Here is a 57,671-nt window from a genome sequence, read left to right as displayed (position 1 = left end):
AGAGCGACATGCCGTACGACATGAGCAGCACCGGGACGCACGCGCCGGCGATGAGGTGCAGCGGGTCGAACACGATCGGGGGCAGGTCGATGTCGAGCACCGCGACGAGGACGCCCAGAGCCGAACCGATGAGCATGGGGTTCTTCGCCGTCTGCCGGAGGATGCGCCACGGCGAGCGCGAGCCCGAGGTCGCGGCATCCAGGATCGACAGGGCGATGGGCATGAGCACGAGCAACTGGAAGAGGATGACCGGGGCCGAGTAGGCCGCGTTGCCGAGCATGTAGAGCGAGATCGGGATGCCGATGTTATTGCTGTTCACCTGTCCCGCCGACAGGGCGCCGATGACCGTCTCGCCGACGCGACGCCGGAGGAAAAGCGCCGAGACGAGGGCGTACACGCCGATGATGGCGGCCGCGGTGATCATGGATACGGGCAGTAGCGCCGAGAACAGGGTGGCCACATCGGCCGTCGCGAGCACGGTGAACAGCAGGAACGGCGAGAGGACGAAGAACGTCAAGCGGCTCAGGACGTGGCGCGCGTGGGGACCCAGCAGATCGATCCGGGCGATCACGTAGCCGACGACCACGGCGAGCCCGACGACCGCGAAGCCGGTGAACACGCCGGTCACGCGCGGACCGGGGGAGAGGGCGCGGGAGCGGGGACAGGCATCCCCTCGAGCGTAGTGGGATCGTCGCGCGATCGAATCGTTACACGGCGCGGGCCGTGCGCGCCGGCGGGCCGCCGATAGCATCGGCTGACGGCCGCGGACCGGGGAGAGTCCGCGGGTCGTCCGCCAACGAAAGGGAGACACGTGCGCACGTTGCAGGAGAAGAAGACGCCTTGGGTGCTGGGCGCCACGATCATCGTGGCCGCGGCCGCGTTCGGACTGACCGGATGCTCGAGCCCGGCACCGGCGACCGGCGGCGACGCGCCGAAGGCGGCCCCGTCGTCGAGCGCGCAGGTCGACGACGATGACGATGATGACGACGACTTCGCTGCGGACCTCGAAAAGGACGCGGCCGTCATCGACGATGCGAACGCGTCGAGCTTCGACACCGCTCAGGCCGTCGTCGATGCGTACGTCGCCGCGGGCGGCACCTGCGCGAACCCCACGGACTCCGGTCTGTCGCTCGCCACGTCGTCCATCGACTGCGCCGGGGTGTCCGGGCGGACGCAGACCATCGCGGTCTTCGCCACGCCCGACGAGGCGCAGAAGTGGTTCGACGCTCAGACGGTCGTGAAGAGCGGCGAGGTCACGAGCTACCTGCTCGGCAAGAACTGGGCCATGGTCTCGGACGGCTCGGCGCAGAGCGTCGCGCAGAAGATGGGCGTGCGCACGCAGACCCTCGTTATGCGCTGAGCAGCCGCGCGCAGACCCGTGAGGGGCTGTGCGCCGTCGCCGTCGCCGGTTCGTCAGCGCGGATCGGTGACGGCGACCTGTTGCGCGGCCGGCGCGCTCGGTGCGGGCGAGGGAGCGATCTCGGTCACCTGTTGGCGGGGTGCGAAGAGAGACAGGGCGAGGACGTGTCCGCCGACGATGAGGGCCACGGCCAGGGCTGCGGCACCCAGCCAGGAGGCCCGGATCGTGGGGCGTCTGCGGGGTGCGGATCGTCTCCGCGCGGCGGGAGCTGAGGGCGCGTCGGCCGGGGTGGCCGCAGCGGGGGCGGTCTCGGCGTCGGGCAGGGGCGTCCACGGGGCCGTCTCGAGGCCGAAGAGGTCGAGGATGTCGAGCTCGGTGGCATCCGCAATCCCGGTCTGCGCGGCGCGGGCCAAGACCGTCGCGCGGTCGGCGACCACCGTGGCCGTCGGGCGATCGGATGGGTCAAGAGCGGTCATCGCGGTGAGCAGGGACGTCCATTCGCTCCCGAGGGCAGGCGGGATCGTCGGCGCGCGGGACAGGCGTGCCAGCACTGTCTCTTGCAGGGTTCCTCCGCCGTACGGGGGGAGGCGCGTGAGCGCCTCGATCGTGAGCAGCCCGAGGGCGTAGATGTCGGAGGCGGGGCGAGGAGCCTCGCCGCGGACCTGCTCGGGGGCGAGGTACGCGGCCGTGCCGATCACGGTTCCCGGGGTCGTCAGACGGGCGGCGTCGATGAGGTGGGCGACGCCGAAGTCGGCGAGCACCGCCTCGAAGCCGTACGGGGAGTGCCGCGTGGGGCGCAGGAGAACGTTCGACGGCTTCACGTCGCGGTGGACGACCCCGGTGGCGTGCACCGCGGCGAGGCCCCGGGCGAGATCGGCGAGGAGGGCGGCGACGAACGCGGGTTCGAGCGCGTCCTGTTCGATCCGGCGCTGGAGAGACGGCCCGTCGACGAACTCCATGACGAGGTAGATGTGATCGCCGTTGTCCAGACGCGCGTCGTACAGCGTGACGAGCGATGGGTGGTCGAAGGCGGCCAGCACGCGTGCTTCGGACAGGCGACGCGAGGGCTCGAGTTCGCCCGTGTGATCGGTGTGGAACAGTTTGATCGCCACGTCGCGGCCCAGCACCGTGTCGCGCGCGCGGAAGACGCGTCCCATGCCACCGGCGCCGATGCGTTCGGACAGGATGTAGCGCCCGCCGAGAATGTCGCCGGAGTGCAGCATCGCGGCGTCGATCGACTGGCTCATCAGGTCCTTCGGTTCGTCGATGTGGGACGTGCGCGTGGCACCTTTCCCTCTCCGGAACGTACGCGCGCCGGAGTGTGGGAAACCGGGGGTGGTGCGATCTCGGCGCGAGGGACATAATGCGGTGCTGCGCGCGTGCAGGACTCTTTTCCGCGTCATCGCAGATAAGCCGATAATGCACATTATGTCAGTTTGGGCAGGAATCGCCCTCCTTCACCTCGAGTCCTGCTCGAACGGGATGCCGTCAGAACGACGGCCGGTACCCGTCCCGCAGACGCATTCCCCGTGCGAAACCGGAAAGGCTCGGGAGAAAGACCGAGAGACGCGCACGGTTCACCTCCTCGTCGCCATTCACGCCGATTTCGTAAAATACGGCGGGCCTTTGCACAGACGGAAGAAACGGATGACGATGAGCGACGCTTCGCCTCCCGACGGTTGGTATCCCGATCCCGCCAGCCCGGGCACGCAGCTGCGCTACTGGCGCGACGGGCGATGGACGGAGCACCTCCACCCCCTGGTTTCCGCTGACAACGCTGCGGCCGCTCAGCCCGGCGTCGCGGCGGCGACCGGACAGGAAGCCGCGGGCTCGGCATCCGGAGCCCAGAATCCGCCGAGGAAGCGCCGCACCGGCCTCATCGTCGGTCTCGTGGGCGGATTCTCCGCCCTCGTCGTCGCCGTAGCGGCGTTCTTCGTGTGGGGCCTGCCCGCTTTGACGGGCCCTCAGCTCACCACGCAGGACGACTGGGCCTATGCGTGGGCGCCGCTTCAGGACAACGTCGATATCAACCAGACGTTCACATTCCCCGCCGATTACGACCTCGATGCGAAGGCGGCCGAGAACGGCGACGAACGCGACACCACTTTCGCCTTCGAGCTGTTCACGGATTCCAGCCTCACCCATCACGCCGACTACCGCGCGTACCAGGGCGACCGCGACGTGGAGATCAGCCCGGGGCTCGGTGCCGCGAATCTCCGATTCCACTGGGAGACGGACACGATCGACAATCCCGACGATCGCGAGTTCGAGGTGAACGGCGGCCGATCGGCGTGGGGCGTGCACGACACGTATTACCTCGTGCAGAAGCTCGACAACGCCGGCGCCCCGCTCGAGAAGCCGATCGTGCACCCCTTCCGCGTGAAGCGGCCCCTGGCGATGCCGCAGGTGAACTACGGCGTCAACCCCAACGGCACGCTCCAGATGTCGTGGGACGCCGTGCCGGGAGCGACGGAGTACCTCGTCGCGGTGTCGTCGTGGGACGGCGAGCGCCGGCAAGTGTGGCTGGTCGGCTCGACGAAGGTTCCGACGTGGTCTCCCCCGATCAGGGATCCCTTCTCCGGCGAGCGCGAGACGGTGGAGCAGGAGCAGAACCAGGGCCTTCGGACGTACGCGATGTGGAGCGCCGCCGAGATCGAGGGGCAGGCAGACAACGGCGGCGCCGTGAACGCGCTCGACAACGACACGAGCGAGTACGAGTACGGTGTGATCGCCACGGACGGGACGGGCTTCTCGGCCATGCAGCCGACCGATGCCAACACCGTCGCGGCATCGCTCCCCCAGGAGATCCCGCTCTCCCTCAAGAAGCAGCAGTTCCCCAACGGGCAGATCGTCGACTCTCTCGACAAGATCTCGACCCGCTTCTTCTTCACGTCCGTCGACGGGGCGACGCGCCAGACGGCGGCCTACATCGACCCCGATGACGTGGCCCTGCAGAAAGAGGGCGTGCGGATGCACCTGAGCGGGCTGGGCACCGGTCTCGGATGGCCGATGTACCTCACGGTCAGGGACGTCGACGCGGCGAAAGCGCAGATCAACGCCTTCAACGAGCGGGTGAAGGCCGAGCTGCCCACGACAGGACTCCCCCAGGTCACGACGATCTCCGCGCCCATCCAGGGCGATCCCAGCCAGTACACGCCGTCGACCACGGCACCCGATGTCGACTACCCCGTTTCCGCCACCGACGAGTTCACGAGATACCTCGCCGCGAATCTCGTCGCGCGCGAAGACGCGATCGACGTCTCGGCCTATGTGGATCGCGCCGGGATGCCGGAGCTCAGCGACGCGATCGGCGAAGCGGTCTACCAGAACCCCTATGTGCTCGGCTATCGCGGGTACACCGTGAAGGGCGACATCGTCTACGTCAGCTACGCGAACGATGCGGAGACGACGAAGCGGATGCAGGGCGAGATCGCCTCCGTCGTGGGAGATGCCGTCGCGAAGGTCACGACGTCCGACATGAGCGCGGCAGACAAGGCCGGCGCTCTGAACCAGTGGCTCGTCGACACCGCGAGCTACGACAAGGCTGCCCTCGAGGCGGGCAAGGCGACCCTCGGGTTCCCGTCCGGATTCGCGCACGCGTGGGACCCGAGCGGCGTGCTGCTGTCGGAGAACGGCAACACCGGTGTGTGCGCGAGCTACGCCGCCGCGTACAAGGCCCTGATGGATGCCGCGGGCGTCCCCTCCGTCGTCGTGACCGGCGATGTGCTCGACGGCGGCGGGCATGCCTGGAACAAGGTCCAGGTGGACGGGAAGTGGCTCGCCGTCGATCCGACCTGGAACGACGGCGCGGACCCCACGAAGTACCTGCTGATCTCGGACGCGCAGTTCACCGGCTCGGCCGCCCGTACGCAGTCGAACGACTGGATGGTCGACAACCTGATCGCGAACTACGCCACGCCGTGAGACCGCGCCGGGCGACGGCACGCACCGTCGCCCGGCGGACGGTCAGCGCACCCAGTGCGAGGTCACGTCGAGAACGCGCGAGCCGCTGAGGTCGGCGAGGGAGAGACCCGCGAACCGCAGCGCGGACTCCGAGGTCTGCCACCGGAACCGCGGAGCGTCGGTGACGGCTGCCTCGATGACGGTCTCCGCGGCATCCTCCGCCGACTGCGCGCTCGCGAACGAGGTCGCCGCCCGGTCGAGGTACGCCTGCTGGAGGGCCGCGTAGGGTCCCGGCTCCGCCCGATCGACCGAGGAGGTGAACGACGACGCGACCGCGCCGGGCTCGACGATCGACACGTCGATGCCGAAGGGGGCGACCACGGGGGCGAGGGACTGCATGAGCCCCTCGACGGCGAACTTCGCGGCGCAGTACGCGTCGGAGAACGGCTGGCCCACGGCGCCCCCGACGCTCGTGACGGTCACGATCCGTCCGCTCCCCCGTTCGCGCATGGCGGGCAGGACCAGACGGGTGAGGCGGGCGACGGACAGATAGTTCGTGTCGAGTTGTGCCTGCAGGTCTTCGTCGGTGAGCTGTTCGAGAGTGCCCACGGCCCCGCGGCCCGCGTTGTTCACGAGGATGTCGAGGGGGCCGGCACCGGCGACGAGATCACGCGCACCGTCGGCGTCGGTGACGTCGAGCCCGCGGATGTCCAGCTCCACCCCCGCCGCGGAGGCGGCGGCGCGAAGCTCGTCGGCGCGGCTCGGTTCTCGGACGGTCGCGATGACGGCGACGCCTGTTCGCGCGAGGCCGATCGCGGTGTGGAGGCCGATGCCGCTGGAAGTACCGGTGACGAGTGCAGTTGTCATGTGGTCATTGTGGCGGCTGCGGTTGTCCGGATGCTATGTGCCGGGCTTCTGCGCCCGTGGCCTGACGAACGACCGCTGTCACTCGACCCTCGCCACGCGGATGAGGAACGCCCCGGGGGCGCGGCCGCTGTCGAGCTCGACGAGGAGACCCCTCTCGGGGAGCTCCACCGGCACGGGTGTCGCGGCCATGCAGGAGACGGAGAGGGGGTCGACGACCGGGGTGCCCGCCGACGTCGAGATGCGCCCGGTCATCATCTCGGGACCCGCGCACTCGAGAGTGACGGTGTAGCTGCCCGGATCGATGGTCTGGTTGTCGCTCCGGTGCGGGGCCACCTGGCCGCTGTCGCCGAAGGTCCCCCACGACTGCCAGAGGTACTCCCCCACCTTCGCGTCGGCGACCTCGTCGTCGAAGTACCCCGCCCACGGGTCCGGGGTCGGCGGGGCCGTCGTCGTGGGCACCGTCGGCGAGGGGGTGAGAGGAACCGCCGAGGGGGGTTCCGCCTCCGCGCCCGTGCACCCCGTCAGGGCGCCGAGCGCGATCGCGGTGCCGGAAAGGGCCAGGATGCGCGCGTTCGAGGGGGACATCGGGCGATCCTAGGCAGAGGGCTGCCGGAGCGCCAGGGGGTCGCGCGCCCGTGGCTCACGGGTAGGGCCATGCCCCCGCACGCCCAGCCCGTGGCATCCGCTCAGCCGCCCGGGCGCAGCTCGACCCAGTCGCCGCCGAATTTGGGTGCACGCCCATCGCCCGAGGAGGTGCCGGCGAGTCGCCGTCGCACCCACGGGGCGACGTGCTCGCGGTAGTACGCGGAACCTTTCAACCGCTCGACCTCGGGGATGTCGCGCAGATGCCACCACTCGCGCGGCGCGGACAGGCCGACCGCCTCGATGACGCGCGCGGCGACCCGGTGGTGTCCGCGGGGGTTCATGTGCAAGCGGTCGACGGACCAGAACTCTCCCCCGGCGAGCTCGCGGTCGAACCAGTTGTACGCCGTGATGACGTCCGGACGTGGCGCCAGACGCTCCTCCACAGCCGTCGACAGGCGATTGCCGCGCATCTGCAGCACGCGTCCGAGCGGCAGCCCGGCCGAGGGGTTCGCGCCCGACAGCACGATCAGTTGCACCCCCTCCTCGTCGCAGCGCCGCAGGACATGCTCGAAGAATCCGACGATCCGCTCGAGGTCGGCTCGCGGGCGCAGCATGTCGTTCCCTCCGCCGTTGAACGACAGATGGGTCGGGCGCAGGGCCAACGCCTGTTCGAGCTGCTGCTCGACGATGGGCTGGATGAGCTTGCCGCGGATCGCGAGATTGGCGTACTGGATCGGCTCGCCCGCGGCATCCGCCCATCCCTGGGCCGCGAGATCGGCCCACCCCCGCACGGTGCCATCGGGGAGTTCGTCGCCGACTCCTTCGGTGAACGAGTCGCCGATCGCGACGTAGCGGACGGATGCCATGCGTCGAGCCTACGCGCGCCGTGACTCCCCTCGAGCGTCCAGGACACGCCGCAACGGATGCCACATCTCCGGCGTGTTCGGGACGCTCGACGCCATGGGCCTGAGAGCGGCTCAGGACAGAGCGCGCCCCCGCTGCTCCCGGAGGAACAACGCGGCGACCACGGCCACCGCGAAGAACGCCGCGAACACCACGAACAGCAGGGGCGCGCCGCCGGCCGCGAGCAACGGCGGGACCGAGAGCGGGGCGACGATCGACGCGATGCGCCCGACGCCCGCCGCCCAGCCGGCGCCGGTGCCGCGCAACGTGGTCGGGTAGGTCTCGGGCGTCGCGGCGTACAGGGCGCCCCAGGCACCGAGGTTGAAGAACGACAGCAGCATCCCGGTCCCGATCACGGCGAACTCCCCCGATGCCGTGCCGAACAGCACCGCGGCGATCGCCGAACCTGCGAGGAAGGTCGCGAGTGTCGCGCGCCTCCCCCAGGCCTCGATGAGCCACGCGGCGACGGCGTAACCCGGAAGCTGGGCGAGGGTGATGATGAGCGTGAAACCGAAAGAGCGCACGAGGTCGTACCCCTGGGCCACGAGGATCGTCGGGATCCAGATGAAGGCGCCGTAGTACGAGAAGTTCACGCAGAACCACAGCACCCACAGGCTCGCGGTGCGCATCCGCAGGGCCGGTGCCCACAGGGAACCGACGCGGGCGCGCGGGGCGGGAGCGGATGCCGCGGCTCCCTCGTCCGAGGGCTCGAGCGACACGCGCCCGGCGGCGGCCTCGAGATCGCGCACGATCGCGACGGCCTCGGTGTTGCGCCCTCGGGACGCCAACCACCGCGGCGACTCCGGAAGGCCCCAGCGGACGATCAGCGCGTAGACCGCGGGGAGCGCGCCGAGCGCGAACGCCCACCGCCACCCGTCGGCCGACGACGGGACGACGAGGTAGCCGATGATCGCGGCGGCCGTCCAGCCGACGGCCCAGAAAGCCTCCAGGAACACGATGACGCGCCCACGGATGCGAGCCGGCGCGAACTCGCTCACGTAGGTGGAGGCCACGGGGAGCTCGGCGCCGAGGCCGAGCCCCACGAGGAAGCGCAGCACGAGCAGCGCCGCGAGACCGCCGACCAGTGCGCTCGCCCCGGTCGCGACGCCGTAGACGAGGAGCGTCAGCGCGAAGACCTGGCGGCGGCCGAATCGGTCGGCCAGCAGACCGCCGAGGCTGGCGCCGATCGCCATTCCCGCGAATCCGGCCGAGGCGATCCACGATGCCTGCGCGGGCTCCAGCTTCCACTGTGCCGACAGCGCGGCGATGATGAACGAGATGAGCCCGACATCCATGGCATCCAGGGCCCAGCCGAGTCCCGAACCGCCCAGGATCTTCCCGTGACGACGGGTAAATGGCAGGGCGTCGAGGCGCTCGGACACCCGGACCGTGTCGGTGCTCGCGCTCACGCCAGCATCTCTCGCACGAGCGGCAGCACGCGCGTGCCGTAGAGCTCGATGCTCGACATCAGGCGGTCGTGCGAGATGGAGCCGCTCGCGAACTTCATCTGGAAGCGCGAGGCACCGAGCGCCTGCACGGTCGCGGCGATCTTCGTCGCCACCGTCTCGGGTGAGCCGATGTACATCGCCCCCTCGGGGCCGACGTCGTGCTGGAAACGCAGGCGGTTGTACGCGGGCCAACCGCGTTCGCGACCGATGGTGGTGTTCAGCTCGGCGACGCCCTCGTAGGCCTCGTCCCAGGCCTGCTGGTCCGTGGCGGCCACGTGACCGGGCGAGTGCACCGAGATGGGCATCGCGGGCTTGCCGAACTCCTCGAGCGACTGCCGGTAGAGCTGGGCGAAGGGACGGAAGCGGGCCGAGGATCCGCCGATGATCGCGAGGACGAGACCGTAGCCGTAGCGGGCCGCGCGGACGACCGACTCGGGTGACCCGCCGACACCGACCCACGCTTTCAGACCGTTCTCGGTCTTGGGGTACACGTCCGCGTCGCGGAGTCCGGCACGCGTCCGCCCCGACCAGGTGACGGGCTTCTCGTCGAGCAGGAGCGAGAACAGCTCCAGCTTCTCCTCGAACAGCTGCTCGTAGTCGTTCAGGTCGTAGCCGAACAGGGGGAAGGACTCGATGAACGACCCGCGCCCGAGGATCACCTCGGCGCGACCGTTCGAGACGGCGTCGAGTGTCGCGAAGCGCTCGTACACGCGGACGGGGTCGTCGGACGACAGCACCGTCACCGCGGTACCGAGGTGGATGTCCTTCGTGCGCGCGGCGGCCGCGGCGAGGACGATCTCGGGGCTGGTCACCGCGAAGTCTTTGCGGTGATGCTCCCCCACGCCGAAGAACGACAGTCCGACCTGGTCGGCGAGCACCGCCTGTTCCACGACGTTGCGGATGGTCTGCGCATCGCTCTGCAGCGACCCGTCGGGGCCGCGCGAGATGTCTCCGAAGGTATCGAGGCCGAGCTCGACGGGGGTGGCGTCCATGAGATCTCCTTGCATTCGGATGAATGAACTTTACGCGAGGGGGAAACATTCCCCGACACGGACGAGGGGCGCCGCCGTAGCGACGCCCCTCGTCGGATTCAGACGGATGCCAGGGCTGCCCGCAGAGTGTCCAGACCGACGCCGCCGATGTCGAGGGCACGGGTGTGGAACTGCTTCATCGAGAAGTCGGCGCCGCGGCGCTGCTGCTCCTCCTCGCGGACCTGCTCCCAGATGCGCTGGCCGACCTTGTACGCCGGAGCCTGCCCCGGCCATCCGAGATAGCGGTTGACCTCGAAGCGCACGAACTCCTCGCTCATGTTGACGTTCTTCAGCATGAACGCCAAGGCGTAGTCGTGGTCCCAGGTGCCGGTGCCGTCGAGGCGCGGCTTGCCGAGGTGCACGCCGATGTCGAGCACGACGCGTGCCGCCCGCATGCGCTGCCCGTCGAGCATGCCGAGTCGGTCGGCGGGGTCGTCGAGGTAACCGAGCTGTTCCATCAGACGCTCGGCGTACAGCGCCCAGCCCTCGGCGTGCCCGCTCGTCCCCGCCAGCAGGCGGCGCCAGGAGTTCAGCTGCGCGCGGTTGTAGACGGCCTGCGCGATCTGCAGGTGATGGCCCGGAACGCCCTCGTGATACACCGTGGTGAGCTCGCGCCAGGTGTCGAAGGTGTCGACGCCCTCGGGCACCGACCACCACATGCGGCCAGGGCGCGAGAAGTCGTCGGTCGGGCCGGTGTAGTAGATCCCGCCCTCGTTGGTGGGGGCGATCATGCACTCGAGGGTGCGGATGGGCTCGGCGATGTCGAAGTGGGTGCGAGCGAGCTCGTACACGGCCTTGTCGCTCGTGCGCTGCATCCACTCCTGGAGGGCCTTCGTGCCGCGGAGCTTGCGCGACTCGTCTTTCTCGAGGAACGCCACCGCTTCTTCGACGCTCGCTCCCTGGAGGATCTCGTTCGCGATCGCCTCCTGCTCGGCCACCATGCGCGCGAGTTCTTCGACGCCCCAGTCGTAGGTCTCGTCGAGGTCGATCTCGGCACCGAGGAACCGGCGCGAGTGCAGCGCGTACAGCTCACGGCCCACGCCGTCGGCCTCTCCGGCCACGGGGGCGAGCTCGGAGGAGAGGAACGATGCCAGGGCGTCGTAGGCGACGCGGGCAGCACCCGCGTTCTCGTCGAGCTCGCGCGCGAGCGAGGCGGGCAGCTGTCCCTCGGCGGGAGCGGCGCCCGCGACGAACTCCGCGAAGAAGCCCGTGTCGGCGGTGTAGCGGGAGATCTGCGAGACGACCTCGCTCACCTGCCGGCGTGCCGGCACGACGCCCTCGGCGATGCCGCGGCGAAGGGTCTCGACGTACCCCTCGACGGCCGCGGGCAGCGCCTTCATACGCTGGGAGATCGTGGCCCAGTCCTCGACGGTGGCGGTCGGCATGAGATCGAAGGTGGCGCGGATGTCCTGCGCGGGCGAGGCGATCACGTTCAGGTCGCGCAGGTGCGTCTTCGCTTCGTGCTGCTCGATCATGAGGTCGAGCTCGCGAACCAGATCCATCTTCGTCACCGTGTCGATGGCGTCGACGGGTTCGGCGGCCTCGAGCGCGGCTTTCGTGGCGCGCGCGTCGGCGGTGAGGGCGTCGGCGCCTTCGGGGCTGTAGTCGCCGAAGCGGCCGTTGTACTCGTCGCGCCCGATGTACGTGGCGAGCGTCGGAATGCGCTCCGCCAAGGTGTCGACCCACGCCTCGGCGATCGTGTCGATCGGCGTGGGGGTGCGTTGTGCGTCAGTCATCCTTCGAGCCTAGGGAAGCCGGAGCGCCCGCGCACTCCGGCGCGCGCGGTCTGCCGTCAGTGGCCCGCTTCGTCCCAATCGCCGCCGCGGCCGATCTGCACGTCGAGCGGTACCGACAGCTCGGCCGCGTCCGCCATGCGAGCCCGCACGATGCGCTCGACGGCATCCCACTCCCCCGCCGCGACCTCGACGACGAGTTCGTCGTGGATCTGCAGAAGGACGCGCGAGCGCAGTCCCGCGGATGCCAGCTCCTCGCGGATGCGGAACAGCGCGACCTTCATGATGTCGGCGGCGCTGCCCTGGATCGGGGCGTTCAGCGCCGCGCGTTCCGCGTTCTCCCGCAGCACCCGATTCATACTCGTGAGGTCGGGGAACGGCCGGCGCCGGCCGAAGATGGTCTCGGTGTACCCGTCTTGCCGCGCCTGCTCGACCGAGCCGCGCAGATAGTCGCGCACCGCCCCGAACCGAGCGAAGTACTCGAGCATGAGCTTCTTCGCCTCGGACTGCTCGATGCGCAGCTGCTTCGACAGGCCGAAGGCCGACAGCCCGTAGACGAGCCCGTACGACATGGCCTTGACCTTGGTGCGCATCGCCGGTGTGACCTCGGCGGGCTCGACGCCGAAGACGCGTGCGCCGACGAACCGGTGCAGGTCTTCGCCCGAGTTGAACGCCTCGATGAGTCCGGGGTCGCCCGACAGGTGCGCCATGATCCGCATCTCGATCTGCGAGTAGTCGGCCGTCAGCAGCGTCTCATAGCCCTCGCCGACCTCGAAGGCGGCCCGGATGCGCCGGCTCTCCTCGGTGCGGATCGGGATGTTCTGGAGATTCGGGTCGGTGCTCGACAGGCGGCCGGTCTGGCTGCCGGTCTGCACGTACGTGGTGTGGATGCGTCCGTCGGTGCCCGTCGCGGTGTCGAGCGCGTCGATGATCTGCTTGAGCTTGGTCGCCTCACGGTGCTTGAGCAGCAGGTCGAGGAACGGGTGCGGCGCGCTCTCTTGCAGATCGGCCAGAGCCGCGGCATCCGTCGTGTAGCCGCTCTTGGTCTTGCGCGTCTTCGGCAGCTGCAGCTCGTCGAACAGCACTTCCTGCAGTTGCTTCGGCGACCCGAGGTTCACCTCGTGGCCGATCGCCGCGTACGCGTCGCGGGCGAGGGCGTCGGCGCGGGCGCCGAGCTCGGCGGAGAAACCGGCGAGCTTCTCGTGCGAGACCGCGACTCCCGCGAGCTCCATGTCGGCGAGGGCGGTGAGCGTCGGCATCTCGATCTCGTCGAGGACCTCGGCGACCCGCTCGGGCAGATCGGCGCGCTGCGCCTCGGCCACCCGTCGGATGAACCACGCGAGCTGTCCGGGCGTCGCGCCCTCGGTCTCGGGGACGAGCTGCGTGGGATCGGCCTCGGGGAGGTTCTCGTCGAGATAGCGCTGCACGAGGTCGCCGAGCGTCTTGTCGGGGAAACTCGGGCGGACGAGCCACCCGGCGAGAATCACGTCGGACGCGATGCCCCCCAGCGCGATCCCCTCGCGCAGGAGGGCCTTCACCTGCGGCTTGGCGTCGGCCATCACCTTGGGCGCACCGGATGCCAACCACTCCGCGAGCGCGTCTCGCACCGCCGGCGTCCACGCGGCCTCGGCCGCCGCGTCGGCGCGCGCGAGACCGATCTGCGCGGGAGCCCCCTGGGCGAGGACGAGGGTGAGGCCGACGGTGCCGGTGGATGCGGCCGCCCACGCCGCGAGGGCGTCGGCGTCGAGCGCGGCCGGGGCGGGCGCCGTGGCCGTGGGGCGCGCCTCTTCCGCGGCGTCGCCCGGATCTGCGCCGAGGGCGTCGAACACGCGCGGCAGAAGGGTGCGGAACTCGAGCCGCGCGAAGATGTCGCGCACCGCCTGGCCGTCGAGCGGCTTCACCTCGAGGTCGGACGGCCCCACGGGCAGCTCGACGTCGCGCAGCAGACGGTTGAGCGCGCGGTTGCGCTTGACGCCGTCGAGGTGCTCGCGGAGGTTGTTGCCGACGACGCCCGTGACCTTGTCGGCGTTCTCGAGCAGGGCGTCGAGCGAGCCCCACTGCGTCAGCCACTTCACCGCGGTCTTCTCGCCGACCTTGGGCACCCCGGGCAGGTTGTCGCTCGTCTCACCGACGAGAGCGGCGATGTCGGGGTATTGCTCCGGGGGTAGGCCATACTTCTCGATGACGGCGGCGGTGTCGTAGCGCTTCAGCTGTGACACGCCCTGCACGTTGGGGTACAGCAGGGTGATGTCGTCGGTGACGAGCTGGATCGTGTCGCGGTCGCCCGAGCACACGAGCACCTGGAAGCCCTGCGCCTCTCCCTGGGTCGCCAGGGTGGCGAGGATGTCATCGGCCTCGAAATCCTCTTTCTTCAGCACGGGCACGCCCATGGCTTCGAGACACTCTTGCAACAGCGGGATCTGGCCCTTGAACTCGGCGGGCGACTCGCTGCGGTTCGCCTTGTACTCGGCGTACTCACGGGTGCGGAACGATTGCCGAGAGGTGTCGAAGGCGACGGCGAGGTGCGTCGGCTTCTCGGCCTTGACGAGGTTCACGAACATCGACAGGAAGCCGTAGATCCCGTTGGTGTGCTGGCCGTCCTTGGTCGAGAAGTTGTCGACCGGCAGGGCGTAGAACGCCCGATAGGCCAGCGAGTGGCCGTCGACGACGAGGAGGGTAGGCTTTTCGGCATCCGTCACCCCTCCAGCCTAACGAGGACCACGGACACTGCCCCGGCCCGGCCCCGATGACGGCAATGACACGAAGGCGATGATGACGTCCACGACTCCCGACCCCCTGTCCGGCCTCGACTGGGCGAAGAAGCGCGGAATGGGCGCTCTCGCCGAGAAGATGGGCTTCGAGTGGGTGGAGTTCACCATCGACCGGTGCGTGGCCACCATGCCGGTCGAGGGCAACACCCAGCCCGTCGGCCTCCTGCACGGCGGCGCTTACGTGGTCCTGGGCGAGTCGCTCGGATCGATGGCCGCGAACCTCCACGCCGGAGCGGGGAAGCTGGCGGTCGGCATCGACATCAACGCCACGCACACGCGGTCCGCGACCTCGGGCCGCGTCACCGGCGTCTGCACGCCGATCCACCTCGGGCGCAGCCTCACCGTCCACGAGATCGTGATCACCGACGATCAGGGGCGTCGGTGCTCGACAGTGCGGATCACCAACATGATCAAGGACGCCCCGAGAGGCTGAGCCCGGCGGGGTCCGGTGGTCTCGTCCGCGCGGCTCCCCGAGCTCGTCGAAGAGACCGAGACCCCTCCCCCGTCAACGAGAAATGGATGCCACCTCTGTGGCATCCATTTCTCTCAGAATCGCGGTCAGCCCTTCTTGGGGGCCAACTGCTCGATGATCGCCTTGGCGACGTCCTGCATGGTCAGGCGGCGGTCCATGGATGCCTTCTGGATCCAGCGGAAGGCTTCGGGCTCGGAGAGGCCCATCTTCTCGTTGAGCAGGCCCTTGGCGCGGTCGACGAGCTTGCGGGTCTCGAAACGCTCGACCATGTCGGCGACCTCGGCCTCGAGCGTGATGATCTGCTCGTAACGGGCCAGGGCGATCTCGATCGCCGGCAGCAGGTCGTTCGGGGTGAACGGCTTCACGACGTACGCGAGGGCACCGGCCTCGCTCGCGCGCTCCACGAGCTCTTTCTGGCTGAACGCGGTCAGCAGCACGACGGGCGCGATGTGGTTCTTGCTCAGCTTCTCGGCGGCGCTGATGCCGTCGAGCTGCGGCATCTTCACGTCCATGATCACGAGGTCGGGGCGGAGTTCGGTGGCGAGCTGCACGGCGGTCTCGCCGTCGCCGGCCTCGCCGACGACGTCGTAGCCGTTGTCGCGGAGGATCTCGACGATGTCGAGACGGATGAGCGACTCGTCCTCCGCCACGACGACGCGGCGGGGGGCGGCGGGCGCGGAGGCCGGAGCGGCTTCTTGATCAGTCACGTGACCATCCTAGGACGGGGAGGGCGCATCACCCGCGAAACGGCGAGGATGCGATGGGGGCTGGACAACACCGGGCCGGCTCGGAGGAGCCGACCCGTGGTCGTACCGGTGGTGGGACTCGAACCCACACGTCTTTCGACAGAGCATTTTGAGTGCCCCGCGTCTGCCATTCCGCCACACCGGCTTGTGCTCGCGAACTCCCAATGTACCGGGAGAACGCGAGCGACGACGCGCGCCGGAGAACCGGCGCGCGTCGTCGGACGATCAGACCTCCTGGTACCCGGGGGCTGCGCCGTGGACGGCGTCGCCGACCCGGTGGACGCGCAGGTCGTTCGTCGAGCCGGCGATTCCGGGAGGGGAACCCGAGATGACCACGACCTTGTCGCCGACCTTCGCGAGGTCGTTCGACAGCAGGTAGTCGTCGACCTGGAGGAACATCTTGTCGGTGTGCGACACGTGCTCCACCAGCGTCGAGCGCACGCCCCACGTGAGGGCCAGACGACGACGGATGCCGGGCTCGGGCGTGAACGCGAGCATCGGGATCGTGGAGCGCAGACGCGACATGCGGCGCGCCGAGTCTCCCGACTCCGTGAACACGCAGAGGTACTTGGCCTCGACGAAGTCGGCGACCTCGACGGCGGCGAGCGTGATGGCGCCGCCCTGCGTACGGGGCTTGTTGGTCAGGGGCGCGATGCGCTCGAGACCGTGCTCCTCGGTCGAGGCGACGATGCGGGCCATGGTCTCCACGACCACGACCGGGTAGTCGCCGACACTGGTCTCGCCGGAGAGCATGACCGCGTCCGCGCCGTCGAGGACGGCGTTCGCGACGTCGGAGGTCTCGGCGCGCGTGGGCACCGGGCTGTTGATCATCGACTCGAGCATCTGCGTCGCGACGATGACCGGCTTCGCCATGCGGCGGGCGAGCTCGACGGCGCGCTTCTGCACGATCGGCACGGCCTCGAGGGGCAGCTCGACACCCAGGTCGCCGCGGGCCACCATGATGCCGTCGAACGCGTCGATGATCTCTTCGAGGTTGTCGACCGCCTGCGGCTTCTCGATCTTGGCGATGACGGGCACGTAGCGCCCCTCTTCGGCCATGATCTCGTGCACGCGCTCGATGTCCTTGGCATCCCGGACGAACGACAGCGCGATCAGGTCGGCGCCCGCGTTCAGGCCCCAGCGCAGGTCGGCTTCGTCCTTCTCGCTCAGCGCGGGGACGTTCACGGCCACGCCGGGCAGGTTGATGCCCTTGTTGTTCGAGACCGGACCGCCGACGACGACCCGGGTGGTGACGACGGTGCCGTCGGTCTCGACGACCTCGACGCGGACCTTGCCGTCGTCGATGAGCAGGAAGTCGCCGGGGCGGACGTCCTGCGGCAGGCCCTTGAACGTGGTGCCGACGATCTCTTTGGTGCCGAGGATGTCTTCGATCGTGATCTTGAAGATGTCCCCGGGGAGGAGCTCGTGCGGGCCGTTCTCGAACTTGCCGAGGCGGATCTTGGGACCCTGGAGGTCGACGAGGGCCGCGACCGGCCGGCCGGCGTCCTCTGCCGCCTTGCGCACGTTGGCGAAGTTGGCGTCGTGCACGGAGTAGTCTCCGTGGCTCAGGTTGAGGCGGGCGACGTCCACCCCGGCGTCGATGATGGCGCGAACCATCTCATACGACGACGTGGCGGGCCCGAGTGTTGCGACGATCTTGGCGCGTCTCATCCGTTTTCAAGCTCCGTGAGGATTCGGGAAGTGGCCGGATCGGCCCTTGCCAGCTTAGGCGGGCAGCAGGCCGATGGCGACATCGGTCGGGCGCACCGGTGCGGGGAGCACCGTCTCGCCCATCAGGTACGTGTCGACCTCGGCGGCGGCCGCGCGGCCCTCGGCGATAGCCCACACGATGAGCGACTGTCCGCGACCGGCGTCGCCGGCCACGAACACGCCCGGGGTGGACGTGGCGTACGTGGCGTCGCGCTCGACGTTCCCGCGGTTCGTGAAGCGGATGCCGAGCTGGTCGCCCAGGTGGTCGCTCTCGGGGCCGGTGAAGCCCATCGCGATGAGCACCAGGTCGGCCGGGATCTCCCGCTCCGTGCCGCTCTTGGGCACGCGGCGACCGTCGAGGTACTCGGTCTCGGCGACGCGCAGCGCGCGCACCTCGCCCGCGGGGTTACCGAGGAACTCCACGGTCGAGGCGAGGAACGAACGCTCCCCGCCCTCTTCGTGCGCGGACGCCATCTCGAACAGGTTCGGCATCATCGGCCACGGCTGCTCGGCCGGCCGCTCCGACGGCGGCTGCTTTCCGATCGCGAGGTTCGTCACACTGAGGGCGCCCTGGCGGTGCGCGGTGCCGATGCAGTCCGCACCGGTGTCGCCGCCGCCGATGACGACGACGTGCTTCCCCTCGGCCGAGATCTGCTGCGGAACCTGGTCGCCCGCGACGGCCTTGTTGCCCTCGACGAGGTACTCCATGGCGAAGTGGACGCCGTCGAGGTCACGGCCCGGGATGGGCAGATCGCGGGGGACGGTGGAGCCCGTGGCGACCACCACCGCGTCGTACCGCGCGCGGAGGTCGCCCCACGAGATGTCGGTGCCGATCTCGACGCCCGCGCGGAAACGCGTGCCCTCGGCCTGCATCTGGCGCAACCGCTGCTCGAGGTGGCGCTTCTCCATCTTGAAGTCGGGGATGCCGTAGCGCAGCAGGCCGCCGATGCGGTCGTCGCGCTCGAAGACGGCGACCGTGTGCCCCGCCCGCGTGAGCTGCTGGGCGGCGGCGAGGCCGGCGGGGCCGGAACCGACCACCGCGACCGTCTTCCCGGTCAGGCGCTCGGGCGGCTCGGGCTCGACCCAGCCGTTCGAGAACGCCTCGTCGATGATCGAGACCTCGACCTGCTTGATGGTGACGGCCGGCTGGTTGATGCCCAGCACGCAGGAGCTCTCACAGGGGGCGGGGCACAGGCGACCGGTGAACTCCGGGAAGTTGTTCGTCGCGTGCAGCCGCTCGATCGCCGCGCGCCCCTCGCCGCGCCACGTGAGGTCGTTCCACTCGGGGATCAGGTTCCCGAGCGGACAGCCCTTGTGGCAGAAGGGGATGCCGCAGTCCATGCAGCGACCGGCCTGGCGGCGGAGCACGGCCGAATCGCCCGGCTCGTACACCTCTTTCCAGTCCATGATGCGCACCGGAACCGGCCGGCGCGGGGGGAGCTCGCGCTCCGTGACCTTGAGAAAGCCCTTCGGGTCAGCCACCCGTCACCTCCAGAATGCGCTTCCAGACGACGTCGCCATCGGGGTCGAGCCCCTCGGCAAGCGCCTCCTGGCGGGTCTGCAGCACAGCGGCATAATCGCGCGGCAGCACCCGGACGAAATTGTGCACCTCGGTCTCGAAGTCATCGACGAGACGGCGGGCCAACGTGGAATCGGTCTCGGCGACATGCTTCTCGAGCAGGTCGCGGAGGATCTCGGCATCCCCGGATCCGAGTTCACCGAGGACGAGCTCCCCGGAGGCCAGCGCCTCGCGGTTCACCAGATCACGGTCGAGACGGTAGACGTACGCCTGCCCCCCCGACATACCGGCACCGAGGTTGCGGCCCGTGGCGCCGAGGATCACCGCCAGGCCACCGGTCATGTACTCGAGCGCGTGGTCTCCCACGCCCTCGACGACCGCGGTCGCCCCGGAGTTGCGGACGAGGAAGCGCTCACCGACGACGCCGTTGAGGAACATCTGTCCCTGCGTCGCGCCGTAGCCGATGACGTTGCCGGCGATGACGTTCTCGGAGGCCGCGAACGTCGAGCCGCGCGGCGGACGCACGACGATCGTGCCGCCCGACAGACCCTTGCCGACATAGTCGTTCGAGTCGCCCTCGAGGCGCAGCGTGATGCCGGCGGGCATGAACGCCCCGAACGACTGTCCGGCCGAGCCGGTCAGACGCACGTCGATGGAGCCCTCGGGAAGCCCGTGCTCACCGTGCGCCTTGGTGACGTGGTGGCCGAGCATCGTCCCCACCGCGCGAGCGGTGTTGCGGATGGGCAGGTCGATCGTGATCTGCCCGCCGCGGGCGACGACGTCTTGGGCACGCTCGATGAGCTGGATGTCGAAGTGCTCCTCGAGCTCGTGGTCCTGGTTGCGCCCGTGGCGTCGCGGCTCGTCGTCCGCGAAGCGCGGACCCTCGAGGATCGGGGCGAGGTTGAGACCCCGGGCCTTCCAGTGCTCGACCGCGCCGTTGACGTCGAGAAGCTCCGCGCGACCGACGATCTCGTCGATCGAGCGGTACCCGAGAGCGGCCAGGTACTCGCGCACCTCCTGGGCGATGAACTCCATGAAGGTGACGATGTATTCGGCCTTGCCGGTGAAGCGCGAGCGCAGGACGGGGTTCTGCGTCGCGACGCCCACGGGGCAGGTGTCGAGGTGGCAGACGCGCATCATGATGCAGCCCGAGACCACGAGCGGGGCCGTGGCGAAACCGAACTCCTCGGCGCCCAGGAGCGCACCGATGATGACGTCGCGACCGGTCTTCATCTGACCGTCCACCTGCACCACCACGCGGTCGCGCATGCCGTTGAGCATGAGCGTCTGCTGCGTCTCGGCGAGACCCAGCTCCCACGGGGTGCCCGCGTGCTTGAGCGAGTTCATCGGGCTCGCACCCGTGCCGCCGTCCTGCCCGGAGACGAGGATGACGTCGCTCAGCGCCTTCGCGACACCCGCCGCGACCGCGCCGATGCCCGACTGGCTGACGAGCTTGGTGTGGATGCGCGCCTTCGGGTTGGCGCGCTTGAGGTCGAAGATGAGCTGCTTGAGGTCTTCGATCGAGTAGATGTCGTGGTGCGGCGGCGGGGAGATGAGTCCCACGCCCGCGGTCGCGTGGCGCGTCCGCGCGACCCACGGGTAGACCTTGGTCGGCGGCAGCTGACCGCCCTCGCCGGGCTTGGCGCCCTGGGCGAGCTTGATCTGGATGTCGTCGGCCTCGGTCAGGTAGAGGCTCGTCACACCGAACCGACCGGATGCCACCTGCTTGATGGCACTGCGACGGGTGGGGTCGAGCAGACGGTCGACGTCTTCTCCCCCCTCACCGGTGTTGGACTTGCCGCCGATCTGGTTCATGGCGACGGCGAGGACCTCGTGCGCCTCCTGCGAGATCGAGCCGTAGCTCATCGCGCCGGTGGAGAAGCGCTTCACGATCGCCGACACCGGCTCGACCTCGTCGATCGGCACGGGCGGGCGGACCCCGGTCCGCAGCTCGAAGAGCCCGCGGAGCGTCTTCAGCTCGTGCGCCTGGTCGTCGATCAGGTGCGTGTACTCGCGGAAGATGTCGTAGCGGCGCTCGCGGGTGGCGTGCTGCAGACGGAACACCGTGTCGGGGTTGAAGAGGTGAGGGGCCCCGTCACGGCGCCACTGGTACTCACCACCGGTCCACAGACGCTCGTGGGCACGAGCGGCCGCATCTTCGGGGTAGGCGTACTCGTGGCGCGCCGCGTTCTCGGCGGCGATGACGTCGAGGCCGACGCCACCCAGCTTGGACTCGGTGCCAGTGAAGTACGCGTCGACGAACTCGCGCGACAGGCCGACAGCCTCGAAGACCTGCGCACCCGCGTACGAGGACACGGTCGAGATGCCCATCTTCGACATGATCTTCAGCACGCCCTTGCCGAGCGCGTAGATCAGGTTCTTGACGGCCTTCTCAGGCGTGACGCCGGTGATGAAGCCCGCCCGCACGAGGTACTCGACGGTCTCCATGGCGAGGTACGGGTTGACCGCCGACGCACCGTAGCCGATCAGCGTGGCGACGTGGTGGACCTCGCGTACGTCGCCGGCCTCGACCACGAGACCGACCTTCATGCGGGTCTCTTTGCGGATGAGGTGGTGGTGCACGGCCGCGAGCATGAGCAGCGACGGGATCGGCGCGAGGTCCTTGTTCGAGTCGCGATCGCTGAGCACGATGAACTCCGCGCCGTCCTCGATCGCCTGGTCGACCTCGGTGCACATCTGCGTGAGCCGCTTCTGCAGCCCCTTGTGCCCGGCCTCGACGCGGTACAGACCGCGGATCGTCACCGAGGAACGCCCGCGCAGGGCCGTGTCGATGTGCTGGATCTTCGCGAGCTCGTCGTTGTCGATGACGGGGAAGTCGAGCGTCACGGTGCGCGTGTGCTCCGGACCCCAGTCGAGCAGGTTGCGCTCCGGGCCGAGACCCAGCGACAGCGAGGTGACGACCTCTTCGCGGATGGAGTCGAGCGGGGGGTTGGTGACCTGCGCGAACTGCTGCGAGAAGTAGTCGAACAGCAGACGCGGACGGTCGCTGAGGACGGCGACGGGCGCATCGCTGCCCATCGCACCGAGCGGCTCGGCGCCCCCCTGCCCCATCGGGGTCAGCAGCAGACGGACTTCCTCTTCGGTGTAGCCGAACGTGCGCTGGCGGCGCGTGATCGAGGCGATCGGGTGCACGATGTGCTCGCGCTCCGGGAGCTCGCTGAGCTTGACGCGTCCGGCGTCGACCCATTCCTGCCAGGGCTCGAGAGCCGCGAGGCCGGCCTTGATCTCTTCGTCCTCGACGATGCGGCGCTCGGCCGTGTCGACGAGGAACATCCGACCGGGCTGCAGTCGTCCGCGACGCTTGATCCGCTCGGGAGCGAAGTCGAGCACGCCGGTCTCGGACCCGATGACGACGAGCCCGTCGGTGGTCTCGGTCCAGCGGCCGGGACGCAGACCGTTGCGGTCGAGGGTGGCGCCGACGAGCGTGCCGTCGGTGAAGATCAGGGCGGCGGGACCGTCCCACGGCTCCATCTGCATGGAGTGGTAGTCGTAGAAGGCGCGCAGATCGGGGTCGATCGTCGCCTGCTTCTCGTAGGCCTCGGGGACCATCATCATGATCGCGTGCGGGAGGCTGCGACCGGTGAGGGTCAGCAGCTCGAGGACTTCGTCGAAGGATGCCGAGTCGCTGGCGCCCTCGGTGCAGATGGGCAGCAACGGACGGACATCGCCGATGAGCTCGGACTCGAGCTGCGACTGGCGCGCGCGCATCCAGTTGCGGTTGCCCTTGACGGTGTTGATCTCGCCGTTGTGCGCGAGCATGCGCAGCGGCTGCGCGAGGGGCCACGACGGGAAGGTGTTCGTGGAGTAGCGCGAGTGCACGACGGCGAGCTCGGACGCGAACCGCGCGTCCTGCAGGTCCGGGTAGAACGGCTCGAGCTGCAGCGTGGTGACCATGCCCTTGTAGCCGAGCGTGCGGCTGGACAGCGAGACGAAGTACGCGTCGAGTTCGTGGCGGGCGCGCTTGCGCAGGCGATAGACGCGCCGGTCGAGAGCGATCCCCGACAGGGCCGGCTGCTCTCCCGCGGCCGGGCGCGAGACGAACAGCTGCTCGAAGGCGGGGCGCGCCTCGAACGCGAGCTTGCCGAGATTGTCGGGCTCGGTGGGCACCTCACGCCAGCCGAGCACCTCGAGGTTCTCGTGACGCGCGATCTCTTCGATGCCCGCCTTCATGGCGTCACGTTCGTCGTGCCCGAGGGGAAGGAAGACCATTCCCGCGGCGTACTCCCCCACCGGCGGAAGGGCGAAGTCCACGACCTCGCGCAGGAAGGCATCCGGCATCTGGGTGAGGATGCCGGCACCGTCGCCGGTACCGGCATCCGAGCCGATGGCACCGCGGTGCTCGAGGTTGCGCAGGGCGGTCAGGGCCAGGTCGACGATGTCGTGCCCGGCCTCGCCGCGGAGAGTCGCGACCATGGCGAGGCCACAGGCGTCTTTCTCGAACGACGGGTCGTACATTCCCTGTCGGGCCGGGAATGAACCTCCGACGGTGTCGGAGCGCAGGCTGGAAGCCATATCAACCGTCCTCACGTTGATGCTTCGAATGGGACGACGTCGGCCCAGAGAGTTAGTTCGTGGCGGGGCTGCTTGTGGCGCTGGTGCCGACGGTGTCGTTCGTCGCGGGCGGCTCGCTCACGTCGACGAAGTCAGAGGGGTCGGTTGAGTCTACAGCCCCCGGAGCCTTCGATTCGCGCCCGGGTGCGTAGGGCGACGGTTCCAGGCCCTGGTGACGACGCGACTGCACGATGAAGATGACCAGACCGAGCACCACGCCGAAGATCGCGGCCCACACGTTCGTGCGGAGGCCGAGGACGATGTCGCTGGGGTCGACGCGGATCGACTCCCACACGATGCGTCCGGCGCTGTACCACATGAGGTAGATCGCGAACTGCTTGCCCCACTGCAGGGTGAAGCGCTTGCCGACATACAGGATGACGGCGGCACCGAGCAGGTTCCAGATGACCTCGTAGAGGAACGTCGGGTGGAAGAGCGTGCCGGCGGGGAGGCCGACCGGGATGGCGGGGTTGCCCGGGGCGATCTCGAGGCCCCACGGCAGGTCGGTGGGTTGACCGAACAGCTCCTGGTTGAACCAGTTGCCGAAACGACCCATGGCCTGCGCGATGATGAGGCCCGGAGCGAGGGCGTCTGCGAAGGTCCAGAAGCGGATGCCGCTCCACTTGCAGCCGAGGATCGCGCCGATGGCACCACCGATGAGCGCGCCGTAGATCGCGATGCCGCCCTCCCAGATGGCCCACACGGAGCCGGGCTGGGTGATGTTCCACGGGTTGGAGCCGGGGCCGAAGTAGAAGCCCGCGTGGGTGGCGACGTGGTAGATGCGGGCCACGATGATGGCCAGCGGCACCGCCAGGAGGCAGATGTCGATGACGACCCACTTCTCCGCGCCGCGTCGCGTCAGACGCGCGTTGGTGAGCAGCAGCGCCACGATGATGCCCGCGACGATGCACAGGGCATAGAAGTGGATGCGGAGCGGACCGAGATCGACGAAGGAGATCGTCGGGCTCGGGATGCTGGCGAGCACGCCGGAGGCGGCGCTCGAGAGGGCGAACGTCATGCGAAAGAGTCTAGGCGCGCCGCGCGGTGCCCGCGGACAGCTCCCGCGCGAGGGTGGACAGGCCCTCGACGCCCCCGTCCCGCAGAGCCTTGACCAGAGCGGTCCCGACGATCGCGCCGTCGGCGTACTCGACGACCCCGGCGACCTGCGCGGCGTTGGAGATCCCGATGCCGACGCACGCGTGGGCGGCGCCGTGCGCCCGCAGTCGTTCGACGAGTCGGCGGGCGGCGGCATCCAGTTCGGCGCGCTCCCCCGTGATCCCCATCGTCGACACGGTGTAGACGAAGCCCGTCGAGGCCTCGACGATCATGCGGAGGCGTTCATCCGTCGAGGTGGGGGCGGCGAGGAAGACCCGGTCGAGACCGGTGCGCTCGCTCGTCGCGATCCACTCGGCGGCCGCGTCGGGTGTGATGTCGGGGGTGATGAGCCCCGCTCCCCCGGCCGCCACGAGCTCGTCGGCGTAGCGGTCGACGCCGTACTGCTCGACGAGGTTCCAGTACGTCATGACGAGGATGGGCACGTCGGTGCGGGCCGTGACCTCGCGGATGATCGCGAAGAGGTCGCGCATGCGGAAGCCGTTGGCGAGCGCCGTCTGCGTCGCCTCCTGGATGACGAGTCCGTCCATGACCGGATCGCTGTAGGGCGGACCGAGCTCGATGACGTCGGCACCGGCCTCGGCGAGGGCGACGATCGCTTCGACGCTCGTGGGGACGTCGGGGAAGCCGGCGGGCAGGTACGCGACGAACGCACCGCGGCCCTCGGCGTGTGCGGCCTCGATCGCCGCCGAGACACGCGAGGTCACAGCTCCACTCCCGCGCCGCTCGCGGCATCCGGGGCCGGCGTCACATCGACCGGTGAACCCGCGGCGGATGCCACGGTCTCCGCACCGGCGGTCTGCACCGGACGGCCCTCGGGTGGGGGTGCGTGCTCGGCATCGTAGAGATCGAAGTAGCGGGCAGCGGTGTCCATGTCTTTGTCGCCTCGACCGGAGAGGTTGATGGCGATGACGGCATCCGGACCCAGCTCGCGACCGATGCGCAGGGCGCCGGCCAGAGCATGGGCCGACTCGATCGCGGGGATGATGCCCTCGGTGCGCGAGAGCAGGCGGAGCGCCTGCATGGCCTCGTCGTCGGTCGCGGGGATGTACAGCGCGCGACCGATGTCGGCGAGCCACGCGTGCTCGGGTCCGACACCCGGGTAGTCGAGGCCCGCCGAGATCGAGTGCGACTCGGTGGTCTGACCGTCTTCGTCCTGCAGCACGTACGTGCGCGCGCCGTGCAGCACGCCCGGGCGCCCCCGACCGATGGATGCCGCGTGCTTGGGCGTGTCGACGCCGTCGCCGGCCGCCTCGACGCCGTAAAGGGCCACGCCCTCGTCGTCGAGGAACGCGTCGAACATGCCGATTGCGTTCGATCCACCGCCGACGCACGCGAACACGGCGTCGGGGAGCCGGCCGATGCGCTCGAGGAACTCGGCGCGGGTCTCTTCACCGATGATCTTCTGGAAGTCGCGGACCATCGCCGGGAAGGGGTGAGGGCCCGCGGCGGTGCCGAAGATGTAGTTGGTCGTCTCGACCGAGGCGACCCAGTCGCGGTACGCCTCGTTGATCGCATCTTTCAACGTGCGCGAGCCGGTCGTGACGGGGACGACCTCGGCGCCGAGCAGGCGCATGCGGGCGACATTGAGGGCCTGGCGCTCGGTGTCGACCTCGCCCATGTAGACGACGCAGTCGAGACCGAAAAGGGCCGCCGCCGTCGCGGTGGCGACGCCGTGCTGGCCGGCACCTGTCTCGGCGATCACGCGGGTCTTGCCGAGGCGCTTGGTGAGCAGTGCCTGTCCGAGCACGTTGTTGATCTTGTGCGAGCCGGTGTGGTTCAGGTCTTCCCGCTTGAGGAAGACGCGAGCGCCTCCCGCGTGCTCGGCGAAGCGGGGCACTTCGGTCAGCGCCGACGGTCGGCCGGCGTAATCATGGAGCAAAGAGCGCAACTCGGCGTGGAACGCGGGGTCGGCCATCGCCGATTCGTAGACAGCGGTCAGCTCGTCGATCGCGGCGATGAGCGATTCGGGCATGTACCGGCCGCCGAAGTCGCCGAAGAACGGCCCCTTCTGGTCGCGCAGGCTGGTGGTCATGACGTCTCCTGGAGGAACGCGCGGAGCGTGGCGACGGGGTCGCCCGTGACGAGAGCCTCGCCCACGAGCACGACATCGGCGCCCGCTGCACGGTAGTGGGCCACGTCGGCGGGGGCGAGCACCGCCGACTCGGCGATCTTGACGGCGTCGGCCGGGAAGCGGTCGACGAGGGATCCGAACAGGTCGCGGTCGAGCTCGAAGGTCGAGAGGTTGCGCGCGTTCACGCCGATGAGCTTCGCGCCGAGGTCGGCGGCGCGTTCGAGCTCTTCGGCCGAGTGCGTCTCGACGAGAGCCGTCATTCCGAGATCGGTCACGAGACCGTAGAGCTCGGCGAGGGTCTTCTGGTCGAGCGCGGCGACGATCAAGAGCGCGAGGTCGGCACCTGATGCGCGGGCCTCCAGCACCTGGTACGGCGTGGCGATGAAGTCTTTGCGCAGTATGGGAACGCTGACGGCCGCCCGGACGGCCTCGAGATCGGCGAGGCTGCCCTTGAACTTGCGGCCCTCGGTGAGCACCGAGATCGCGGACGCCCCACCCTCTTCGTAGAGCCGGGCCTGGTGCGCGGGATCGGGGATCGACGCGAGGTCGCCGCGCGAGGGGCTCGCGCGCTTGACCTCGGCGATGATCTTGACCCGGTCGGCGGGCGCGAGCACCGCGAGGGCGTCCCGCGCGGGGGTCTGCGCGAGGGCATCGCGCTCGACCTCGGCGAGAGGACGCGCCTCGGCGCGCTTGTCTGCGTCTTCTACCGCCCCGGCCGTGAGATCGGCCAGCACGGTCAGTGGGCCTTCGGGCTGGTCTTCGAGCCGTTCGCGCCGTAACCGGCCTTGCCCATGGCCCACCCGACGATCGCGCCGACGAGCAGCAGGCCGACCGACGCCCAGACGAGCACGGGCATGTCGAGCCAGAAGAACAGCGTTCCGAGCGTGAACGCGAGCAGCATGATGATCACGGCCGTCCAGGCGGCGGGCGAGTGTCCGTGGCCGGGATCACCGATGGGGTTGCTCATGGGGCTCCTTACAGTCGCGCGCGGGCGCAGGGGAAAGCGTGAGGCCAGTCTATCGAAGCCGCGGGGTGGGGCTGGCGCGGTCGTCTCGATGTCGCGAGGTTCGCGCAGTCGGCTGCGCCGACATCACCGCGGATGTCGTCGCGGACGTCAGGCGGTCGGGTCGGCGCCGCGCGACAGGTCGTCCCATGAGTCGATTGCGTCGTGCGGGCGCGAGGCCTCCCCCGGGGAGTCGCCGGTCGTGCGGTATTTCCGTCCGGCGCTCGACCCCCAGCGGCGGGCGGTCACGAGGGTGAACACGGCGGCGGCGGCGAGCACGACCTGGGCCAGCAGCGTGATCGTGGGCCACGGGGTCAGGGAGAGTCCCGCGACGAGGTCGCCGACGGCATCCACTCCCGAGATCCCGGTCGCCTCGGTGACGGTCGCCGCGGTCGCCGACACGGGGGTCGAGAAGACGATCTGCGTGGCGCCGAAGCCGATGAGGGCTGCGATGCCGAGACCGAGCGCACCGAAGACGTACCGGACGATCGGGCCGGCGATCGAGAGCGCGGCACCGAGAGCCAACGCGGCCAGGCTCAGCGGCGTGAGCACGGGAAGCGCGTCGGAGCCGGGTACGGCGAGGGTCTGTTGCGCGCCGTCGTTGAGGGTCACGTCGATCCAGGTCTGGGTCGAGCCGATCACGCCGATCGCGCCCGCGAGGAGCATCGCGACGACGGCGAGAGAGCGGGGACGCCGCATCAGCGCTCCCCTACGACCGGGTGCAGGTCGTCGGCGTCGAAACAGGTGTGATCGCCCGTGTGGCACGCGGCGCCGATCTGGTCGACCTCGATGAGCAGCGTGTCGCCGTCGCAGTCGAGACGCGCGCCCTTCACGAGCTGGATGTGACCGGAGGTGTCGCCCTTGCGCCAGTACTCCTGACGCGAGCGCGACCAGAAGGTGACGCGGCCGCTGGTGAGGGTGCGGTTCAGGGCTTCGGCATCCATCCACCCCATCATCAGCACCTCGCGCGTGTCGAACTGCTGGATGACCGCGGGGACGAGGCCGTCGGCGTTGTAGGTGACGCGGTCGACGCTCATCGGCGCACCTCGATCCCTTCCGCTGCCATGGCCTCTTTCACCTGTCCGACGGTCAGCTGGCCGGAGTGGAAGACGGATGCCGCGAGCACGGCGTCGGCGCCGGCGTGGATCGCGGGGGCGAAATGTTCGAGGGATCCCGCGCCGCCTGAGGCGATGACCGGGACCGCCGCGACCTGTCGCATGAGGCGGACGAGCTCGAGATCGAAGCCCTGCTTCGTCCCGTCGGCGTCGATCGAGTTGACCAGCAGCTCGCCCGCTCCGCGCTCGACCGCCTCCCGAGCCCACTCGAGGGCGTCGAGGGTGGTCTCGGTGCGCCCGCCGTGGGTGGTCACGACGAAACCGGAGGCAGTGGATGCCGCCCGCTTGACGTCGAGAGACAGCACGACCACCTGCGCGCCGAAGCGGTCGGCGATCTCGCCGATCAGAGCCGGGCGGGCGATCGCAGCGGAGTTGACGCCGATCTTGTCGGCGCCGACCGCGAGCAGGCGCGCGACGTCGTCGGCGGAGCGGACTCCCCCGCCGACCGTGAGCGGGATGAAGACCTGTTCGGCGGTGCGGCGCACGACGTCGTAGGTGGTGGAGCGCTCGTCGACCGTGGCCGTGACGTCGAGGAAGGTGACCTCGTCGGCGCCCTGATCGAAGTAGAGCTTCGCCAGTTCGACGGGGTCGCCCATGTCGCGCAGGTCGAGGAAGTTCACGCCCTTCACGACGCGGCCTCCCGCGACGTCGAGGCACGGGATGACGCGGCGCGCGAGGGTCATCAGAGCCTCGCGGCGAGGATCTCGGTGACGAGGATCGCCCGGGCACCGATCGCGTAGAGCTCGTCCATGACGCGGTTGACGTCGCGACGGGGGCTCATGACGCGGACGGCGACCCACTCGGGATCGCGCAGGGGCGAGATCGTCGGCGACTCCAGCCCCGGCGCCACGGCGATCGCCTGGTCGACGAGGTGCGCGGGCAGGTCGTAATCGACGAGCACGTACTTGCGCGCGGCGAGGACACCGCGCAGGCGCCGGAGCAGCGTCTCGGTTCCCTCGACCTCGTTCGGTCCGGAGATCAGCACGGCGTCGCTCTCGAGAAGGACCGGCCCGAAGATCTCGAGCCCCGCCTGACGCAGCGTCGTGCCGGTCGAGACGACGTCGGCCACGGCATCCGCCACTCCCAGCTGCACGGCGGATTCGACCGCGCCGTCGAGCGGGACGATGTCGACGGCGATGCCGCGCTCGTCGAGGAAGGCGTCGACCAGGCCCGGGTAGGCGGTCGCGACGCGCAGGCCCTCGAGGTCGGCGACGTCGGTGAAGCGCCCGGGGCGGCCGGCGAAACGGAACGTCGAACCGGCGAAGCCGAGCGACTCGACCTCGCGGGCGCCAGGCATGCGGGCATCGAGCAGCAGGTCGCGGCCGGTGATGCCGACATCGAGCGCACCGGAGCCGACGTAGGTCGCGATGTCACGGGGACGGAGGTAGAAGAACTCGACCTCGTTCACGGGGTCGACGGTGTAGAGGTCTTTCGAGTCGCGTCGTCCGGTGTATCCGGCCTCCGAGAGCATCTCGGCGGCGGTCTCGGCGAGCGACCCCTTGTTCGGCACGGCGATTCGCAGCATGACGGGGGCTTTCGTGGTTCGTGGGGTGGGAAGGGAGAGCGCGGGCTCAGAGATGTCGGTAGACGTCCTCGAGCGAGAGCCCCTTCGCGAGCATGAGCGTCTGCAGGTGGTAGAGCAGCTGCGAGATCTCTTCGGCGGCGGCCGCGTCGGACTCGTACTCGGCGGCCATCCAGACCTCGGCGGCCTCTTCGACGATCTTCTTGCCGATCGCGTGCACGCCGGCGTCGAGCTGGGCGACGGTGCCCGAACCCTCGGGTCGCTCGACGGCCTTGGCGCTGAGTTCCGCGAACAGGTCGTCGAAGGTCTTCACGTTCCCAGGGTATCGGGTCGGCGGGGGTGGGGTCGTCGCGGGGCGCGTCCGACAGCGCGCGGCCCCGATAAACGCCGTTCCGTGCGAGACACGCGGCGGCGCGGCGTTTCTCGGCAGCAACGGCGTTTATCGGGGTCGCGGCGGCGGCGGCCTCAGTGGCGGTGGCGCGCGGCGGCGGCGCGGAGCGACTGGATCGCGCGGTCTGGATCGTCGGCACCGAACACCGCGGAGCCGGCGACGAACGTGTCGGCGCCGGCCTCGGCGGCCTGGGCGATCGTCGACTCGCCGATGCCGCCGTCGACCTGCAGCCAGACGTTCGAACCCCGGCGCTTCGCTTCGTCGGCGAGAGCGCGGAGCTTCGGCATGGTCTCGGGCATGAACGACTGGCCGCCGAACCCGGGCTCGACCGTCATGACGAGGATCTGGTCGAACTCGTTCAGCGAGTCGAAGAGGTTCTCCACCGGGGTGCCGGGCTTCACGGCCACGCCCGCGCGCGCACCGATCGAGCGCAGCCGGCGCGCGAGGGCGATCGGGGACGCCGCGGCCTCGAGGTGGAAGGTGACGGATGCCGCACCCAGCTCTGCGTACGCCGGAGCCCAGCGGTCCGGGTCGTCGATCATCAGGTGCACGTCCAGCGGCACCGGGCTCGTCTCCTGGATACGCCCCACCATCTGCGGGCCGAACGTCAGGTTCGGCACGAAGTGGTTGTCCATGACGTCGACGTGCACGAAGTCGGCGCCGGCGATGCGCGCGAGCTCGGCCTCCATGTTCACGAAGTCGGCGGCGAGGATGCTCGGATTGATGCGCGGGGAGTCGGTAGGCACCCGACCATTATGGGCGGCGGTCGCCGCGCATCCCGCGCGGATGCCGCACCGTCAGCGCTTGCGCAGCAGCGCGATCGACATCGCGTCGGTTCCGTGGCGGTGGGGCCACAGCTGCGCGCGGAGCGAGCCGTCCGCCTGATCGGGGAGGTCGATCTCATCGATCGCCACGGACCGGACGACCGCCCGCGCGTCGAGTTCTTCGACGGCGTCGCCGAGGGCTCGCGTGACCTCGGCGAGGACCCCGGAGGTCTCGGCGAGGTGCGGCGAGCACGTGACGTATGCCACGATCCCGCCGGGCTTCACCGCCTCGAACGCCGCGAGGACCAGCTCCTGCTGCAGCGCGGTGAGGTCGGGCACGTCGGACGGGGTCTTGCGCCACCGCGCCTCAGGCCGACGTCGTAGAGCACCGATTCCGGTGCAGGGCGCGTCGACGAGGATGCGGTCGTACTCCCCCGGCGCACGCGCCGCGCGGTCGCGCCCGTCCTCCTCGCTCACGTCGACATCGAGTGGAACGGATGCCACGGCCTGGCGCACCAGCCCCGCGCGCGCCGGCGCGATCTCATTGGCATCGAGGTGTGCGCCGTGCGCGAGCGCTTCGGCGGCCAGCAGGGCGGTCTTGCCTCCGGGCCCCGCGCACAGGTCGAGCCAGCGCTCCCCCTCCTGGACCGGCAGCGCACGGCTCAGGGCGAGGGCCGCCAGTTGCGATCCTTCGTCCTGCACGCGGATGCGGCCCTCGCTCGCACGGATGAGACCCTCGGGGTCTCCTCCCCCGCGCGTGGTGAAGGCGGTGGGCGCGAAGCGCGCCCCGGTCGCGTCGGAGGGAGGCTCGGCGAGACCCGGCAGGGCGATCATCGCCACGCGCGGAGCGACGTTGTCGGCCTCGAGAAGGGCGCCGAGCTCGTCGGCCCGGCCCTCCGCGGTCAAGGCGCGGCGCAGCGCTCGCACGATCCACACCGGGTGCGAGGTCGTCACACCGATCCGCTCGTCGTCGCTGCGCGCGGCGGCCGCGATGCGGTCCATCCACTCGCCCGGGGTGTCTCGCGACACGCGGCGCAGCACGGCGTTCGCGAAGCCCGCCGCGCCTTTGCCTCCGCCGTGGCGGCGGGCCAGCTCGACGGACTCGTTCACCGCGGCATGGGAGGCGACGCGCGTCGACAGCAGCTGATGCACGCCCAGGCGCAGCGCGTCGAGCACGGCGGGATCGATACGGTCGACCGTTCGATCGGCTGCCGCGGCGATGATCGCGTCGTACGTGCCGCGTCGGCGCAGGGTGCCGTACGTCAGCTCGGTCGCGAGGCCCGCGTCCTTGGCATCCAGCTTCGCCCGCACGATCGCATGCGGCAGCAGCAGGTTCGCGTAGGCCTCGTCGCCCGAGACGGCGCGGAGAACCTCGTACGCGACAGCACGCGCCCCCTGCACGCTCATGCGCCCAGCACCGGTTCGCTCGTGCGCAGGCCCCGGAACCAGTCGCCGGCGGCCATGGCGCCCTTCCCGGCGGGCTGGACGGTCTCGAGACGCAGCGGAACGGTTCCGGTACCCACGATCACGTCTCTGCCGGATGCCGCGACGCGGCCCGGCGGAAGCGGAGGTGCCTCGGTGGGGACGGCACGCAGCACCTTGAAACGCGCGCCGTCGAGGGTCGTGTGCGCGCCGGGCTCGGGGGTGACCCCGGCGATCCGATGCAGGAGGGTGTCGGCATCCTGGGTGAAATCGAGGAGGCCGTCTTCGAGGGAGAGCTTGGGAGCGAGTGTCGGCTCGCCCTGCTGAGGCGCGCTCACGGCGGTTCCGTCGGCGATGCCGTCGACCACGCGGGCCAGAAGCGGGGCGCCGATCTCGGCGAGGGCGTCGAGGACGTCGGCGCTGGTCGCTCCGGTCGGGACCTCGTAACGCTCCTCGGCGAACACGTCGCCGGCATCGAGCGCCGCGACGAGCTGGAACACGCTCGCACCGGTCACCGTGTCGCCCGCGATGAGCGCCCGCTGGACGGGAGCGGCCCCGCGCCAGCGCGGCAGGAGCGAGAAGTGCAGGTTGATCCAGCCGTGGACGGGAGTCGAGAGCAGGGGCTCGCGCACGAGACCGCCGTAGGCGACGATCACCCCGAGATCGGGATCGAGCGCCGCGATGGCGGCGGTCGCCTCGGCGTCGAGGCGGTCCGCTTTGATGATCGGGATGCCGAGCTCCTCGGTCGCCTGCGCGACCGGGGACGGAGTGAGCACGCGTTTACGGCCCAGCGGGGCATCGCCGCGGGTGAGGACGGCGGTGATCTCGTGCGGACCGGAGGCCAGGGCTCGCAGCGAGGGGACGGCGACGGCGGGGGTGCCGGCGAAGACGAGGCGCATGGTTCTCCTCAGGCTGTTCGGGGCGGATGGTTCCGGACGGGGGTGTCGGCGCGGACGCGCGCCGACGGAGGTCGGGCGCGGGCGATGCTCACAGGTCGGGCTCGGGGATGTCGAGACGAACTCTGAGCGTACTGCGCTGCTTCGGCCCGCGATCCTTGCGCGACTTCCGGGCGCGGAGGGCATCGGCGATGACCCCGGCGCGCAGCGCCTCGGCCACGGCGCGGCCGTGCGCGTAGTCGAAGCGCACCAGCGCCCGGGAGGTCGAGACGTCGGGGGTCTCGGACGTGTCCACCGGACCGAGGACGGCCAGCGGGTCGAGATCGGGCACCGTCTCGCGCAGCGACATCAGAAGCGTGTCGACGCTCCGCGAGTGCCCGTCGACGCTCGCGACGCGGACCGCGGGCGGCATGCGCAGCGGGGCGCGGTCGGCCAGCTCGGCGCGGGCGTACGCCGGCTGAGTCCACGTCGCCAGGGCGCGAGCGACGGGACCGGCGACACCGACGAGGTGCACCGGGGCGCCGGGGGCGGCCAGAGCCGCCGCATTCGACCACCACCGCAAGCAGCTCTCCCCGATGCGGAGGGCCTCGTTCTGCAGCATGCGATCGCCGTCCAACAGGATCACGGCGCGGTACCCGCCCCGCGCGATCGGCTCGGCGCCGCGGGTGGCGATCACGAGAGCCGGGTGCCCGTCGACCTCGGCGACAGGATGCGTCCCGTCGGCGATGATCACGCGGGTGTGCGGGAAGGCGCGCCCGAGCTCGTCTGCCGTGCGCTCGCTGCCCGACGACGCCATCCGCAGCTTCGTCGAATGGCAGTGCCCGCACGTCCACGCGTGGGCGCTGCGACCGCACCACGCGCAGACGGGAACCGCCCCGGGGCGGGCGGCGCGCAGCGGCCCGGCGCAGTGCGGACAGCGGGCAGGACGACGGCAGTCCGCGCACACGAGGGACGGGGCGTACCCGGGGCGGGCGACCTGGACCAGCACCGGACCGCTCTGCAACGCCTCCCGCGCCGCCGCGAACGCCGACGAGGGCACCCGGGACTGGCGCTGCTCGCCCTCGCGTGTGGCACTCAGCACCACGCGCGGGCTGGGGCGCCGGGCTTGCGGGATCTCGCGCACGTACCCGACATCGACCAGGCGCTGCACGTCGGTGGTGCGGGTGTGTCCGGCGAAGACCAGCGCCGATGCCTCGAGCTCCTGGCGAACGAGAGCGGCGTCGCGAGCGTGCACCCCGGGAGCGAGCGGCTCGGACAGGAGCGAGTCGCCGTCGTCCCAGATCGCCACGAGACCGGTGTCGTGAGCGGGCGCGTACACGCCGGAGCGTCGGCCGACCACGATGCACGGCACCGGCGCGAGCGTGCGGAGGTACTGCGCGTACCGCGCGGGCCCGGACTGGTCCGCGTCGTCGCGCACGATGGCATCCGGAGCCACCAGCTCCGACAGAGCGGCCAGGAGCTGCGCCTGGTCGCGGTAGTCGGGCACGACGAGGACGGCGCTCTTGCCCCGGGCGAGGGTGTGTACGGCGGCGGCGGCGAGCAGATCGGCCCAGGCCCCGCGGGGAAGCTCCGTGTGCGGGTGCGGGGGTGCGTCGATCGCGAGGCGCTCGCCGCGGTCGAGGGCGTCCGCGAGGCCCGGGTAGGGCGTCAGAAGCGCCGCGGAACGCTCGCGGGCAGCGGGGACGACCTCGGGGACCTCGGGCGGCGGGGCGGCGGCCCAGGCTTTCTCGGCGCGCACCATCCGCTTGGGAACCGCGAGGCGGAGCACGTCGCTGACCGATCCCGCGGCGCGGTCGGCGACGCGACGCGCGAGCGTGTACAGCCGCTCCGGCAGCACCGGCATCGGCGAGACGACGGCCTCGATCGACGACAGGGGCCGCTCGGTCCCGTCGTCGGCGACGACATCGATGACGAAGGCATCCATCATCCGCCCCGCCGATCGCAGCGGCACCTTCACGCGCACCCCGGGGGCGGTGTCGGCGACGAGTGGATGAGGGACGGCGTAATCGAAGAGGCGGTCGAGTTGCGGCACCGGAGACTCGAGCTGCACGCGCGCCACGCGGCGCTCGCTCATGAGCGCACCTCCGGTGCGCCCTGCACCGATCCTCTCGCCGACGAGGCGCGGCTCCCGCCGAACCTCGCGACGCCCGCCCGCACGGTCAGAGCCCGGCGGCCGCGCGCAGCTCGTCGACGCGGTCGGTGCGCTCCCAGGTGAAGTCCGGCAGCTCGCGACCGAAGTGCCCGTAGGTCGCCGTCCGCGCGTAGATCGGGCGCAGGAGGTCGAGCTGATCGACGATCGCTTTCGGACGCAGATCGAACACGTCGCGGATCGCGCGGACGATCACCTCGTCGGCCACATGCGCGGTGCCGAAGGACTCCACGTACAGCCCGACCGGGTTGGCCTTGCCGATCGCGTACGCGACCTGCACCTCGAGCCGGTCGGCGAGACCCGCCGCGACCGCGTTCTTGGCGACCCAGCGCATGGCGTAGGCGGCGGAGCGGTCGACCTTGGAGGGGTCCTTGCCACTGAAGGCGCCGCCGCCGTGACGAGAGGCGCCGCCGTAGGTGTCGATGATGATCTTGCGGCCGGTGAGGCCCGCGTCGCCCTTGGGGCCGCCGATCACGAACGGGCCGGCCGGGTTGATGTAGTACTTCACCTCGGGAAGCTCCAGCCCCGTCTCGGCGAGCACCGGATCGATGACCTCGGCCTGGACCGCGGCGCGCAGGTCTTCCTGCGAGATGTCGGGGTGGTGCTGCGTCGACAGCACGACCGAGTCGACGCTGCGCGGCGTGTGACCGTCGTAGCCGAGCGTCACCTGCGTCTTGCCGTCGGGGCGCAGGAAGGGCAGCGTGCCGTTCTTGCGGACGGATGCCAAGCGCTCGGCGATCCGATGAGCCGTCCAGGCCGCCATCGGCATGAGCTGCGGCGTCTCGTTCGTCGCGAAGCCGAACATGATGCCCTGGTCGCCCGCGCCCTGCAGGTCACGCGGGTCGACCGAGCCGCGCTCGCGCTGCTCGAAGGCCTTGTTCACGCCCGCGGCGATGTCGGACGACTGAGCGCCGATCGAGACCGAGACGCCGCACGATTCGCCGTCGAAACCGGTCTCGCTCGAGGTGTAGCCGATCCGGTTCACGACATCGCGCACGATGGCGGGGATCTCGACGTACGCGCTCGTCGAGACCTCTCCGGCGACGTGCACGAGACCCGTCGTGACGAGGGTCTCGACCGCGACGCGCCCCGTCGGGTCGTCGGTCAGGATCGCATCGAGGATGCTGTCCGAGATCTGGTCGCAGATCTTGTCGGGGTGTCCTTCGGTGACGGACTCGGACGTGAACAGGCGCAGGTCGGTCAAGACGACTCCGTGGGGGTGAGCGAGTGGGAACGGGCACAAGTATGCCCCGGGCGGCGGTGAGCCGCCCGGGGCATCGTCACATGTGTGAACAGATCACGCGTGAGCTGCGGGTGTGGATTACTCCGCAGCGCGCAGACGCAGCTTGTCTTCGTGGATCTCGTGCAGCGCGATGGTGAGCGGCTTGTCTTCGACGGTGGAGTCGACGAGGGGGCCCACGTTGTCGAAGAGGTTGCCCTCGTGCAGGTCCGAGTAGTAGTCGTTGATCTGGCGGGCGCGCTTGGATGCGTAGATCACGAGCTGGTACTTCGAGTCGACCTTGTCGAGCAGCGCGTCGATGGGCGGGTCGATGATGCCCTGGTTACGTCCGGCCATGGGGAACCTCCTGGTTCGGCGGGATGGGTGGATGCGGCGCGCGAAGCGCCGAAGCATCCTGTCATTCTATCCGACGTCCGCCCGAGATGCGCTCTGCGCGCGGGGCGTCGGGTCAGCGGCTCCCGGGATCTCCCGGTCGCCGTGCCGCGAGGGCGACGACCTCGGCCGCAGCCGAGGCGACGTCGTCGTTCACGACGCGGTAGTCGAACTCGTTCTGGGCCGCGAGCTCGGTACGGGCGGTGCGCAGTCGGCGCGCCCGCTCCTCGGCATCCTCTGTTCCTCGTCCGACGAGACGCTGGACGAGCTCGTCCCAGCTCGGCGGGAGCAGGAAGACGAGGGTCGCAGACGGCTCTGCCGCGCGCACCTGCCGCGCGCCCTGCAGATCGATCTCGAGCAGCGCCGTGCCGCCGGCCGCGAGCACGCGCTCGATCGGTTCGCGCGGCGTGCCGTAGCGGTGACGGTTGTGCACGGTCGCCCACTCGAGCAGCGCGCCCGTGGACACCAGACGGTCGAACTCCGTGTCGTCGACGAAGTAATAGTGCTCCCCCTCGACCTCTCCGGGGCGAGGGCTGCGCGTCGTCGCCGAAACGGAGAGGTGGATCTCGGGGTGGTTGTCCTTGATGTACGCGGCGACCGTGCCCTTGCCGACCGCAGTGGGGCCGGCGAGCACGATCAGTCGGCTGCGCCCGGCACGGGGACCGGGTTCCGGCCAGCGGCTGTCGAGGTAGTCGCGGAGCGCATCGCGCTGGCGCGAGCCGAGTCCCCCGAGCCGCTTGACCGGGGAGATCCCGAGAGAGTCGAGGATCCGGTCGCGCTTGCTCTCCCCGATCGCGGGGATCGCCGTCAGGAACTCCGTCACGCGCATGGCTCCGGCGGCCGACGACGGGTCGGCGAGGGCGCGGCGCAGAAGTTCCTGCGGGCTGATGACGCGCGTCGAGACGTCGCGCTTGAGCGCGGCACGCTCGCGGCGCGCGGCGACGGCACGCCGCGATGCCGCGGCGCGGTCGACCTCGGGCGGACGACGGGAATCAACCACGGGACACTCCCTGATACAGCGCGGCGCGCTGTTCGATACGCGCCGCGAGACGGTCCGGGCCGACCGCGAGGACGCTGCGGCTCTCGTTCGCGACCACCGCGGAGGCGACATACCCGAACAGGCGGCCGAGATCCGCGGGCTCGGCCCCCTGGGCTCCGAAACCGGGGGCGAGGATCGGCATTCCCGCCAGGGCCACGTCGCCGAGCCCGAAAGCAGCCCGATCGACCGTCGCGCCGACGACGACACCGATCGACCCGAGGGCTCCCGGAGCGCCGATGTTGGCCTCGTTCACGTCGTGCGCGACGCGCGCGGCCACGTGCTCGTGGTCGCCGACGGCGAGGGCGTCGTCGACGATCGCGCTCTGCAGCGCGCGCGCCTCGGGGTTGCTCGTCGCGGTCAGCACGAACGCGCCCTTGCCGTGACGGATCGCGAGCGACAGGGTGTCGCGGAGCGAGTCGGCACCCATGTAGGGCGACAGGGTCACGGCATCGGCCTCGAGGGGCGAGCCGGGCTCGAGCCAGGCGTGGGCGTAGCCCTCCATGGTCGTGCCGATGTCCCCGCGCTTGGCGTCGGCGATCACGAGCAGGCCCGCCTCGCGAGCAGCGGCCATCACGTCCTCCAGCGCGGCGAAACCGCGCGAGCCGTAGCGCTCGTAGAACGCCACCTGCGGCTTCACGACCCCGACTCGGCCGCGGGCGGCCTCGACCACCCGCAGGCCGAACGAACGCGCACCGTCGGCCGTGGCATCCAGCCCCCACGCCGACAGGAGTGCGGCGTGGGGGTCGATGCCGACGCACAGCGCGCCGTGGGCCGAAAGCGCGGCGCTGAGCCGCTGACCGAACGTTTCGCTCACAGACGCCCCGCGCGATCCACGGCGTACTCCTGCAGGCTGCGGACGCCGAAACCGTCTTTCATCGCGCCCAAGGCGCTCACCGCGGCGCCGAGGACGGCCATCGTGGTGAACAGCGCCTTGTCGGCGGCCACCGCGGCGGCGCGGATCTCGTAACCGTCGGCACGAGCCGTGCCGCCCGAGGGCGTGTTGACGATCATGTCGATCTCGCCCGCGTTGATCAGGTCGACCACGTTCTGCTGGCCGGAGCCCTGCGTCTCCGAGTACTTCTCGACGACCTTCACCCGGATGCCGTTGCGCGCGAGGATCTCGGCGGTGCCCTCGGTCGCGAGCAGCGAGAAACCGAGCTCCTGCAGGCGGTGGGCCGGCAGGATCACGGCGCGCTTGTCGGCGTCGGCGACCGAGATGAACACGGTGCCCGAGGTCGGCATCCCGCCGTACGCGGCCTCCTGCGACTTCGCGAACGCGGTGGGGAAGTCGCGGTCGAGGCCCATGACCTCGCCGGTCGAGCGCATCTCGGGTCCGAGGACGCTGTCGACCGTGTGACCGTCGGCGGTGCGGAACCGCTTGAACGGCAGCACGGCCTCCTTGACGGCGACGGGCGCGTCGAGCGGCACGCGGGAGCCGTCCTGCGCGGGCAGCAGTCCCTCGGCGATCAGCTCGGCGATCGAGCTTCCGGCCATGATGCGGCTGGCGGCCTTCGCGAGCGGGATGCCGAGGGCCTTCGACACGAACGGAACCGTGCGGCTCGCGCGGGGGTTCGCCTCGATGACGTAGAGCACGCCGGCGGAGATCGCGAACTGCACGTTCAGCAGGCCCCGCACGCCGACGCCCTTCGCGATCGCGAGGGTCGCTTCGCGCACGCGGTCGACCTCGGTGCGGCCGAGCGAGACCGGCGGCAGGGTGCAGGACGAGTCACCGGAGTGGATGCCGGCCTCCTCGAGGTGCTCCATGACGCCGCCGATGTACAGGTCGGTGCCGTCGTACAGCGCGTCGACGTCGAGCTCGATCGCGTCGTCGAGGAAGCGGTCGACGAGCAGCGGGAGGCCGGGGCCGATGATCGCCTGGTCGGCCACGCGCACGAAGTAGTCGCGCAGCGCCTCGGCCGAGTAGACGATCTCCATGCCGCGGCCGCCGAGCACGAAGCTCGGGCGCACCAGCACCGGGTAGCCGATCTCCTCGGCGACCTGAACGGCGCCCTCGACGTCGATCGCGGTGCCGTTGCGGGGCGCGACGAGTCCGGCGTCGTCGAGCAGGCGCGAGAACAGCTCGCGCTCCTCGGCGAGGTCGATCGCCTCGGGGCTCGTGCCGAGGATGGTGTAGCCGGCCGCCTCGATGCCCTTGGCCAGGCCCAGGGGCGTCTGACCGCCGAGCTGGCAGACCACGCCGAGGATCGTGCCCGACTGCGACTCCGCGTGCAGCACCTCGAGCACGTCCTCGAGCGTCAGCGGCTCGAAGTACAGGCGGTCGCTCGTGTCGTAGTCGGTCGACACGGTCTCGGGGTTGCAGTTGACCATCACGGTCTCGTACCCGGCATCCGACAGCGCGAACGACGCGTGCACGCACGAGTAGTCGAACTCGACGCCCTGGCCGATGCGGTTCGGGCCCGAGCCGATGATGACGACCTTCGTGCGGTCGGAGGGGGTGACCTCGGTCTCGGCGTCGTACGACGAGTAGTGGTACGGCGTCAGGGCCGGGAACTCCCCCGCGCACGTGTCGACCGTCTTGTAGACCGGGCGCACGTCGAGCGCGTAGCGCGACTCGCGCACCTCGGCCTCGCCGAGACCGCGGATCTCGGCGATCTGGGCGTCGCTGAAGCCGTGCTCCTTCGCGACGCGGAGGGTGTCGGCATCCAGCTCGTCGGCCTGCGCGATGAACTCCGCGACCTCGTTGATCAGCACCATCTGGTCGATGAACCACGGGTCGATCGCCGTCGCGTCGAACGCCTGCTCGGCCGTCGCGCCCTTGCGCAGCGCCTGCTGCAGCACGACGATGCGACCGTCGGTCGGGGTCTTCGCGATCTCGAGCAGTTCCTCCACCGAGCGCGACTCCTCGCCCCAGTGGAAGCTCGAGCCGCGCTTCTCCAGCGACCGCAGCGCCTTCTGCAGGGCGGTGGTGTAGTTGCGGCCGATCGCCATCGCCTCGCCCACCGACTTCATGGTGGTGGTGAGGGTGGTGTCGGCGGCGGGGAACTTCTCGAAGTTGAACCGCGGCACCTTGACCACGACGTAGTCGAGCGTGGGCTCGAAGCTCGCCGGGGTCACCTTGGTGATGTCGTTCGGGATCTCGTCGAGGCGGTAGCCGATCGCGAGCTTCGCGGCGATCTTGGCGATCGGGAAGCCCGTCGCCTTCGACGCCAGCGCGCTCGAGCGCGAGACGCGCGGGTTCATCTCGATGACGATGATGCGGCCGGTCTTCGGGTCGACGGCGAACTGGATGTTGCAGCCACCGGTGTCCACGCCCACGGCGCGGATGATGTCGATGCCGATGTCGCGCAGCCGCTGGTACTCGCGGTCGGTCAGCGTCAGCGCGGGCGCCACGGTGATCGAGTCGCCCGTGTGCACGCCGACGGGGTCGACGTTCTCGATCGAGCAGACGACCACCGTGTTGTCGGCGGTGTCGCGCATGAGCTCGAGCTCGTACTCCTTCCACCCGAGGATCGACTCCTCGAGCAGCACCTCGTTGGTGGGCGAGTCGTGCAGGCCCGCACCGCCGATGCGGCGGAGGTCGGCCTCGTCGTACGCGAAGCCCGAGCCCAGGCCCCCCATCGTGAAGCTCGGCCGGACGACCAGCGGGTAGCCGAGCTTCTCCGCGCCGGCGAGGAGTTCGTCCATCGAGTGACAGATGACGGATGCCGCGACGTCGGCGCCCGCCTCGATGACGAGCTCCTTGAAGATCTGGCGGTCCTCGCCGCGGTTGATCGCGTCGAAGTCGGCGCCGATGAGCTCGACGTCGTACTTCTCGAGGATGCCGCGCTTGTGCAGCTGGATCGCCGCGTTCAGCGCCGTCTGTCCGCCGAGCGTGGGGAGCACGGCATCCGGCTTCTCCTTCGCGATGATCGACTCGATCACCTCGGGGGTGATGGGCTCGATATAGGTCGCGTCGGCGAAGTCGGGGTCGGTCATGATCGTCGCCGGGTTGGAGTTGACGAGGATGACGCGCACCCCCTCTTCGCGCAGGACGCGGCACGCCTGGGTGCCGGAGTAGTCGAACTCGCAGGCCTGACCGATGACGATCGGGCCGGAGCCGATGACGAGGACGGAGTGGATGTCGTCGCGCTTAGGCATTGGTCTTGGTCTCCATCGTCGCGAGAACCATCTCGCGGAAGCGGTCGAACAGGTAGTTGGCGTCGTGCGGTCCCGAGGCGGCCTCGGGGTGGTACTGCACGCTGAACGCGGGGATGTCGAGGGCGCGCAGGCCCTCCACGACGTTGTCGTTGAGGCCGATGTGGCTTACCTCGACGCGTCCGAAGCCGGCGGGGCTGTCGACGACCTCGTTCAGGGGCGCGTCGACGGCGAATCCGTGGTTCTGCGAGGTGATCTCGACGCGGCCCGTGGTCTTGTCGAGCACGGGCTGATTGATACCGCGGTGGCCGAACGGCAGCTTGTAGGTGCCGAAGCCGAGAGCGCGGCCCAGCAGCTGGTTGCCGAAGCAGATGCCGAAGAACGGCAGGCCGTCACCCAGCACCGCGCGCAGCAGTTCGACGTGCTGATCGGATGCCGCGGGGTCGCCCGGACCGTTGGAGTAGAACGCCGCGACGGGTTCGATCGCGCGGATCTCGTCGATCGTCGCCGACTGCGGGAAGACGTGCACGTCGAAGCCGCGCGCCGCGAGGTTGGTGATCGTCGAGGTCTTCACGCCCAGGTCGAGCACCGCGAGGTTGCCGATGCGCTCGCTCGTCGCGGGGGTGACCTCGACCTCGCTGACCGAGACCTCGGCGGAGAGGTTGCGACCCGCCATGCCCGGCGCCTCGCGCACGCGGCGCAGCTGCTCGTCGGCGTCGAGGTTCGCGGCCTCGCCCGAGAAGACGCCGCCGCGCATGCTGCCCTCGGAGCGGATGCGGCGGGTGACGGCGCGGGTGTCGATGCCGGAGATGCCGACGATGCCGTCTTCGACGAGCGCCTCGTCGAGCGAGCGGTTCGCGCGCCAGTTCGACACCATGCGCGAGGGGTCGCGCACGACGTAACCGGCGACCCAGATGCGACGCGACTCGGGGTCTTCGTCGTTCACACCGGTGTTGCCGATGTGCGGGGCGGTCTGCAGAACGATCTGTCCGGCGTAGGACGGGTCGGTGATCGTCTCCTGGTAGCCGGTCATGCCGGTGGCGAAGACGACCTCGCCGAGGGTCTCGCCGCGCGCGCCGTAGGCGCGGCCGGTGTAGCGGGTGCCGTCCTCGAGCACGAGGACGGCCGGGTCGCGCGTCAGGCGCGCGGAAGGGATCAGGGCGGTCATGCGTCGCTTCCTGTCGTGGTGATGAGCGGACGGATGGCGTCGGCGAGGGCTTTCGCCGAGGCATCCTGAGGTCGGAGGTAGGTGTCGACGACCGTGTCGTCGTCGATGCGCCAGCTGACGCGCGTCAGGCCGTCGCGCTCGACCACGCGGTCGATCGCGACGGTCGCCTGGCTCGCGTCGATCAGGCGGTCGCGGGTGAGCGCGATGCGGGGCTGACCCGGCAGGTCGAGCGCGACGCCGGCCGTGGTGACGGTGACGTCGACGCGCGAGCGGAAGCCGAGACCCTTCACCGCGAGACGCTCGAGCGGCTCGTCGTGACGGGTCGTGGCGACGTACAGCCCGGGGAACACGGCCGTCTCGACGGCATCCGCGGGCAGCTCCCCCACCGGTGCGGTGTAGCGCGCATCGCGCCGCGTTCGTCGCCACCACGCGTACGCGAGGAGCCCGAGCGCGACCACGGCCACGCCGGCCATCACAAGGAGGGCGCCCTCCCGGGTCACGCGAGCACCCCGGGTGTTTCGAGCAGTGTCCCGTCGACGACGGTGGGGATGCCGGAACGCACGGTCCAGCGCACCTCTCCGGGCAGTTCCCGGCCCAGGTAGGGCGAATTCTTGCTCCGACCGCGCAGATCGTCGAGCGCGAACGTCCGCGAGGGGCGCGGGTCGTACAGCGTGAAGGAGGCGGGCTGACCGACGGCGACGGGGGTGCCGTGGGCGTCCAGGCGTCCGATTCGCGCGGGGGTCTTCGACATCACGCGAGCGACGTCGCTCCAGTCGAGGAGCCCCGTGTCGACCATCGCCTGCTGAACGACCCGAAGAGCGCTCTCGAGGCCCACCATGCCGTTCGCGGCGGCGGCCCACTCGCAGGCTTTCGCCTCGGTCGGGTGCGGGGCGTGGTCGGTGGCGACGATGTCGATCGTGCCGTCGGCGAGGCCCTCGCGCACGGCCATCACGTCTTCCTCGCGGCGCAGCGGCGGGTTGACCTTGTACCGCGCGTCATAGTCGCGCACGAGCTCGTCGGTCAGCAGCAGGTGGTGCGGGGTGACCTCGGCCGTGACGTTGACGCCGCGCTTCTTCGCCCAGCGGATGATGTCGACCGAACCGGCGGTGCTCAGGTGGCACACGTGCAGGCGCGAGCCCACGTGCTCGGCCAGCAGCACGTCGCGCGCGATGATCGACTCCTCGGCGACGGCAGGCCAACCGGTCAGACCGAGCTCGGCCGAAACCGCGCCCTCGTTCATCTGCGCACCCTCGGTGAGACGCGGGTCCTGCGCGTGCTGGGCGATCACGCCGTCGAACGCCTTCACGTACTCGAGCGCTCGCCGCATGATGAGCGGGTCGAAGACGCAGAACCCGTCGTCGCTGAACACGCGCACCCGGGCACGCGAGTCCGCCATCGCGCCGAGCTCGGCGAGCCGTTCGCCCTTCTGGCCGACGGTGACCGCGCCGATCGGCTGCACGTGGACGTATCCCGCGGCCTCGCCGAGAGTGAGCTCCTGCTCCACGACGCCGGCGGTGTCGGCGGTCGGCGAGGTGTTGGGCATGGCGAAGACGGTGGTGAAGCCTCCCGCTGCCGCCGCGCGTGACCCGGTGAGGACGGTCTCGGATGCCTCGAACCCGGGCTCGCGCAGGTGCACATGCAGGTCGACCAGGCCCGGGAGGGCGATCAGGCCGTCCGCGTCCACGACCGTCGCGCCGGCGTGCGACAGACCGGCGCCGGTCTCGGCGATGACGCCGTCCTGGACGAGGAGGTCGGTGGCATCCTGCCCCTCGACGCGCGCGCCGCGGACCAGAAGCGTCTGGGGGGTGGCGTGGCTCATCGGAGGTCCTCTTTCTCGGTGTCGGAGCGCTCGCCCGCGAGCAGCAGGTAGAGCACGGCCATCCGCACGGAGACGCCGTTCGTGACCTGCTCGAGCACCGTCGAGCGAGGCGAATCGGCGGCTTCGGCGGAGATCTCCAGACCCCGGTTCATGGGGCCGGGGTGCAGGACAATGCTATCGGTCGGAAGGTCCGCCAGGCGCCGGGCGTCGAGACCGTAGCGTCGTGAATACTCCCGTTCAGTCGGGAAATACGCCGCGTTCATACGCTCGAGCTGAATGCGGAGCATCATGAGTGCGTCGGGGGCGGCGGCGATCGCGTGGTCGAGGTCGTAGTCGATCTCGACGGGCCACCCTCTGACGTCCTGCGGGACGAGGGTCGGCGGGGCGACGAGGGTCACGCGCGCGCCGAGCGAGTGCAGCAGCCAGACGTTGGATCGCGCGACGCGCGAGTGCAGAACGTCGCCGACGATCGTGACCCGGATGCCGTCGAGGTCGCGGCCCCGGCTGTCGTCGCCGAACAGGCGCTTGCGGATCGTGAACGCGTCGAGCAGTGCTTGCGTGGGATGTTCGTGCGTCCCGTCGCCGGCGTTGACGACTCCCGCGGTGATCCAGCCGCTGGTGGCGAGGGTCCGCGGAGCACCGGACGCACCGTGGCGGATGACGACGGCATCCGCTCCCATCGCCTGAAGGGTCTGCGCGGTGTCCTGCAGCGACTCGCCCTTGCTGACGCTCGAACCCTTCGCCGAGAAGTTGATGACGTCGGCGGAGAGCCGCTTCGCAGCGGCTTCGAAGGAGATGCGCGTGCGCGTGGAGTCCTCGAAGAAGAGGTTGACCACGGTCTTGCCGCGCAGCGTCGGGAGCTTCTTGACCTCGCGGCGCTGGGTGTCGGCCATGTCCTCGGCGACGTCGAGGATCTCGAGGGCCTCGGCGCGCGAGAGGTGCTGGGTGTCGAGGAGGTGCCTCATGACTCGATCGTCACCTCTTCGACTCCGTCGACCTCGGCGAGGCGCACGTTCACGCGCTCGTCGCGCGCGCTGGGGAGGTTCTTGCCGACGAAGTCGGGGCGGATCGGCAGTTCGCGGTGGCCGCGGTCGATCAGCGTCGCCAGTCGCACGGCCGCGGGACGCCCGATGTCCTGCAGGGCGTCGAGAGCGGCGCGGATGCTGCGTCCCGAGAAGAGCACGTCGTCGATGAGCACGACGGTCTTGCCGTCGATGCCGCCGACGGGGATCTCGGTCTTGCGCGGTGCCCGCGTGGGGTTGCGGTGCAGGTCGTCGCGGTACATCGTCACATCGAGCGAGCCGACCGGGACTTGTGCGCCGCCGAACTCGCTGATCATCGGGGCGATCCGATTCGCGAGCGTGACGCCGCGGGTCGGGATGCCGAGGAGGACGAGTCCTTCCGGTCCCTTGTTGGACTCCAGGATCTCGTGCGAGATGCGCGTCAAAGCGCGGGCGATGTCGGCATCGTGCATGACGGTGCGCGTATTCATCCGCCGCTCCCTTCTCCGCCTCACGGGACGGGGTTAAAGGTTGCTGTGGTTCTTCGTCGAGTCTAGCTGTTGCTGGCCAGGAGGTTGTTGACGGGCGCGCGGCTCGTCGAGCGGGATGATGGTTGGGTGACTCCGGTTGTCTATCGGGAGGAGAGGCTCCATCCCGACTTGTCCGAGTGGGTGACGTGCGCATGGACATATGAGCGGGCGTACGGCGATGAGGATGTCGAGACGGTGATGCCTGACGGCACGGTGGAGCTCGTCGTCCAGCTTGCCGCCCCCTACAGGGACGCGGGCGTTGCGCTACCGACATGTGTCGCGATCGGGACACTCGATCGTCCGCTCGTTCTGACAGCCGAGGGCGTCCTGCACGTCTGGTGCGTCAGGTTCCCATGGTGGGGCCTGGCCCCGTTCGGGGACGTCAGTGCCTTCGCCGGACGACAATGGGCAGCGGCAGACGACGTCTTCGACGCGGGTCTTGTCGCCGGCGTCCGCGATGCGGCCTCGTCCGCACACCCGGTGGACGGGCTGAACCGGGTGCTCCTGTCGCACCTCCTGGCGTGGACGATCGCTCGCGCCCCCCTTTGGGAAGCAGGGCGGGCGATCACGGACCACGCCGCGAAGCTGACCGTGCAGGAACTCGCGGCGGCGTGCACCTCCTCGCAGCGCAAGCTTCAGCGCGACTTCCGCCAGGTGTTGGATGCGACGCCGGCGCAGATGATCGCACGCGTCCGGTTCGAACGTGCCCGCCGCCTGCTGTTGAGCGAAGATCTCCCGCTTGCCCGCGTGGCGGCGGAGGCCGGGTACGCGGACCAGCCGCACATGAATCGCGCGTTCACCTTGTTCGCGCGGATGACTCCGCGCGACTACCGCAGGCAGTTCCAGCACACGACCGGTTCGGACGGAAACGTCGCATTGGTCCAAGACTGAGGACCCAGGGCGACGCGAAGCTGGGTCCGCTGCTCATCACCATCCCACGCTTGAGGAGGTTACCCATGCCCTCGATCCCGCTATTCAAAGTCCTCGTGAACGACCTCGATGAGGCGGTCAGCTTCTACACCGGCAAGCTGGGGATGAGCCTGCTCGAAGATGAGCGGCTCGACCACTACCGCTGGGTTCTCGTCGGCTACCCAGAGCAGCCCGGGTTCGGGATTAACCTCGACCTCGCGATCACCGAGGAGGAGAAGGCTCTTGTCGGTGGACAGGCGGCCGGGCTGCCGATGTTCAGCATCGCGACCGACGACTGCCGCGGAAACTATGAAGCGATGCTGGCGCGTGGGATCGAATTCGAAGGACCACCGCAGACACAGCCATGGGGAACTGCGGTCACGCTCCGCGATGTGGCAGGCAACCGCGTCCACATGAGCCAAGACGCATGACCGGCACCGACGTCGACCGATACCTCGCCGAGGCTACGCATCCGTGGCCGGCAGAAGTGCTCACCTCCGCCGTCACCGCCATTCGCGCTGGCGGTCCGTTCCAGGAAGCGATCAAGTGGAGCCACCCCTACTTCTCCCTCAACGGCCACGCCGTGGTCAAGCTCTACGCGGCACAAGGGTGGATCAACATCTTCTTTTATCGCGGCGCAGAACTCGAAGACCCCGACCACCTCCTCGAAGGAGACGGCCCCAGCGGCATGCGACGGATACGCATTCATCGTGACGCGAGCGTACCCCTGCACCAGATCCAGAACCTCGGCCGCGCGGCGGCGGACCTGGCGCGCACACGACGCACGCAAACGCGCCGTTGACGCCCGAAAGGCGCACGCGATTGGTCGCACGCGACCGATCGCTCACGACGCCGCGCAGACGGGTATCTCCCGCGCCACCGCTTCAAAGTGGATGAACCGATACGGAAATCCGGAGAACGGGGGCCGATCGATTGTCCATCCGCTCCGGCGCGGCATCCAACCGCGACGCCGGGGCGGCTCGTCAGGCAGATCGAGCAGATGCGGCGCGAGCACAAGTGGTCCGCATCCCGCATCGCTTCCGAGCTCCGCCACCACGGCGCAGCGGTCGGCCGCTGCACCATCACGCGGTTGCTGGCACAGCTGAGGCTAAACCGGCGAAAGTCCCCGAATCCCGCCGGCGAGAACAACCGTGAGTCGAGAAATCTCATCGCCGACCGCCCCGGCCACATGGTGGACATCGTTATGAAGAAGACCGACCGGCTTCCGGACGGGGGCGGATGGCGCGTGCACGGCAAGAACAGCATCAGGCTAAGGAGGTAGCTCGGGCCAAGACCGTGCGAAGACCGGCTGCGTGTTGCTTCACTCCGCAATCGATGGATGCTCCCGGCTCGCCTGAACCGAGGTGCTGCCCGACGAGAAAGCAGTCACGGCCGCGGCGTTCCTTGACTGAGCACGATTGTGGCTCGAGGCCCGTGACATCATGCAGATCGAACGCATTGTCACAGGCAACGGCTCTGCCAGCGTGCCAACGCCTTCGGCGGAGCCGTCGATGAGAGTCGACACCAGCGAATCACCCCGTAGAGGCCGCGTCACAACGGGGAAATCGAGCGCTATAACCGCATCCTCGCCGGATAGCTCCTCTATTCCCGCACGCGCCGCTTAGAAAAGAGCGCGCCTCCGCACTCAGGATCTGGAACCAGCGCTGGAGTGTCACCGCCCCACGGCGCACATGGCGGACAATGTGCCAGCATGTGTGACACCCTTACGCGTCAATACCGTGTCGACTTCTTCCACCTAGCGGGTAGATGGGTGAACCCCGATCCATCGGGGGTGATGTCGCGCTCGCGCGCTGGTGCCGACGACGCGAAATTCGTACATTTGTTCTATGGATGTGAGCGCACCGAACGACCGCCTGCGGGCGGCGACGGCGCGTGTCGTCGAGCTGCTGGCGGGGCGGGGAGTCGAGGCGCTCGACGACCGGGAGCTCGTGGGGCTGATGAGCGAGATCACGGCGGCGCGGAATGCGCTCGACGTGGTGATGGCCTGCGCGGCGCGTGTGATCGACGAGCGTTCGGCGCGCGAGCAGGGCGGGACCGGGCTGGCGCAGAGGCAGGGGCACCGCAATGCGACCGAGTTGCTGCAATCGCTGACGGGGCTGCCGCGAAGGGACGTGATCCGGTCGGTGAAGACCGGGGGCGATCTTCTCCCCGCGGTCAGGCCCAACGGCGAAGCTGATCAGGCCGTGTCCACCGCCGTGTCCCAGGATGCCGGCGGGGCGTGGCTCGACCGCATGAGCGGGGCGCTTCGCGACGGGGTGCTCAGTCACGCGCAGTTCCAGGCGATCCGCGTCGGGCTCGGTGAGCCGCCGGTCCAGAGGTATCCCGAGCTCGATCCGGATTTCCTCCCCCGGGCCTGGGAGGCCGCCGTCGAGCGGCTGACCGACGAGGCGCCCCACCTGCCGGTCGAGGAACTGCGGGCGTCCGCTCGGATCGCCCGGGATCGCCTCGACCCCGTCGGCGTGACGCTCCGGTTCGAGGAGCGCTTCGCGGCCCGGTCGTTCCGGTCCTGGATCGACGAGCACGGGCAGCGGCACGGACGGTTCGCTTTCGATGACGATGCGGCGGCGTGGGTCGACGCCATGTTGCAGGCGGCGTTACGGCCGCGGCGGGGCCCGCGGTTCGTGGACCCGGATGCCCTGGTCGCCGAGACCTCCGACGAGCGGTCGGGTGAGCAGATCGCGTACGACACGTTGATCGCCGTCATGCGCACCGGGGCCGCGGCTGATCCCGCGCAGGCGTTCGGCGACCGGCAGCCCGGGGTGCGGATCGTGGTGGAGGCGTCAGCGTTGAGGGCTGCCGAGAGCGGAAGCGCCGGCGGTAGCCCGGCCGGCGGGGTTCCGCGCCTAGCCGCCGATGCCGTCGGGGCGACGAGCGTCGAGACCGTCGTTCGCGGGGTCGGGCACCTCGAAGACGGTGGCGGGGCCCTTCCCGGCGGGGTGGTCGAGAGCTACCTGTGCGATGCGGGTGCGGTGCCGGTGACTCTCGGTGACGCGGGTCGACCACTCGACGTCGGCCGACACCAGCGTCTCTTCACCCGGGCCCAGCGGATCGCGATCGCGGTGCGCGATGGAGGGTGCGTCGGGATCGGATGCCGTGCCCCGATCTCACAGTGCGAGATGCACCACATCGACCACTGGGCGGCGGATCGCGGCAGGACGGACGTCGACGACGGTGTTCCTCTCTGCCGGAACCACCACCTGGGACTCCACAATCGGGGCGAGAAGATCGTCCGCGAGAGGGATCCCGTGACCGGGCGGGACTCGTACTGGTTGCATGCGCCGCCCGATCCGCTCTCCGGCGAGGTGAGGCCGCCGGCGCTGCTGCGGTCGAGATCCCCGCGTCGCTTTGGCGCGGCGTGAAGGAGCGTGGGTGGATGCAGATCGCCCCCCCAGGGAATCGTGCCGTGCGCGGCACCCCTGAGCCCCGTGGCATCCCCTGCCTGTGCACCGCTGTGCGACGGCGCGCGCGTGGTCGGGTCACGCAGGAGTGCTTGGTGAGCCCTCGCGGCGCCCGTTGCTCGCGCGCGGCTGCGCGATCGAGCGCGCACGGTCGGGCCGCGGAGGGTTGCTGCGTGAGCCCTCGCGGCATCCGCTGCCCGCGCACGGCTGCGATACCGGCGGGCGAGTGCCAAGGGATGGCTCCCCGAGCTCCGCGGCATCCGCTGCTTGCAACACCGCGGGGCCGCCGGAACGCCCGTGCCGGGTCAGCCCGCGTCCGCGACGATCTCCGCCTTGAAGCCCGCGGAGTTCTCCAGCCACCCGGCATAGTGCGACGGGCCGCCGGCGAACGGGTACCGATCCTGATACAGCGGGCGCCACCCGTGGGCGCTCGCCGCGGCCATCACGGCATCCACCTGCCCGCGAGAGCCGCCGAGGAAGGCGAGATGGTTCACGCCCGGAGCGCGCTGGTCGTGGTCGAGCCGCGACAGGTTCGGCGAGGTCGTCAGCGTCGGGTACGGGCCGTCACCCGCGCTCCACGTCTCGCCGTCGACCCAGAGCGCGGTTCGCTCGAAACCGACCGCGGAGAGCAGCCAGCCCCATTCGGACCGCGCCGCTGTCAGGTCGCCGACCCACACCTCGACGTGATGAAAGCCGGGCACGGGTCAGCCCGCGGCGACCTCAGCGGCGGCGCGCTCGCCGCTCGGGGTGGACCTCACGCGCGACGACCGGATCGGGTGACCCGTCGTCGTCAGGCAGCGCCCCGTCTCCAGGTCCCACTTCCAGTCGTGCAGCGAGCACGTCAGCACGCCGTCCACGATCTTGCCGGTCTTCGTCAGGTCGGCGCGCAGGTGCGGGCAGCGACGCTGCACGGTCCAGCCCTCGATCTCGGCATCCTCGGTCTGATCGCTCTGCTCGGCGTACCAGTTCTCGACGTACTCGATGCGGTCGCGCGAGAGGCACTTCAAGAACGTCGTGAGGAACTCGTTGAACTTGCCCGAGCGACCGACCTCGAACTGCATCGACAGGAAGATCGAGTTCGACCAGTCGATCTCGTGGTCGCGGATGTTCGTCGACACGAGATCGGCGGGGATCGTGTACCAGTAGATGCACTCCTCCCCCGCGTACTCGCGCAGCTTCGCCCTGGGGAAGTCGACGACCATGTCGAGCTCGCCGATGCGGAAGCGCACCATGCCGCCCACGCCGTTGCGGATCGTGCGAGCGCGACGCAGCAGCGGCTCCCACCACTCTTTGAGGGCGGCGAGCATCTCGGCGGGCGGGATGATCTCGGCACGCGTGGCCTCTTCGGCCTGCACTTCGGCCTGGCGGCTGTCGCGCTGCTCGGCGAGGTAGTTCCACTTGTCGCCGAAGACGCGTTCGATCTCGGCGTCCGTGTACAGGGTCTGCGTCACGGTGACATCCGACCCGTGCACCTCGACCTCGGTGCCCGGCAGGAACAGGTAGCCGTTCTGCTCGGGGCGCAGTTCCTTCATGTGCGCGAGGAACTCGCGCTGGTCGGTGAAGATCGAGTCGTTCTCGAGGCCCGTGCCGTTGTAGCGGAAAAGCTCCTCGCGAAGGAACATTGGCGGGCCTGCCATGGGGAAGACGTGCTCGGCGTCGACCTTGTCGATGTAGTACATCGCGCGCTTGTTCTGCGCGTCGCGCTTGAGCTGGGCGAAGTTCTGCTTGGCGTCCTGGGGAAGGTCGTAGACCATCGGCCACCAGATCGCGCCCGAGACCTGGGTGAAGTACGCGTCGGGCTTGCCGAAGTCGAACAGCTTCTCGAGGTCGAGAGGGTGCGAGTCGTTCTGGTTGAGGATCGACGCCGTGCCGTCGTCGAGCGACAGCGACGAGTCGCCGATCGGCCCGTCGGAGGGGGCCCGCAGCGGAGTGACCATGAGCTTCAGGTCGCCGAACTGCAAGGGGACGCCCGCCTCGGTGCGGATGAGGTTCGTGTAGCCGAGAGACAGGAGGTCCTGCTCGAGGTCGTCGGTCGGGTACTCGGGAAGCAGCACCTTGATGTCCTTCGGCACGTACCGCTCGAGCAGTGCAGGGTCGAAGTGATCGCGGTGACGGTGCGAGATGTAGAGGAAGTCCGCCGCGCCGAAGCGTTCCCAGTCGAGGGCACGGTTATCGGGGAACGGGAACCACGAGCCGAAGAAGCTCGGACCGAGGACGGGGTCGCAGATGATGCTGCCGCCCGCCGTCTCGATGAACATGCCCGCGTGGCCGAGGCCGGTGATTCTCATGTCGCTCCTGTGTCGTGGACGGAACCTGACGAGTCTACGCGGGGGTCGCCTGGGCGAGCGGTGGGCGCGGCGAAGGGGTCATACGATGACGGGATGGTCGGTGCCCTCGTGTTATGCGCGGTGGCGACGGTTCTGGCGGTGGCAGCGATCGTGGTGCGCGCGCGTTCGTCGCTTCTCCCCCACTCGACGGTGGTGGAGTACGCGCCGCTGCCCGGGGCGACCGTCGTCGACGATGCGATCCTCGCGGGGCAGGAGCGTCGTGCGGTCGCCGCCGGCCTCATCGACCTCGTGGTACGCGGTCGCATCCACCTCCTGACGGAGGGAGGCGTCTCTCGCAAGAGCATCGCGGTGCAGGTGATCGCTCCCGAGACCTTGACCGACGACGAACGGCGGCTCCTCGATGTCGTGTGTGGCCCGGCGACGCCCAGCGGATACTCGCGTCGTCTTTCTCGGAACCGTCGCCGGATCGCGCGCGGCGTCCGCGGGCTCGTCGCCGCCCGCGGACGCCGTCTGCAGCGGGAGGGCCTGCTGTCCGGATGGCATGCCGGCCGGTCCGTGATCCGATGGGCTAGCGCCCTGCTCGTGGTCGGTATCGGGGTCTTCCTCTCGATGGCGCTCCCGCCCGCCGCGGTCGGTGTCGGGGTCGGTGCGCTCGCCGCGGCGCTCGTCGCGCTCGCCGTGGTTCCCCGGGGGCGCGCTCGCCGCTTCACGCCGGCTGCAATGTCGCGGCGGCAGCATCTCGACGGCATCCGTCAGTACCTGGCGCTCGCGGAGGCGCACCGCCTGCGCGTCCTGCAGTCGCCGCGTGACTCGCGGCAGCCGGCGGGGGACGCGGTGGAACGCTTCGCGGTGAACGAGCGCCTTCTCCCCTATGCGATGATGTTCGGCCTCGCCCGGGAATGGCTCGCCGCCCTGCAGATCGGTTACGACGAGCTCGACGAGACCTCGCCCCGAACGCTGAGCGAGGTCGGCGACGGGTTCCTCCAGATCGTGGACGTCGAGATGACGGTCAAGGGCATCGGGAACATCGTGTTCGCGGCGGACCATGCCCTGGATGCCGCAGGCGCGGTGCTCGACGGGCAGTTCTGACCCCGGAAGGCCTCTGCGATACCGCTCATGTCGCGCAGGCGTCGCCGCCCGGACTCAGCTCACCGGCGGCACCGGGGGCAGCGAGGTGTACGGGTGCGGGGTCAGAGGGTCCGCAGCGTACGAGCTGTCGCCCGCGCGCACGCGTCTCACCGCGACGGGGATGAGGCAAGCGACCGCGAGCTGCGCGTCATCGTCGGTGCAGTACAGGGCCGTCACTCCCCCGGACGTCGTCGCCGTCGCGGTGTGGGAACTGCCGTCCACGTCGATCGACGCGGGGCTCCAGAGCGCGTCATCGAGGGCGTACGCCGCCAGCGCGGCGGCCTCGACGAATCTCGGCGTCCGGGCGAGTGCGGCGAGTGCCCGGACGGCGGCGTGACGCGCATCTTCCTCGGACGACCAGCGCGCAGACGTCACGAGGGCCGTCGCGCCGTCCAAGCGGCTCGCGAGGGTGACATCTGTCGCCGGTCGGTCGATGAGCCCGTTCCAGCCGACGAGCCACCGCTGCGGCTCCCCCGCCGTGCCCGGGAACGTCGGCTCGAAGAGCGGGAACGACGGCGGGTGGTAGCCGGGTTCCCCGCGCGGTGTGTTCTCCGTCATGACGCCCCCTTGACCCGCCATGGGTCACCCTCCCACACGAACGTCGGTTCGTGCACGGTTGCCCGTCCGCGCGTCAGGGCCCCAGCAACCCCCGGATGTCGGCCGCGTCCAACGACGCGGCGAACGCCTCGCCGTCGTCGATGACCGTGTCGAAGAGAGCCGCCTTGCGGCGCTGGAGCGCGAGGACCTTCTCTTCGATCGTGCCCGAGGCGATGAGCCGGTAGACGAACACGCTCTTGTCTTGCCCGATGCGGTGCGCACGGTCGATCGCCTGGGCCTCGGCCGCAGGATTCCACCATGGGTCGAGGACGAAGACGTAGTCCGCTTCGGTCAGGGTCAGTCCGAATCCCCCGGCCTTGAGGCTGATGAGGAAGACGGGCGCCTCCCCCGCGCGGAAGCCCGCGACCACGTCTCCGCGCCGAGCGGTGCTGCCGTCGAGATGGGCGTACGCGAGGCCGGCGGCATCCAGTCTCTCCGCCGCCATGTCGAGGAAAGAGGTGAACTGGCTGAACACCAGTGCACGGTGCCCCTCGGCCGCGACCTCCACCAGGCGCTCCAGCAGCACGTCGAGCTTGGCGGAGCCCAGGTGCGCGTCGCGATCGTCCACGAGCCCCGGTGCCAGCGCCAGCATGCGCAGCAGCGTGAGCGAGCGGAACACGATGAACCGCTGTCGGTCGAGATCGTCGAGCAGCCCGAGGACCTTCTGCCGCTCCCGCTGCAGCACCCGGTCGTACACCGCGCGATGTGCGGGCTCGAGCGGCACCGCGATCTCCTGCTCCTGCTTCGGGGGCAGATCGGAGGCCACCACGTCCTTCGTGCGCCGCAGGAGGAAGGGACGGACCCGGCGGCGCAGTCGTTCGAGGGTTTTCTCGCGGTGCGCGCGCGCGGCCGCGGCCGACAGATCGGTGGGGGCGTCCGACGGCAGCTGCTCGATCGCGCGGGTGTAATCCTCACGGAACTGCCGGATCGAGGGGAACAGCCCGGGCGCCGTCAGAGCGAGCAGCGCCCACAGGTCGTCGAGCCCGTTCTCGATCGGTGTTCCGGTGGCCGCGAACACGGCGTCGGTGCGAAGCGCGGCGATCGCGCGGTGAATACGGGTGGCGGGGTTCTTCACGAACTGCGCCTCGTCGAGCACCACGCCCGACCAGTGCGGCACCGCGAACTCCTCGGCATCCGTCCGGACGACGCCGTAGGACGCGACGACGACGTCGGCCTCGCCCGCGATCTCGAGGATCGATTCGGCGCGGCGCACCGCGGTCGCCTCGACGACGGCGACCCGCAGGCCCGGGGCGAATCGCGCGGCCTCATCGCGCCAGGTCGGCAGCACCGAGGTCGGGGCGACGACGAGCCACGGTCGTGCGTCGCCGCGCGCGCGGCTGTGCGCGATGAGGGCGAGCAGCTGCAGTGTCTTTCCGAGCCCCATGTCGTCGGCGAGGATTCCGCCCAGACGGTGCGCGTGCAGCAGGGCGAGCCAGGACAGCCCCTCGCGCTGGTAGGGACGCAGTTCGGCGCGGAACCCGCTCGGGGTCGGGACCTCGGGTACCTCGCTGACGTCGCGCAATGCCTGCGCGAGCCGACGCCACTCGACCGCCGCCTCGGACTGATCGGCGAGGTCCTCGAACTCCGCCCACAGCGCGAGGTGCGTGCGGGGCAGGCGCGGTCCCGTCTCCCACTCGTCGAGCGTCGCGGCCTCCTCGAGCAGCTCGCGCAGCCGCTGCAGAGCCGGGTGCGCGAGCGAGAACCAGGCGCCGTCCGACAGCTTGATACGCGTCCGGCCCCGCGAGAGGGCGCTGAAGAGCACGCCGAACGGGATCAGGCGGCCCTCGATCGTCACCACGATGCCGAGGTCGAGCCAGTCTCGGTCGAGCGACTCGACGGCCGTGATGCGCAGGGACGGATCGCCGCGCAGCTCGCGGAACGTGGGTTGCGTGCCGCGCGAGCGCACGCGCACCTCGTCGAGCACGTCGACGGCGGGGAGGACCCGCGCGCTGAGGACCGCGGCATCCGCATCCCGCAGGGTCGCCCTCGCGAGGGCG

Annotated in this window: 49 protein-coding genes, 1 tRNA gene and 1 pseudogene (1 of these 51 running past the window's edge); 9 read left to right on the top strand and 42 right to left on the bottom strand. The window is 70.0% G+C overall.

What is annotated here, in order from left to right:
• Positions 1 to 628 carry the 5' portion of an AEC family transporter gene (locus NS220_RS00550; RefSeq protein ID WP_058622169.1) on the bottom strand. The gene continues 302 nt to the left of window position 1, outside the view, so only the first 628 of its 930 coding nucleotides appear in the window; its start codon is at positions 626 to 628; its stop codon lies off the left edge, out of view.
• Between the two features lie 183 nt (positions 629 to 811).
• Between NS220_RS00550 and NS220_RS00545 the strand changes: the two genes are divergently transcribed.
• Positions 812 to 1,360, top strand: a complete 549-nt coding sequence (locus NS220_RS00545) for a hypothetical protein (protein ID WP_058622168.1) — start codon at positions 812 to 814, stop codon at positions 1,358 to 1,360.
• A gap of 53 nt (positions 1,361 to 1,413) precedes the next feature.
• Here the strand turns inward: NS220_RS00545 and NS220_RS00540 are convergent, their stop codons facing one another.
• Entirely contained in the window at positions 1,414 to 2,607 is a 1,194-nt protein-coding gene (locus NS220_RS00540) for a serine/threonine-protein kinase (RefSeq protein ID WP_058622167.1), read from the bottom strand.
• A gap of 406 nt (positions 2,608 to 3,013) precedes the next feature.
• Here NS220_RS00540 and NS220_RS00535 point away from each other — a divergent pair, with 406 nt between their 5' ends.
• Positions 3,014 to 5,284, top strand: coding sequence for a transglutaminase domain-containing protein (locus NS220_RS00535; RefSeq protein WP_193755231.1), 2,271 nt, complete (start codon positions 3,014 to 3,016; stop codon positions 5,282 to 5,284).
• A 42-nt stretch (positions 5,285 to 5,326) separates the two neighbouring features.
• Here the strand turns inward: NS220_RS00535 and NS220_RS00530 are convergent, their stop codons facing one another.
• The 7 genes from NS220_RS00530 to polA form a co-directional block, all read right to left on the bottom strand.
• A complete protein-coding gene (locus tag NS220_RS00530; protein WP_058622165.1) occupies positions 5,327 to 6,130 on the bottom strand; it encodes an SDR family oxidoreductase in 804 nt (267 codons plus the stop codon).
• 78 nt (positions 6,131 to 6,208) lie between these two features.
• Positions 6,209 to 6,715, bottom strand: a complete 507-nt coding sequence (locus NS220_RS19525; protein WP_058622164.1) for a hypothetical protein — start codon at positions 6,713 to 6,715, stop codon at positions 6,209 to 6,211.
• A gap of 101 nt (positions 6,716 to 6,816) precedes the next feature.
• Positions 6,817 to 7,581: an SGNH/GDSL hydrolase family protein gene (locus tag NS220_RS00520; RefSeq protein WP_058622163.1), complete on the bottom strand. Its 765-nt coding sequence runs from the start codon at positions 7,579 to 7,581 to the stop codon at positions 6,817 to 6,819.
• 111 nt (positions 7,582 to 7,692) lie between these two features.
• Positions 7,693 to 9,027: an MFS transporter gene (locus NS220_RS00515; protein ID WP_058622162.1), complete on the bottom strand. Its 1,335-nt coding sequence runs from the start codon at positions 9,025 to 9,027 to the stop codon at positions 7,693 to 7,695.
• A complete protein-coding gene (locus NS220_RS00510) occupies positions 9,024 to 10,058 on the bottom strand; it encodes an LLM class flavin-dependent oxidoreductase (RefSeq protein ID WP_058622161.1) in 1,035 nt (344 codons plus the stop codon). Before NS220_RS00510 ends, NS220_RS00515 begins: the two co-directional genes overlap by 4 nt.
• A gap of 98 nt (positions 10,059 to 10,156) precedes the next feature.
• Positions 10,157 to 11,833 carry a DUF885 domain-containing protein gene (locus NS220_RS00505; protein ID WP_058622160.1) on the bottom strand — a complete coding sequence of 559 codons (1,677 nt, stop codon included), beginning with the start codon at positions 11,831 to 11,833 and terminating at the stop codon, positions 10,157 to 10,159.
• Positions 11,834 to 11,889: 56 nt separating this feature from the next.
• Positions 11,890 to 14,529, bottom strand: a complete 2,640-nt coding sequence (polA, locus tag NS220_RS00500; RefSeq protein ID WP_058622159.1) for a DNA polymerase I — start codon at positions 14,527 to 14,529, stop codon at positions 11,890 to 11,892.
• Between the two features lie 73 nt (positions 14,530 to 14,602).
• Between polA and NS220_RS00495 the strand changes: the two genes are divergently transcribed.
• Entirely contained in the window at positions 14,603 to 15,034 is a 432-nt protein-coding gene (locus tag NS220_RS00495) for a hotdog fold thioesterase (RefSeq protein ID WP_058622192.1), read from the top strand.
• Positions 15,035 to 15,159: 125 nt separating this feature from the next.
• On the opposite strand, the gene NS220_RS00490 is transcribed toward NS220_RS00495, so the two are convergent.
• The 29 genes from NS220_RS00490 to pyrR form a co-directional block, all read right to left on the bottom strand.
• The gene (locus NS220_RS00490) at positions 15,160 to 15,780 is read right to left on the bottom strand and encodes an ANTAR domain-containing response regulator (RefSeq protein WP_013586648.1); all 621 of its coding nucleotides are present in this window, start codon (positions 15,778 to 15,780) and stop codon (positions 15,160 to 15,162) included.
• A gap of 103 nt (positions 15,781 to 15,883) precedes the next feature.
• A tRNA-Leu gene (locus tag NS220_RS00485) sits at positions 15,884 to 15,964 on the bottom strand.
• An 80-nt stretch (positions 15,965 to 16,044) separates the two neighbouring features.
• Complete coding sequence (pyk, locus tag NS220_RS00480) at positions 16,045 to 17,490, bottom strand: pyruvate kinase (protein WP_058622158.1); 1,446 nt, start codon at positions 17,488 to 17,490, stop codon at positions 16,045 to 16,047.
• A gap of 54 nt (positions 17,491 to 17,544) precedes the next feature.
• Positions 17,545 to 19,011 carry a glutamate synthase subunit beta gene (locus NS220_RS00475; protein WP_058622157.1) on the bottom strand — a complete coding sequence of 489 codons (1,467 nt, stop codon included), beginning with the start codon at positions 19,009 to 19,011 and terminating at the stop codon, positions 17,545 to 17,547.
• On the bottom strand, positions 19,004 to 23,581 hold the full coding sequence (gltB, locus tag NS220_RS00470) for a glutamate synthase large subunit (RefSeq protein ID WP_058622156.1): 4,578 nt from the start codon (positions 23,579 to 23,581) through the stop codon (positions 19,004 to 19,006). The genes NS220_RS00475 and gltB overlap by 8 nt, the downstream gene beginning before the upstream one ends.
• Positions 23,582 to 23,633: 52 nt before the next feature.
• Positions 23,634 to 24,638: a prolipoprotein diacylglyceryl transferase gene (gene lgt, locus NS220_RS00465; protein ID WP_058622155.1), complete on the bottom strand. Its 1,005-nt coding sequence runs from the start codon at positions 24,636 to 24,638 to the stop codon at positions 23,634 to 23,636.
• Positions 24,639 to 24,648: 10 nt separating this feature from the next.
• Positions 24,649 to 25,440: a tryptophan synthase subunit alpha gene (gene trpA / locus NS220_RS00460; RefSeq protein WP_058622154.1), complete on the bottom strand. Its 792-nt coding sequence runs from the start codon at positions 25,438 to 25,440 to the stop codon at positions 24,649 to 24,651.
• Positions 25,437 to 26,768 (bottom strand): tryptophan synthase subunit beta, encoded by a 1,332-nt coding sequence (trpB, locus tag NS220_RS00455; protein ID WP_058622153.1) that lies wholly within the window; start codon positions 26,766 to 26,768, stop codon positions 25,437 to 25,439. The genes trpA and trpB overlap by 4 nt, the downstream gene beginning before the upstream one ends.
• A complete protein-coding gene (gene trpC, locus NS220_RS00450; protein ID WP_058622152.1) occupies positions 26,765 to 27,541 on the bottom strand; it encodes an indole-3-glycerol phosphate synthase TrpC in 777 nt (258 codons plus the stop codon). Before trpC ends, trpB begins: the two co-directional genes overlap by 4 nt.
• A 2-nt stretch (positions 27,542 to 27,543) precedes the next feature.
• Positions 27,544 to 27,774 (bottom strand): DUF6704 family protein, encoded by a 231-nt coding sequence (locus NS220_RS00445; protein ID WP_058622151.1) that lies wholly within the window; start codon positions 27,772 to 27,774, stop codon positions 27,544 to 27,546.
• Between the two features lie 147 nt (positions 27,775 to 27,921).
• A complete protein-coding gene (locus NS220_RS00440; RefSeq protein WP_058622150.1) occupies positions 27,922 to 28,509 on the bottom strand; it encodes a Trp biosynthesis-associated membrane protein in 588 nt (195 codons plus the stop codon).
• A complete protein-coding gene (hisI, locus tag NS220_RS00435) occupies positions 28,509 to 28,847 on the bottom strand; it encodes a phosphoribosyl-AMP cyclohydrolase (RefSeq protein ID WP_058622149.1) in 339 nt (112 codons plus the stop codon). Before hisI ends, NS220_RS00440 begins: the two co-directional genes overlap by 1 nt.
• The gene (hisF, locus tag NS220_RS00430; RefSeq protein ID WP_058622148.1) at positions 28,844 to 29,608 is read right to left on the bottom strand and encodes an imidazole glycerol phosphate synthase subunit HisF; all 765 of its coding nucleotides are present in this window, start codon (positions 29,606 to 29,608) and stop codon (positions 28,844 to 28,846) included. Before hisF ends, hisI begins: the two co-directional genes overlap by 4 nt.
• Positions 29,608 to 30,450, bottom strand: coding sequence for an ATP phosphoribosyltransferase (gene hisG, locus NS220_RS00425; protein ID WP_058622147.1), 843 nt, complete (start codon positions 30,448 to 30,450; stop codon positions 29,608 to 29,610). The genes hisF and hisG overlap by 1 nt, the downstream gene beginning before the upstream one ends.
• A 46-nt stretch (positions 30,451 to 30,496) precedes the next feature.
• Positions 30,497 to 30,760 carry a phosphoribosyl-ATP diphosphatase gene (locus tag NS220_RS00420; protein WP_055837422.1) on the bottom strand — a complete coding sequence of 88 codons (264 nt, stop codon included), beginning with the start codon at positions 30,758 to 30,760 and terminating at the stop codon, positions 30,497 to 30,499.
• 152 nt (positions 30,761 to 30,912) lie between these two features.
• Positions 30,913 to 31,584, bottom strand: coding sequence for a ribulose-phosphate 3-epimerase (gene rpe, locus NS220_RS00415; protein ID WP_081322908.1), 672 nt, complete (start codon positions 31,582 to 31,584; stop codon positions 30,913 to 30,915).
• A gap of 51 nt (positions 31,585 to 31,635) precedes the next feature.
• A complete protein-coding gene (locus tag NS220_RS00410) occupies positions 31,636 to 33,009 on the bottom strand; it encodes an RsmB/NOP family class I SAM-dependent RNA methyltransferase (RefSeq protein ID WP_058622145.1) in 1,374 nt (457 codons plus the stop codon).
• Positions 33,006 to 33,923 carry a methionyl-tRNA formyltransferase gene (fmt, locus tag NS220_RS00405; RefSeq protein ID WP_058622144.1) on the bottom strand — a complete coding sequence of 306 codons (918 nt, stop codon included), beginning with the start codon at positions 33,921 to 33,923 and terminating at the stop codon, positions 33,006 to 33,008. The genes NS220_RS00410 and fmt overlap by 4 nt, the downstream gene beginning before the upstream one ends.
• Positions 33,924 to 34,011: 88 nt before the next feature.
• Entirely contained in the window at positions 34,012 to 35,994 is a 1,983-nt protein-coding gene (locus NS220_RS00400; RefSeq protein ID WP_058622143.1) for a hypothetical protein, read from the bottom strand.
• Between the two features lie 85 nt (positions 35,995 to 36,079).
• A complete protein-coding gene (gene metK / locus NS220_RS00395) occupies positions 36,080 to 37,273 on the bottom strand; it encodes a methionine adenosyltransferase (RefSeq protein ID WP_058622142.1) in 1,194 nt (397 codons plus the stop codon).
• Between the two features lie 117 nt (positions 37,274 to 37,390).
• Complete coding sequence (gene rpoZ / locus NS220_RS00390; protein ID WP_013586629.1) at positions 37,391 to 37,645, bottom strand: DNA-directed RNA polymerase subunit omega; 255 nt, start codon at positions 37,643 to 37,645, stop codon at positions 37,391 to 37,393.
• Positions 37,646 to 37,757: 112 nt separating this feature from the next.
• A complete protein-coding gene (gene gmk / locus NS220_RS00385) occupies positions 37,758 to 38,681 on the bottom strand; it encodes a guanylate kinase (protein WP_058622141.1) in 924 nt (307 codons plus the stop codon).
• On the bottom strand, positions 38,674 to 39,534 hold the full coding sequence (gene pyrF / locus NS220_RS00380) for an orotidine-5'-phosphate decarboxylase (protein ID WP_058622140.1): 861 nt from the start codon (positions 39,532 to 39,534) through the stop codon (positions 38,674 to 38,676). The genes gmk and pyrF overlap by 8 nt, the downstream gene beginning before the upstream one ends.
• Positions 39,531 to 42,818: a carbamoyl-phosphate synthase large subunit gene (gene carB, locus NS220_RS00375; protein WP_058622139.1), complete on the bottom strand. Its 3,288-nt coding sequence runs from the start codon at positions 42,816 to 42,818 to the stop codon at positions 39,531 to 39,533. Before carB ends, pyrF begins: the two co-directional genes overlap by 4 nt.
• On the bottom strand, positions 42,811 to 43,983 hold the full coding sequence (gene carA / locus NS220_RS00370) for a glutamine-hydrolyzing carbamoyl-phosphate synthase small subunit (RefSeq protein ID WP_058622138.1): 1,173 nt from the start codon (positions 43,981 to 43,983) through the stop codon (positions 42,811 to 42,813). The genes carB and carA overlap by 8 nt, the downstream gene beginning before the upstream one ends.
• On the bottom strand, positions 43,980 to 44,483 hold the full coding sequence (locus NS220_RS00365) for a PH-like domain-containing protein (protein WP_058622137.1): 504 nt from the start codon (positions 44,481 to 44,483) through the stop codon (positions 43,980 to 43,982). Before NS220_RS00365 ends, carA begins: the two co-directional genes overlap by 4 nt.
• Positions 44,480 to 45,802 (bottom strand): dihydroorotase, encoded by a 1,323-nt coding sequence (locus NS220_RS00360; protein ID WP_058622136.1) that lies wholly within the window; start codon positions 45,800 to 45,802, stop codon positions 44,480 to 44,482. Before NS220_RS00360 ends, NS220_RS00365 begins: the two co-directional genes overlap by 4 nt.
• On the bottom strand, positions 45,799 to 46,767 hold the full coding sequence (locus tag NS220_RS00355) for an aspartate carbamoyltransferase catalytic subunit (protein WP_058622135.1): 969 nt from the start codon (positions 46,765 to 46,767) through the stop codon (positions 45,799 to 45,801). The genes NS220_RS00360 and NS220_RS00355 overlap by 4 nt, the downstream gene beginning before the upstream one ends.
• Positions 46,764 to 47,294 carry a bifunctional pyr operon transcriptional regulator/uracil phosphoribosyltransferase PyrR gene (gene pyrR / locus NS220_RS00350; protein ID WP_058622134.1) on the bottom strand — a complete coding sequence of 177 codons (531 nt, stop codon included), beginning with the start codon at positions 47,292 to 47,294 and terminating at the stop codon, positions 46,764 to 46,766. Before pyrR ends, NS220_RS00355 begins: the two co-directional genes overlap by 4 nt.
• Positions 47,295 to 47,420: 126 nt before the next feature.
• Between pyrR and NS220_RS00345 the strand changes: the two genes are divergently transcribed.
• From NS220_RS00345 to NS220_RS00325, 5 genes and pseudogenes are all read left to right on the top strand, one after another.
• Positions 47,421 to 48,224: a helix-turn-helix domain-containing protein gene (locus NS220_RS00345; RefSeq protein ID WP_058622133.1), complete on the top strand. Its 804-nt coding sequence runs from the start codon at positions 47,421 to 47,423 to the stop codon at positions 48,222 to 48,224.
• A 65-nt stretch (positions 48,225 to 48,289) separates the two neighbouring features.
• Entirely contained in the window at positions 48,290 to 48,673 is a 384-nt protein-coding gene (locus NS220_RS00340; protein ID WP_058622132.1) for a VOC family protein, read from the top strand.
• Positions 48,670 to 49,044: a DUF1801 domain-containing protein gene (locus NS220_RS00335; protein WP_058622131.1), complete on the top strand. Its 375-nt coding sequence runs from the start codon at positions 48,670 to 48,672 to the stop codon at positions 49,042 to 49,044. The genes NS220_RS00340 and NS220_RS00335 overlap by 4 nt, the downstream gene beginning before the upstream one ends.
• Positions 49,041 to 50,002, top strand: a pseudogene (locus tag NS220_RS20805) (helix-turn-helix domain-containing protein). Before NS220_RS00335 ends, NS220_RS20805 begins: the two are co-directional and overlap by 4 nt.
• 87 nt (positions 50,003 to 50,089) lie before the next feature.
• The gene (locus NS220_RS00325; RefSeq protein ID WP_058622130.1) at positions 50,090 to 51,622 is read left to right on the top strand and encodes an HNH endonuclease signature motif containing protein; all 1,533 of its coding nucleotides are present in this window, start codon (positions 50,090 to 50,092) and stop codon (positions 51,620 to 51,622) included.
• 344 nt (positions 51,623 to 51,966) lie between these two features.
• Here NS220_RS00325 and NS220_RS00320 read toward each other — a convergent pair whose 3' ends face one another.
• Both NS220_RS00320 and NS220_RS00315 read right to left on the bottom strand, forming a co-directional pair.
• Positions 51,967 to 52,362 carry a VOC family protein gene (locus tag NS220_RS00320; protein ID WP_058622129.1) on the bottom strand — a complete coding sequence of 132 codons (396 nt, stop codon included), beginning with the start codon at positions 52,360 to 52,362 and terminating at the stop codon, positions 51,967 to 51,969.
• Between the two features lie 3 nt (positions 52,363 to 52,365).
• On the bottom strand, positions 52,366 to 53,949 hold the full coding sequence (locus NS220_RS00315; RefSeq protein ID WP_058622128.1) for a Rieske 2Fe-2S domain-containing protein: 1,584 nt from the start codon (positions 53,947 to 53,949) through the stop codon (positions 52,366 to 52,368).
• Positions 53,950 to 54,042: 93 nt separating this feature from the next.
• Here NS220_RS00315 and NS220_RS00310 point away from each other — a divergent pair, with 93 nt between their 5' ends.
• Positions 54,043 to 55,038 (top strand): DUF2207 family protein, encoded by a 996-nt coding sequence (locus tag NS220_RS00310; RefSeq protein ID WP_058622127.1) that lies wholly within the window; start codon positions 54,043 to 54,045, stop codon positions 55,036 to 55,038.
• A gap of 54 nt (positions 55,039 to 55,092) precedes the next feature.
• Here NS220_RS00310 and NS220_RS00305 read toward each other — a convergent pair whose 3' ends face one another.
• Both NS220_RS00305 and NS220_RS00300 read right to left on the bottom strand, forming a co-directional pair.
• The gene (locus NS220_RS00305; RefSeq protein ID WP_153004092.1) at positions 55,093 to 55,635 is read right to left on the bottom strand and encodes a hypothetical protein; all 543 of its coding nucleotides are present in this window, start codon (positions 55,633 to 55,635) and stop codon (positions 55,093 to 55,095) included.
• Between the two features lie 73 nt (positions 55,636 to 55,708).
• Positions 55,709 to 57,671 (bottom strand): DEAD/DEAH box helicase (locus NS220_RS00300; RefSeq protein WP_058622125.1); only part of this gene is annotated, 1,963 nt, incomplete at its 5' end.

Origin of the sequence: Microbacterium testaceum, from assembly GCF_001476655.1 — a bacterium.
Taxonomy (GTDB): Bacteria; Actinomycetota; Actinomycetes; order Actinomycetales; family Microbacteriaceae; genus Microbacterium; species Microbacterium testaceum_C.
The sequence above is the reverse complement of the archived record's forward strand: the minus strand, read 5'-3'. Positions and strand labels throughout refer to the sequence as shown.

What these genes read in the sequence shown, in the direction of transcription:
- NS220_RS00445 (WP_058622151.1), bottom strand. Translation starts at nt 27,774, where the DNA reads ATGAGCAACCCCATCGGTGATCCCGGCCACGGACACTCGCCCGCCGCC.
- carA (WP_058622138.1), bottom strand. Translation starts at nt 43,983, where the DNA reads ATGACCGCCCTGATCCCTTCCGCGCGCCTGACGCGCGACCCGGCCGTC.
- NS220_RS00510 (WP_058622161.1), bottom strand. Translation starts at nt 10,058, where the DNA reads ATGGACGCCACCCCCGTCGAGCTCGGCCTCGATACCTTCGGAGACATC.
- NS220_RS00360 (WP_058622136.1), bottom strand. Translation starts at nt 45,802, where the DNA reads ATGAGCCACGCCACCCCCCAGACGCTTCTGGTCCGCGGCGCGCGCGTC.
- NS220_RS00355 (WP_058622135.1), bottom strand. Translation starts at nt 46,767, where the DNA reads ATGAGGCACCTCCTCGACACCCAGCACCTCTCGCGCGCCGAGGCCCTC.
- NS220_RS00535 (WP_193755231.1), top strand. Translation starts at nt 3,014, where the DNA reads ATGAGCGACGCTTCGCCTCCCGACGGTTGGTATCCCGATCCCGCCAGC.
- fmt (WP_058622144.1), bottom strand. Translation starts at nt 33,923, where the DNA reads ATGCGCCTCGTCTTCGCCGGCACCCCCGCCGTCGCCGTCCCCTCGCTG.
- trpB (WP_058622153.1), bottom strand. Translation starts at nt 26,768, where the DNA reads ATGACCACCAGCCTGCGCGACCAGAAGGGGCCGTTCTTCGGCGACTTC.
- NS220_RS19525 (WP_058622164.1), bottom strand. Translation starts at nt 6,715, where the DNA reads ATGTCCCCCTCGAACGCGCGCATCCTGGCCCTTTCCGGCACCGCGATC.
- NS220_RS00315 (WP_058622128.1), bottom strand. Translation starts at nt 53,949, where the DNA reads ATGAGAATCACCGGCCTCGGCCACGCGGGCATGTTCATCGAGACGGCG.
- lgt (WP_058622155.1), bottom strand. Translation starts at nt 24,638, where the DNA reads ATGACGTTCGCCCTCTCGAGCGCCGCCTCCGGCGTGCTCGCCAGCATC.
- hisG (WP_058622147.1), bottom strand. Translation starts at nt 30,450, where the DNA reads ATGCTGCGAATCGCCGTGCCGAACAAGGGGTCGCTCGCCGAGACCGCC.
- NS220_RS00440 (WP_058622150.1), bottom strand. Translation starts at nt 28,509, where the DNA reads ATGCGGCGTCCCCGCTCTCTCGCCGTCGTCGCGATGCTCCTCGCGGGC.
- NS220_RS00540 (WP_058622167.1), bottom strand. Translation starts at nt 2,607, where the DNA reads ATGAGCCAGTCGATCGACGCCGCGATGCTGCACTCCGGCGACATTCTC.
- carB (WP_058622139.1), bottom strand. Translation starts at nt 42,818, where the DNA reads ATGCCTAAGCGCGACGACATCCACTCCGTCCTCGTCATCGGCTCCGGC.
- gltB (WP_058622156.1), bottom strand. Translation starts at nt 23,581, where the DNA reads ATGGCTTCCAGCCTGCGCTCCGACACCGTCGGAGGTTCATTCCCGGCC.
- NS220_RS00530 (WP_058622165.1), bottom strand. Translation starts at nt 6,130, where the DNA reads ATGACAACTGCACTCGTCACCGGTACTTCCAGCGGCATCGGCCTCCAC.
- NS220_RS00335 (WP_058622131.1), top strand. Translation starts at nt 48,670, where the DNA reads ATGACCGGCACCGACGTCGACCGATACCTCGCCGAGGCTACGCATCCG.
- pyk (WP_058622158.1), bottom strand. Translation starts at nt 17,490, where the DNA reads ATGAGACGCGCCAAGATCGTCGCAACACTCGGGCCCGCCACGTCGTCG.
- hisF (WP_058622148.1), bottom strand. Translation starts at nt 29,608, where the DNA reads ATGACCCTCGCGCGCCGCGTCATCCCGTGCCTCGACGTCGCGGGAGGC.
- NS220_RS00340 (WP_058622132.1), top strand. Translation starts at nt 48,290, where the DNA reads ATGCCCTCGATCCCGCTATTCAAAGTCCTCGTGAACGACCTCGATGAG.
- NS220_RS00410 (WP_058622145.1), bottom strand. Translation starts at nt 33,009, where the DNA reads ATGAGCGTGCAGGGGGCGCGTGCTGTCGCGTACGAGGTTCTCCGCGCC.
- pyrR (WP_058622134.1), bottom strand. Translation starts at nt 47,294, where the DNA reads ATGAATACGCGCACCGTCATGCACGATGCCGACATCGCCCGCGCTTTG.
- NS220_RS00325 (WP_058622130.1), top strand. Translation starts at nt 50,090, where the DNA reads ATGGATGTGAGCGCACCGAACGACCGCCTGCGGGCGGCGACGGCGCGT.
- hisI (WP_058622149.1), bottom strand. Translation starts at nt 28,847, where the DNA reads ATGAGCGTCGACCGCGTCACCTACAACGCCGACGGCCTCGTCCCCGCG.
- NS220_RS00305 (WP_153004092.1), bottom strand. Translation starts at nt 55,635, where the DNA reads ATGACGGAGAACACACCGCGCGGGGAACCCGGCTACCACCCGCCGTCG.
- NS220_RS00495 (WP_058622192.1), top strand. Translation starts at nt 14,603, where the DNA reads ATGACGTCCACGACTCCCGACCCCCTGTCCGGCCTCGACTGGGCGAAG.
- rpoZ (WP_013586629.1), bottom strand. Translation starts at nt 37,645, where the DNA reads ATGGCCGGACGTAACCAGGGCATCATCGACCCGCCCATCGACGCGCTG.
- NS220_RS00400 (WP_058622143.1), bottom strand. Translation starts at nt 35,994, where the DNA reads ATGAGCGAGCGCCGCGTGGCGCGCGTGCAGCTCGAGTCTCCGGTGCCG.
- NS220_RS00310 (WP_058622127.1), top strand. Translation starts at nt 54,043, where the DNA reads ATGGTCGGTGCCCTCGTGTTATGCGCGGTGGCGACGGTTCTGGCGGTG.
- NS220_RS00520 (WP_058622163.1), bottom strand. Translation starts at nt 7,581, where the DNA reads ATGGCATCCGTCCGCTACGTCGCGATCGGCGACTCGTTCACCGAAGGA.
- NS220_RS00505 (WP_058622160.1), bottom strand. Translation starts at nt 11,833, where the DNA reads ATGACTGACGCACAACGCACCCCCACGCCGATCGACACGATCGCCGAG.